Annotated in this window: 33 protein-coding genes, 12 tRNA genes, 1 pseudogene and 1 riboswitch; of the genes and pseudogenes, 38 read left to right on the top strand and 8 right to left on the bottom strand. The window is 43.4% G+C overall.

Annotated elements, in window-relative coordinates:
• Positions 1-40 precede the first annotated feature (40 nt).
• From A0765_RS00770 to A0765_RS00635, 28 genes and pseudogenes are all read left to right on the top strand, one after another.
• Positions 41-113 (top strand) — tRNA-Val (locus A0765_RS00770).
• A 7-nt stretch (positions 114-120) separates the two neighbouring features.
• A tRNA-Gly gene (locus A0765_RS00765) sits at positions 121-191 on the top strand.
• Positions 192-225: 34 nt separating this feature from the next.
• Positions 226-299 (top strand) — tRNA-Ile (locus tag A0765_RS00760).
• Between the two features lie 15 nt (positions 300-314).
• Positions 315-386: transfer RNA gene (locus A0765_RS00755), tRNA-Glu, on the top strand.
• Between the two features lie 8 nt (positions 387-394).
• A tRNA-Ser gene (locus A0765_RS00750) sits at positions 395-484 on the top strand.
• A 13-nt stretch (positions 485-497) separates the two neighbouring features.
• A tRNA-Met gene (locus A0765_RS00745) sits at positions 498-571 on the top strand.
• Positions 572-574: 3 nt separating this feature from the next.
• Positions 575-647, top strand: a tRNA-Phe gene (locus A0765_RS00740).
• Between the two features lie 17 nt (positions 648-664).
• Positions 665-745 (top strand) — tRNA-Tyr (locus tag A0765_RS00735).
• 6 nt (positions 746-751) lie between these two features.
• Positions 752-822, top strand: a tRNA-Trp gene (locus tag A0765_RS00730).
• A 12-nt stretch (positions 823-834) separates the two neighbouring features.
• Positions 835-907, top strand: a tRNA-His gene (locus A0765_RS00725).
• 16 nt (positions 908-923) lie between these two features.
• A tRNA-Gln gene (locus tag A0765_RS00720) sits at positions 924-995 on the top strand.
• A gap of 7 nt (positions 996-1,002) precedes the next feature.
• Positions 1,003-1,086: transfer RNA gene (locus A0765_RS00715), tRNA-Leu, on the top strand.
• Positions 1,087-1,262: 176 nt separating this feature from the next.
• On the top strand, positions 1,263-2,255 hold the full coding sequence (locus A0765_RS00710; RefSeq protein ID WP_062004094.1) for an ABC transporter ATP-binding protein: 993 nt from the start codon (positions 1,263-1,265) through the stop codon (positions 2,253-2,255).
• A gap of 1 nt (position 2,256) precedes the next feature.
• Positions 2,257-3,075 (top strand): ABC transporter permease, encoded by an 819-nt coding sequence (locus tag A0765_RS00705; protein ID WP_062004092.1) that lies wholly within the window; start codon positions 2,257-2,259, stop codon positions 3,073-3,075.
• 1 nt (position 3,076) lies between these two features.
• Positions 3,077-3,862, top strand: a complete 786-nt coding sequence (locus A0765_RS00700) for an ABC transporter permease (protein ID WP_062004090.1) — start codon at positions 3,077-3,079, stop codon at positions 3,860-3,862.
• A gap of 209 nt (positions 3,863-4,071) precedes the next feature.
• Positions 4,072-4,482 carry a GNAT family N-acetyltransferase gene (locus tag A0765_RS00695; protein ID WP_062004089.1) on the top strand — a complete coding sequence of 137 codons (411 nt, stop codon included), beginning with the start codon at positions 4,072-4,074 and terminating at the stop codon, positions 4,480-4,482.
• Positions 4,483-4,557: 75 nt separating this feature from the next.
• A complete protein-coding gene (locus A0765_RS00690) occupies positions 4,558-4,860 on the top strand; it encodes a hypothetical protein (protein ID WP_062004087.1) in 303 nt (100 codons plus the stop codon).
• Positions 4,860-5,411 (top strand): CvpA family protein, encoded by a 552-nt coding sequence (locus A0765_RS00685; protein ID WP_062004085.1) that lies wholly within the window; start codon positions 4,860-4,862, stop codon positions 5,409-5,411. The genes A0765_RS00690 and A0765_RS00685 overlap by 1 nt, the downstream gene beginning before the upstream one ends.
• A gap of 69 nt (positions 5,412-5,480) precedes the next feature.
• Complete coding sequence (locus A0765_RS00680; protein ID WP_062004099.1) at positions 5,481-7,814, top strand: endonuclease MutS2; 2,334 nt, start codon at positions 5,481-5,483, stop codon at positions 7,812-7,814.
• 93 nt (positions 7,815-7,907) lie between these two features.
• On the top strand, positions 7,908-8,222 hold the full coding sequence (trxA, locus tag A0765_RS00675; protein WP_005591113.1) for a thioredoxin: 315 nt from the start codon (positions 7,908-7,910) through the stop codon (positions 8,220-8,222).
• Between the two features lie 167 nt (positions 8,223-8,389).
• Positions 8,390-8,479, top strand: a riboswitch (glycine riboswitch).
• A gap of 89 nt (positions 8,480-8,568) precedes the next feature.
• Positions 8,569-9,899 (top strand): annotated as a pseudogene (locus A0765_RS00670) (alanine/glycine:cation symporter family protein).
• A 148-nt stretch (positions 9,900-10,047) separates the two neighbouring features.
• Positions 10,048-10,521, top strand: coding sequence for a transcriptional regulator NrdR (gene nrdR, locus A0765_RS00665; protein ID WP_005591110.1), 474 nt, complete (start codon positions 10,048-10,050; stop codon positions 10,519-10,521).
• Positions 10,522-10,527: 6 nt separating this feature from the next.
• On the top strand, positions 10,528-11,682 hold the full coding sequence (locus A0765_RS00660; RefSeq protein ID WP_062004083.1) for a replication initiation and membrane attachment family protein: 1,155 nt from the start codon (positions 10,528-10,530) through the stop codon (positions 11,680-11,682).
• On the top strand, positions 11,683-12,582 hold the full coding sequence (dnaI, locus tag A0765_RS00655) for a primosomal protein DnaI (RefSeq protein WP_062004080.1): 900 nt from the start codon (positions 11,683-11,685) through the stop codon (positions 12,580-12,582). It abuts the gene before it with no gap.
• Positions 12,579-13,295, top strand: coding sequence for a nitroreductase family protein (locus A0765_RS00650; protein ID WP_062004078.1), 717 nt, complete (start codon positions 12,579-12,581; stop codon positions 13,293-13,295). Before dnaI ends, A0765_RS00650 begins: the two co-directional genes overlap by 4 nt.
• A 42-nt stretch (positions 13,296-13,337) precedes the next feature.
• Positions 13,338-14,648, top strand: a complete 1,311-nt coding sequence (gene der, locus A0765_RS00645; RefSeq protein WP_062004076.1) for a ribosome biogenesis GTPase Der — start codon at positions 13,338-13,340, stop codon at positions 14,646-14,648.
• A gap of 291 nt (positions 14,649-14,939) precedes the next feature.
• Positions 14,940-16,118 (top strand): hydroxymethylglutaryl-CoA synthase, encoded by a 1,179-nt coding sequence (locus tag A0765_RS00640; protein ID WP_062004097.1) that lies wholly within the window; start codon positions 14,940-14,942, stop codon positions 16,116-16,118.
• Positions 16,115-17,395 (top strand): hydroxymethylglutaryl-CoA reductase, degradative, encoded by a 1,281-nt coding sequence (locus A0765_RS00635; protein ID WP_062004075.1) that lies wholly within the window; start codon positions 16,115-16,117, stop codon positions 17,393-17,395. Before A0765_RS00640 ends, A0765_RS00635 begins: the two co-directional genes overlap by 4 nt.
• A gap of 16 nt (positions 17,396-17,411) precedes the next feature.
• Here A0765_RS00635 and A0765_RS00630 read toward each other — a convergent pair whose 3' ends face one another.
• From A0765_RS00630 to pflB, 3 genes are all read right to left on the bottom strand, one after another.
• Positions 17,412-17,870, bottom strand: a complete 459-nt coding sequence (locus A0765_RS00630) for a threonine/serine exporter family protein (protein ID WP_045498515.1) — start codon at positions 17,868-17,870, stop codon at positions 17,412-17,414.
• 4 nt (positions 17,871-17,874) lie between these two features.
• Positions 17,875-18,648: a threonine/serine exporter family protein gene (locus tag A0765_RS00625; protein WP_062004073.1), complete on the bottom strand. Its 774-nt coding sequence runs from the start codon at positions 18,646-18,648 to the stop codon at positions 17,875-17,877.
• 117 nt (positions 18,649-18,765) lie between these two features.
• The gene (pflB, locus tag A0765_RS00620; protein WP_062004071.1) at positions 18,766-21,081 is read right to left on the bottom strand and encodes a formate C-acetyltransferase; all 2,316 of its coding nucleotides are present in this window, start codon (positions 21,079-21,081) and stop codon (positions 18,766-18,768) included.
• 354 nt (positions 21,082-21,435) lie between these two features.
• Here pflB and dinB point away from each other — a divergent pair, with 354 nt between their 5' ends.
• Positions 21,436-22,500 (top strand): DNA polymerase IV, encoded by a 1,065-nt coding sequence (gene dinB / locus A0765_RS00615; protein WP_062004070.1) that lies wholly within the window; start codon positions 21,436-21,438, stop codon positions 22,498-22,500.
• A 100-nt stretch (positions 22,501-22,600) separates the two neighbouring features.
• Here the strand turns inward: dinB and recD2 are convergent, their stop codons facing one another.
• The 3 genes from recD2 to rnhC all read right to left on the bottom strand — a co-directional run bounded on the left by recD2 (position 22,601) and on the right by rnhC (position 26,581).
• The gene (gene recD2, locus A0765_RS00610) at positions 22,601-24,985 is read right to left on the bottom strand and encodes an SF1B family DNA helicase RecD2 (RefSeq protein WP_062004068.1); all 2,385 of its coding nucleotides are present in this window, start codon (positions 24,983-24,985) and stop codon (positions 22,601-22,603) included.
• A gap of 75 nt (positions 24,986-25,060) precedes the next feature.
• Positions 25,061-25,693 carry a signal peptidase I gene (gene lepB / locus A0765_RS00605; protein WP_062004066.1) on the bottom strand — a complete coding sequence of 211 codons (633 nt, stop codon included), beginning with the start codon at positions 25,691-25,693 and terminating at the stop codon, positions 25,061-25,063.
• Positions 25,694-25,696: 3 nt separating this feature from the next.
• Positions 25,697-26,581 (bottom strand): ribonuclease HIII, encoded by an 885-nt coding sequence (rnhC, locus tag A0765_RS00600; protein WP_062004058.1) that lies wholly within the window; start codon positions 26,579-26,581, stop codon positions 25,697-25,699.
• A gap of 226 nt (positions 26,582-26,807) precedes the next feature.
• On the opposite strand from rnhC, the gene A0765_RS00595 reads away from it, so the two are divergent.
• The 4 genes from A0765_RS00595 (at position 26,808) to A0765_RS00580 (ending at position 31,149) form a co-directional block, all read left to right on the top strand.
• Positions 26,808-26,981, top strand: a complete 174-nt coding sequence (locus A0765_RS00595) for a class IIb bacteriocin, lactobin A/cerein 7B family (RefSeq protein WP_005592399.1) — start codon at positions 26,808-26,810, stop codon at positions 26,979-26,981.
• 32 nt (positions 26,982-27,013) lie between these two features.
• Positions 27,014-27,274, top strand: coding sequence for a hypothetical protein (locus A0765_RS00590; RefSeq protein ID WP_048765891.1), 261 nt, complete (start codon positions 27,014-27,016; stop codon positions 27,272-27,274).
• 351 nt (positions 27,275-27,625) lie between these two features.
• Entirely contained in the window at positions 27,626-29,779 is a 2,154-nt protein-coding gene (gene comA / locus A0765_RS00585; RefSeq protein ID WP_005591091.1) for a peptide cleavage/export ABC transporter ComA, read from the top strand.
• A 14-nt stretch (positions 29,780-29,793) separates the two neighbouring features.
• A complete protein-coding gene (locus A0765_RS00580; protein ID WP_062004056.1) occupies positions 29,794-31,149 on the top strand; it encodes a bacteriocin secretion accessory protein in 1,356 nt (451 codons plus the stop codon).
• A 98-nt stretch (positions 31,150-31,247) separates the two neighbouring features.
• Here the strand turns inward: A0765_RS00580 and A0765_RS00575 are convergent, their stop codons facing one another.
• Positions 31,248-31,523: a hypothetical protein gene (locus A0765_RS00575; RefSeq protein WP_062004054.1), complete on the bottom strand. Its 276-nt coding sequence runs from the start codon at positions 31,521-31,523 to the stop codon at positions 31,248-31,250.
• Positions 31,524-31,532: 9 nt separating this feature from the next.
• Entirely contained in the window at positions 31,533-31,943 is a 411-nt protein-coding gene (locus A0765_RS00570) for an HIT family protein (RefSeq protein ID WP_062004052.1), read from the bottom strand.
• Positions 31,944-32,010: 67 nt separating this feature from the next.
• Between A0765_RS00570 and A0765_RS00565 the strand changes: the two genes are divergently transcribed.
• The 5 genes from A0765_RS00565 to A0765_RS00545 form a co-directional block, all read left to right on the top strand.
• A complete protein-coding gene (locus A0765_RS00565) occupies positions 32,011-32,742 on the top strand; it encodes an ABC transporter ATP-binding protein (protein ID WP_062004050.1) in 732 nt (243 codons plus the stop codon).
• Positions 32,739-33,785, top strand: a complete 1,047-nt coding sequence (locus A0765_RS00560) for an ABC transporter permease (protein WP_062004048.1) — start codon at positions 32,739-32,741, stop codon at positions 33,783-33,785. Before A0765_RS00565 ends, A0765_RS00560 begins: the two co-directional genes overlap by 4 nt.
• Before the next feature lie 50 nt (positions 33,786-33,835).
• Positions 33,836-34,630 carry a cell cycle regulator CcrZ gene (gene ccrZ, locus A0765_RS00555; RefSeq protein ID WP_062004046.1) on the top strand — a complete coding sequence of 265 codons (795 nt, stop codon included), beginning with the start codon at positions 33,836-33,838 and terminating at the stop codon, positions 34,628-34,630.
• Positions 34,627-35,265 (top strand): tRNA (guanosine(46)-N7)-methyltransferase TrmB, encoded by a 639-nt coding sequence (gene trmB / locus A0765_RS00550; protein ID WP_062004045.1) that lies wholly within the window; start codon positions 34,627-34,629, stop codon positions 35,263-35,265. The genes ccrZ and trmB overlap by 4 nt, the downstream gene beginning before the upstream one ends.
• A gap of 393 nt (positions 35,266-35,658) precedes the next feature.
• Positions 35,659-41,222 (top strand): mucin-binding protein (locus A0765_RS00545; RefSeq protein WP_062004044.1); only part of this gene is annotated, 5,564 nt, incomplete at its 3' end.

Here is a 41,222-nt window from a genome sequence, read left to right as displayed (position 1 = left end):
AGTCGCTTAGCAGGATAGGAAGTCGGAGTGCTTCCTTTTTGGGAGTTTAGCTCAGCTGGGAGAGCATCTGCCTTACAAGCAGAGGGTCAGCGGTTCGATCCCGTTAACTCCCATATTCAAGCGGGTGTAGTTTAGTGGTAAAACTACAGCCTTCCAAGCTGTTGTCGCGAGTTCGATTCTCGTCACCCGCTTTGAACGGAAGTTCATACCAAGTTTTTATAACTTGGGCGCGTAGCTCAGGTGGTTAGAGCGCACGCCTGATAAGCGTGAGGTCGGTGGTTCGAGTCCACTCGTGCCCATTTAAATAGTAATATGGTCCGTTGGTCAAGGGGTTAAGACACCGCCTTTTCACGGCGGTAACACGGGTTCGAATCCCGTACGGACTATATATTTTGGAGGATTACCCAAGTCCGGCTGAAGGGAACGGTCTTGAAAACCGTCAGGCGTGTAAAAGCGTGCGTGGGTTCGAATCCCACATCCTCCTTAGATTAGAATATCGCGGGATGGAGCAGCTAGGTAGCTCGTCGGGCTCATAACCCGAAGGTCGTAGGTTCAAATCCTGCTCCCGCAATTTGGCTCGGTAGCTCAGTTGGTAGAGCAATGGATTGAAGCTCCATGTGTCGGCGGTTCGATTCCGTCTCGCGCCATATATCTTTAGAATTTCGGAAGGGTAGCGAAGAGGCTAAACGCGGCGGACTGTAAATCCGCTCCTTCGGGTTCGGGGGTTCGAATCCCTCCCCTTCCATGCTTAACGGGCATAGTTTAAAGGTAGAACTAAGGTCTCCAAAACCTTCAGTGTGGGTTCAATTCCTACTGCCCGTGTTTTGGAATATGGCGGGTGTGGTGAAGTGGTTAACACACCAGATTGTGGCTCTGGCATGCGTGGGTTCGATCCCCATCACTCGCCTATTTCTTTTGATTATTGGGGTATCGCCAAGCGGTAAGGCAAGGGACTTTGACTCCCTCATGCGTTGGTTCGAATCCAGCTACCCCAGTTACTTTGCCGGCGTGGCGGAATTGGCAGACGCGCTGGACTCAAAATCCAGTGTCCATTAGGACGTGCCGGTTCGACCCCGGCCGCCGGTATAGTAATTAAGACAAGGTTTTCGGATCTTGTTTTTTTTTTTACCAATTTTTATTTTGGGTTATTTATAATTTCTTATGTTCTGCTAGATCGTCTGATATTTTGCTTTTTTCTCTATTTTGTGCTAAATTAAACATTGTGAAACAAGTTACCGAATACTTTCTAAAGGGAGAAACGTATGGCAATGATAGAAGTAGAACATCTTCAGAAAAATTTTGTAAAGACAGTGAAGGAACCAGGGTTAAAGGGGGCTTTGCGCTCCTTTATTCATCCCGAAAAACAGACCTTTGAAGCGGTTAAAGATTTGACCTTTGAGGTACCCAAGGGCCAAATTTTAGGTTTTATCGGAGCAAATGGCGCTGGGAAGTCGACAACCATCAAAATGCTGACAGGGATTTTAAAGCCGACATCTGGTTTTTGTCGGATTAACGGTAAAATTCCACAGGACAATCGCCAAGATTATGTCAAGGATATTGGGGTTGTCTTTGGGCAAAGAACCCAGCTATGGTGGGATTTGGCACTGCAAGAGACCTATACGGTCTTAAAAGAGATTTACGATGTGCCAGACTCGCTCTTTCATAAGCGCATGGACTTTTTGAATGAGGTCTTGGATTTGAAGGAATTTATCAAGGACCCCGTGCGAACTCTTTCGCTGGGTCAACGGATGCGGGCGGATATTGCAGCTTCCTTGCTTCACAATCCCAAGGTTCTCTTTTTAGATGAGCCGACCATTGGATTGGACGTTTCGGTCAAGGATAACATTCGTCGGGCTATCACCCAAATCAATCAGGAGGAAGAGACCACTATTCTCTTGACCACTCATGACCTGAGTGACATTGAGCAACTCTGTGATCGGATTTTTATGATTGACAAGGGGCAAGAGATTTTTGATGGAACGGTTAGCCAGCTCAAGGAGACCTTTGGCAAGATGAAGACTATCTCCTTTGAACTACTACCAGGTCAAAGTCACCTCCTTTCTCACTATGAAGGCTTTTCGGATATGACCATTGATAGACAAGGAAACAGTCTCAATATTGAATTTGATAGTTCCCGCTACCAGTCGGCTGATATTATCAAGCAAACCCTGTCTGATTTTGAAATCCGCGATTTGAAGATGCTGGATACGGATATTGAGGATATTATCCGTCGCTTCTATCGAAAGGAGCTCTAAGATGACCAAATTGTGGAGACGTTATAAACCCTTTATCAATGCAGGGATTCAGGAGTTGATCACCTATCGAGTTAATTTTCTTCTTTACCGGATTGGTGATGTCATGGGGGCCTTTGTGGCTTTCTATCTCTGGAAGGCGGTCTTTGATTCTTCGCAAGAGTCTTTGATTCAGGGCTTTAGTATGGCAGATATCACCCTCTACATCATCATGAGTTTTGTGACTAATCTTTTGACCAGGTCAGATTCTTCCTTCATGATTGGGGAGGAGGTCAAGGATGGTTCCATTATCATGCGCTTGCTGCGACCAGTGCATTTTGCGGCCTCTTACCTCTTCACCGAGCTTGGCTCCAAGTGGTTGATTTTTATCTCTGTTGGACTGCCATTTTTAAGTGTTATTGTATTGATGAAAATCTTCTCTGGGAAAGCTGTTTTAGAAGTTTTAGGACTAACCTTGATTTATCTCTTTAGCTTGACGCTGGCCTATCTGATTAACTTTTTCTTTAATATCTGCTTTGGATTTTCAGCCTTTGTGTTTAAGAATCTATGGGGTTCCAATCTACTCAAGACTTCCATAGTGGCCTTTATGTCTGGAAGCTTGATTCCTTTGGCTTTCTTTCCCAAGGTGGTTTCAGATGTTCTGTCCTTCTTGCCTTTTTCATCTTTGATCTATACTCCGGTCATGATCATTGTTGGGAAATACGATGCCAGCCAGATTCTTCAGGCGCTTTTGCTCCAGTTTTTCTGGCTCTTAGTGATGGTGGGCTTGTCTCAGTTGATTTGGAAACGAGTCCAGTCATTTATCACCATTCAAGGAGGTTAGTATGAAAAAATATCAACGCATGCATCTGATTTTTATCAGACAATACATCAAGCAAATCATGGAATACAAGGTGGATTTTGTTGTTGGTGTATTAGGAGTCTTTCTGACTCAAGGGTTGAACCTCTTGTTTCTCAATGTCCTCTTTCAACACATCCCCTCGCTAGAAGGCTGGACCTTTCAAGAGATTGCCTTTATCTATGGATTTTCCTTGATTCCCAAGGGACTGGATCATCTCTTTTTTGACAATCTCTGGGCGCTAGGTCAGCGCTTGGTGCGAAAGGGAGAGTTTGACAAGTATCTGACTCGGCCTATCAATCCTCTCTTCCATATCCTCGTTGAGACCTTTCAGATTGATGCCTTGGGCGAACTATTGGTCGGTGGAATTTTACTAGCGACAACGGTATCAAGTATTGCTTGGACTCTTCCCAAATTCTTGCTTTTCCTAGTCTGTATTCCTTTTGCGACCTTGATTTATACTTCCTTGAAAATCGCGACAGCTAGTATCGCTTTTTGGACCAAACAGTCAGGTGCTATGATTTACATTTTCTATATGTTCAATGATTTTGCTAAATATCCGATTTCCATTTACAATTCTCTTCTTCGTTGGTTGATTAGCTTTATCGTGCCTTTCGCCTTTACGGCCTACTATCCAGCTAGCTATTTCTTGCAGGACAAGAATGGACTTTTTAATATCGGTGGTTTGATTCTGATTTCCCTTGTTTTCTTTTTCATTTCCTTGAAACTATGGGACAAGGGCTTAGATGCTTACGAAAGTGCGGGTTCGTAAGGGGAATATATAAAATGTGAGATTTATATAGAAAGTCTATGAATAAGAGAACTATTAGATACAGTATAAGGACAAGGTTTGCTGCCTTGTCTTTTCTAATACATTTTAAGGTATCTATCTTTCAAATTTTTACTTTTGGAATGAATAAATTCTACTTATCCTGCTAAAATGGTAGAATAGATTTAAGATTTGGTAAGAAGGAGAGCCTAATGAAATTGAGATTGGAAAATAAAGAACCTGAACGTGTCCAAGAACTTGGAAATTTAATCCGAGCCTATAATCGCTCTAAAAGGGAAGCTTCAGCAAGCGAGCCTCTCAATATCTTTGTCGAAGATGAGGACGGAAATTTAATGGGCGGCCTAGTAGCCGAAACGTTTGGATATTGGCTGGAAATTGAGTATTTATATGTGAGTGAGGCTTTACGAGGGCAAGGGCTTGGCTCGGATATTTTGCAAAGGGCAGAAGAGGAAGCTCGTGACAGGAAGTGTAAGTATTCATTTGTGGATACCTTTCATTTCCAAGCTCCCGATTTTTATAAGAAGCATGGCTATGAGGAAGTGTTTAGATTAAAAGAGTATCCTTATACAGGTGAACGATACTATTATACGAAAGAGTTATAATTTATCAAAGGATAGATAGCAGATTTCTACCTGACAAATGTAGCGATTTTTGGTATAATATCATGAGGTGATTTTATGGCAAATTTGAATAGATATAAGTTTATATTTGGAAACAAAACCTTAACTTTAACAACAGAACACGATAATCTTTTTATGGAAGAAGTGGAGCGGGTTGCTAAGGAAAAATATAAGGCTATTAAAGAGCAGATGCCTGCAGCAGATGATGAAGTCTTGGCCATTTTGTTGGCGATTAATAGTTTATCTACCCAGCTCAGCCGCGAGATTGAGTTTGATGATAAGGAAAAAGAATTGGAAAGCCTTCGTCACAAAATGCTTAGCGAATTAAGAGAAAAGTCAGCTAATACAGGGGAAAGATAGTGTTTGCAATTATTATTTTACTAATATTAGCTTGGAGCTTTTATATTGGCTACTCGCGTGGGATTGTTCTGCAGGGTTATTATGCTGTTATGACGATTGTATCCATGCTGGTGGCTGGAGCTCTATATCAGGACTTGGCTAAGTCTATCAGCTTGTGGGTGCCCTATGCTAGCGCTGTTAAAGGCAGCTCGACTTATTTCTTTGCAAGTTCTCAACTTTTCCATTTGGATAAGGTTTTTTATGCGGGGCTGGCTTATCTTCTTGTTTTCAGTCTTGTTTATATAGTAGGCCGCTTTTTTGGGATTTTCGTAAATTTAATTCCCTATCCGAATAAGTGGGATACCAAAGTTTTCAATATGGTTAGTGGGGCTATTGCGGTCTTCATCTCACTCTTTGTCATCGAGATGGGACTGACTATTTTAGCTACTGTGCCTATGTCCTTTATCCAAGAACGCTTAAATTCGAGTTTGCTGATTCGGTTTATTATCAATCACACGCCTGTAACTTCATCCATTTTACATGACCTTTGGGTCACAAAAATTATCGGATAATTAAGACTCAGTTGCCCTGTAGCTGAGTTTCTTTTTCAGTTTAAATCATATAGAAATAGAATGAACATGATGAATCATAAAATTTTAGAAACTTTGGAATTTGATAAAATCAAGGAGCTTTTTTCTCCCTATTTGCTGACTGAGCTGGGAGAGTTGGAGTTGAAGCAGCTCCAGCCAAACAGTAAAAAAGAATCAATTGCTGCCTCTTTTTTGGAAATGTCCGATATGCGGCAGATTTTTGTGCAACGTCCGCACTTTAGTTTGGGAACGATTCAGGATATTAGGGGCTTGACCAAGCGCCTAGAGCTGGATAGTGACCTGAATATTGAGGAGTTTTTAGCCCTCAAGCGGGTCTTGGCTGTGACGCATGAGCTGCTGTCTTTCTACGAGGACTTGGAAAATGTCCAATTGGAGCGTTTGGATCGTCTTTTTAACAATCTAGTAGAGTTTCCTAATATTCAGGGGAGCCTGCAAGCTATCAATGATGGGGGCTTTCTCGAAAGTTTTGCTAGTGAAGAGTTGAGTCGTATTCGCCGGAAAATCCAAGAAAATGAAGTTCAGGTTCGAGATATTCTTCAAGAGATTCTCAAAACCAAGGGTGACATGCTGGCAGACCAAGTGGTGGCCAGTCGGAATGGCCGCAATGTGCTGCCCGTAAAAAATACCTACCGCAATCGTATTGCGGGCGTCGTTCACGATATTTCGGCCAGCGGTAGTACAGTTTACATTGAGCCGCGGGCGGTGGTCAATCTCAATGAAGAAATTGCTAGCAGTCGGGCGGACGAGCGCTATGAAATTCAGCGGATTTTGCAGGCCATGTCGGATATGATACGGCCTCATGCAGCTGAAATTGCCAACAATGCTTGGATTATTGGACATCTGGACCTGGTGCGTGCCAAGGTCCGCTACATGCAGGAGACAGGAGCGGTGGTGCCAGACCTGTCGGAAGAGCAGGATATCCAGCTACTTAGTGTCCGCCATCCCCTGATTGAAAATGCAGTGGCTAATGACCTGCATTTCGGGCCGGACTTGACAGAAATTGTCATTACAGGCCCTAATACGGGTGGTAAGACCATCATGCTGAAGACCTTGGGCTTGGCTCAGATCATGGCCCAGTCCGGTCTGCCGATTCTGGCGGACAAGGGTAGTCGCGTTGGGATTTTCAGTCAGATTTTTGCAGACATTGGTGATGAGCAGTCGATTGAGCAGAGCCTGTCGACTTTCTCCAGTCACATGACCAATATCGTCTCTATTTTAGAACAGGTGGGTAGCGACAGTCTGGTTCTGCTGGATGAGCTGGGAGCTGGGACTGACCCGCAGGAGGGAGCAGCTCTGGCTATTGCTATCTTGGAAGATTTGCGGCTAAGACAGATTAAGACCATGGCGACGACCCACTATCCTGAGCTTAAAGCCTATGGGATTGAGACGGACTGGGTGGAAAATGCTAGCATGGAATTTGATACAGAGAGTTTGCGACCGACCTATCGCTTTATGCAGGGAGTCCCTGGACGCTCCAATGCCTTTGAAATCGCTCGGCGTTTGGGTTTGTCGGAAGTTATCGTTGGCCATGCCCAAGAGCAGACCAACACAGACAGTGATATCAATCGAATCATTGAGCGCTTAGAGGAGCAGACACTGGAAAGCCGCAAGCGCTTGGATAATATCCGTGAGGTGGAGCAGGAAAATCTCAAATTTAATCGAGCCCTCAAAAAACTTTACAATGAATTTAACCGAGAAAAGGAAAGCGAGCTCAATAAGGCGCGGGTGGAAGCTCAGGAAATCGTTGATATGGCTTTGTCAGAGAGTGAGAGCATTCTCAAAAATCTCCATGATAAGTCCAGTCTTAAACCGCATGAGATTATCGAGGCCAAGGCTCAGCTTAAAAAGTTGGCACCTGAAACCGTTGATTTATCAAAGAATAAGGTGCTCAAGCAGGCCAAGAAAAATCGGGCGCCCAAGGTGGGTGATGATATCCTAGTCACCAGCTATGGTCAGCGGGGAACCTTGGTCAAGCAGCTCAAGGACGGCCGATGGGAAGCTCAGGTCGGTCTGATTAAGATGACTCTAGAAGAGCAGGAATTTAATCTTCTCAAGGCTGAAAGGGAACAACAGCCTAAGCGCAAGCAGGTCAATGTGGTCAAGCGAACCAATACCAATGGTCCAAGAGCCAGACTGGATCTGCGTGGCAAGCGCTATGAAGAGGCAATGGAAGAGCTTGATGCCTTCATCGATCAGGCCCTTCTCAACAACATGGCTCAGGTGGATATTATCCACGGTATCGGAACGGGTGTCATCCGTGAAGGGGTGACAAAATACCTCCGCCGCAACAAGCATGTTAAGTCCTTCGGCTATGCCCCGCAAAATGCTGGTGGCAGTGGCGCGACGATTGTAATCTTTAAGTAGGGAAGCATCGGACACTCCGTAGCAAATATTTTCTTTTCCTCTGGGTTTGGTGTACAATATTATCAAAAGTAAGCTATTCAAAGGAGAAAATTTATGGTAGCAGCAGTTACAGATGCAACATTCGCTGAAGAGACAAAAGACGGACTGGTTCTGATTGATTTTTGGGCAACTTGGTGTGGCCCATGTCGTATGCAGGCGCCTATCCTGGAGCAGTTGGCAGAGGAAGTTCATGAGGACGAACTGAAAATCCTTAAAATGGATGTGGATGAAAATCCAAATACTGCCCGTGAATTCGGCATTATGTCCATTCCTACCCTTCTGTTCAAGAAAGACGGTCAAGTCGTTAAGCAAGTAGCCGGTGTTCATACGAAGGAGCAACTGAAGGCTATTTTGGCAGAATTAAGTTAAGAAAGAAGCCTTAGGCTTCTTTTTGTGTTAAAAAACGTTTACATGTTTAAAGTTTGTTATAAAACATTGACAAAAACCGAATATTATTTTAAAATAATAGAAAATTTAGAATAAACACCGAATGAAGTTTTTCAGAAATAAGCGTTTGAGCCTTATGACTGTGAAATGGACGGAACTCTGGAGAGACCATGATTGGCACCGAAGGGGCAAGGCAGGCAACTGCTCAAACTCTCAGGTAAAAGGACAGAGCAAGGGAAGGACAGAAACGGTCATTCTCAGGCATCCAGAGTACATGTTTACACATGTACTTTTCTTTTTCTCGGTGTGGAAAAGGAGCAGAAGACTTATGTTGAAATTGTTGAATCAAATTGATTCTCTGGTCTGGGGGCCTCCCCTCTTGATTTTATTAGTTGGAACAGGGCTTTATCTGACACTTCGTCTGAGGTTGCTACAGGTTTCGCGCCTTTCTCGCGCCTTTCGTTTAATTTTTGTATCCGGTGAGGATCATCATGGAGACGTGTCTAGCTTTGCGGCTCTTTGTACAGCTTTGGCGGCTACGGTTGGAACGGGGAATATTATCGGTGTAGCGACTGCCATAAAAGTTGGTGGACCGGGCGCCTTATTTTGGATGTGGCTAGCAGCTTTCTTTGGAATGGCAACCAAGTATGCCGAAGGTTTATTAGCAATCAAGTATCGTTCCAAGGATGCTCACGGAGCCGTTGCTGGTGGTCCCATGCATTATATCCTATTAGGAATGGGCGAAAAATGGCGTCCGCTGGCTATCTTCTTTGCTGTAGCGGGTGTCTTGGTGGCTCTTTTAGGGATTGGGACCTTTACGCAGGTGAATTCCATTACAGAAGCTATGCAGAATACCATTCAGCTGCCTCCAGCTGTGACTGCCTCTATCTTGGCTATTTTGGTGGCTCTGGTTATTTTTAGCGGTATCAGTCTATTGCTCGAGTGTCGACCAAGGTTGTGCCTTTTATGGCGGCTATTTATATCTTGGGGACTGTGACTGTATTAGCAGTCAATCTAGATCGTTTGCTGCCAACTCTTCAGCTGGTCTTTAGTTCTGCCTTTAGTCAGACAGCTGCTGTTGGTGGCTTTGCCGGCGCAACTATCCAGATGGCGATTCAAAACGGGGTCGCGCGTGGGGTATTCTCCAATGAATCTGGTTTAGGATCAGCACCTATTGCTGCAGCAGCAGCCAAGACCAAGGAGCCTGTCGAGCAAGGCTTGATTTCGATGACGGGAACCTTTATTGATACTCTGATTATTTGTAGTCTGACAGGATTGACAATTTTAATCACAGGAGTTTGGGATAATAATCTCAATGGTGTTTCCTTGACTCAGGCAGCCTTTGCGACTGTCTTTGCTAATTTTGGTCCAATCCTTCTATCCGTTTTTCTAGTTCTGTTTGCTTTTACCACTATTTTAGGCTGGAACTACTACGGTGAGCGCTGCTTTGAGTTCCTTTTTGGTGTTAAATATATTCGCTTGTACCGAATCATCTTTGTCGCTATGGTGCTCTTAGGGGGCTTTATCGAGTTAGAAGCAGTTTGGGTCATTGCCGATATTGTCAATGCCTTGATGGCCTTGCCAAATCTGATTGCTCTTTTGGCCTTATCTCCTGTTATTATTGCTGAGACCAAAAAGTATTTTGACCAGAAGGGCTGAGTTTCCATTTGCTGGATTTTTGAAAGAAGATTTTCTTGCTAAAGCTGCTTTGCCAGCTTTAGTTTTTTTATGGGCGAGAAATCTCCCGTCTTTTGTTATTGGTCAAAACATGGTATAATGAAGTATTAAGATTCTAGGAGGAAGTGACATGCGTTGTCCCAAATGTGGCGGAAGCAAATCAAGTGTGGTTGACAGCCGGCAGGCAGAAGATGGAAATACAATCCGTCGTCGCCGTGAATGCGAGGAATGCCAGCATCGTTTTACAACTTATGAGCGCGTGGAAGAAAGAACCCTAGTCGTTGTCAAAAAAGATGGAACGCGTGAGCAGTTTTCTCGGGATAAGATATTTAACGGAATCATCCGCTCCGCTCAAAAGCGTCCGGTCTCAAGTGACGAGATCGAAGAATTGGTCAATCGGATTGAGCAAAAACTTCGCAGTCAGAGCGAAAATGAAATTGCCAGCGAATATATTGGCTCTCTGGTCATGGATGAGCTGGCCGAGCTGGATGAAATTACCTATGTCCGTTTTGCCAGTGTTTATCGGAGTTTTAAGGATGTTGGCGAGTTGGAAAGCCTTTTGAAGCAGATTACCAAGGGTTCTAAGAAGAAAAAGGAAAAATAATGGCTTATGAAACCAAATGATCATTTTTCTTTCTTGTCTAATAACCAGGTCAGTCAAGATATGAGCGGGCTGACCCGTTATTATCTACCTATTGTGGGCAAGGATGCAGTGGCGCTTTATCTTTATCTGGTTTCTTTTTGGGATAATGGAGCTCAGCAGCGACTTTTCAGCCATATTTTAAATCATCTTGATTTTGGTATGGAAGCGTTGGAGAGGAGCTTGGAGCGCCTATCAGCTATTGGGTTGCTAGAGCTTTTCCAGACGGAGACGGGATTTTTCATCCGACTCTATCCAACCTTGTCCGCTGAGGACTTCTTTGCTCACCATGTGTACAGTAGTCTTTTGGAGAAAAAGATTGGTCAGGCGGCGGTAGATAAGCTACGACCGGAAAATCCAGCTGGGCAAAAGATCGGTGCTTCTTTTAGCCAGATCTATGGCATGGAAGAAGTCAGTCCGATGAGAAACAGTCGCCAGAATGATTTTGACTTGACGCATTTTAAACAGAGAATGGCTCAGGATGGCTTGCGTTTTGCAGATGAGAAGTCGGATCTCTTGGACTTGTTTGCTATTGCGGAGCAGAAGAAATGGACTTGGTACGAGACTTATGTCTTAGCGCGTGAAACGGCTGTGTCACATGTGATTTCGACGAAACGGATGCAGCAAAAGATTCAGCAAAAACCAGTTTCGGGAGATTTTTCTCAGCAAGAGCAGTCTATTATCCGTGAGGCTAAAAGCAAGCAGCCCTTGCTCTTTTTGGCAGAAATCAAGAAAACCCGTCAAGCGGCCATTACGCGTAGTGAACGGAAGCTGATTCAGGATTTGGCAGAGATGGGACTGTTGGATGAAGTTATCAATATCATCCTGCTACTGACTTTTAATAAGGTGGATTCGGCCAATCTCAATGAGAAGTATGCCCTCAAGGTGGCCAATGACTTTTCTTATCAAAAGGTGACCTCGGCTGAAGAGGCGGTCCTAAAAATCCGCGAGCGCAACCAGCAGACGAATAATCGTCCTGCGCAAGTCAGCCCAGCTTCTGCTAAAAGCAATGTGCCGAACTGGAGTCAGCCAGATTACAAAAATGAAACTAGCTTAGAAAAACAAGCGGAACTAGAAGAACAAAAAAGAAGGCTTTTAGCGAGACTGGAAGAGGGAGGCGATTAAATGGAAAAAATAGGACAGGCGATGCCTCATATGAATAAGGTGAAGCAGTTTGATTATCAAAAATTAGTCCAGCAGATTATAGCAGATCCAGATATCGCTACCTTTATCAGTCGAGAACAACTGTCTCCAACTGAAATTCAGCGGAGCATTTCTAAGTTCAATCAATACATTACCGAACGAGATCGTTTCCTGCTAGAAGATCAGAACTATATTGCTAAGGGTTATAAGCCAATTTTGGTGAAAAATGAAGGCTATGCGGATGTTGCCTATGAAGAGACGCCTGAGTTGATTGAGCAGGAGAGACAGGAGGCGATTAGAAGCCGTCTCAACCTTATCAATCTGCCAGTCAGTCTAAAAGAGGCTAGTTTGGCCAAAGTGGATTTAGACGATATTGGTCGTTACAAGGCTTTTGAGCTCTTGACCAGTTTTGTTGCGGATTTTCCGCATTATCAGAAGGCTGTCTATCTCTACGGAGATTTTGGCGTGGGTAAGAGCTACATGATGGCTGCGCTGGCGCATGATTTGTCAGAAAAACGCAGTGTCTCAACGACTCTGCTTCACTATCCGAGCTTTGTTTTGGATGTTAAGAATGCTATCAGCTCTGGTTTGGTCAAGGACAAGATTGACCAGGTCAAGACAGCTCAAGTGCTGATTTTGGACGATATCGGTGCAGAGCAGTCTAGTCCCTGGATGCGGGATGAGATTTTGCAGGTCATTCTCCAGCACCGCATGCAGGAAAATCTGCCAACTTTCTTTACTTCTAACTTTAGTTTTGCAGATTTGGAGCGTCACTTTGCTAATTCTAAGAATGGCGATGAGACCTGGCAAGCCAAGCGGGTTATGGAGCGGATTAAGTTTCTGGCCCAAGAAGTGCATCTAGAAGGAGAGAACCGCCGATGAATGAAACAATTAACTTGATGAAGGCTCATACGTCTGTTCGGCGCTTTACGGAGAAGCAGATTTCGGATGAAGAACTGCGTTCTATTATCGATGCTGGGCGGGCTGCGTCCAGCTGGAAGAATTTCCAGTCCTATTCGATCATTGTGGTGCGCAGTAAAGAGAAAAAAGAAGCCCTCTTTGATTTGGTTCCCCAAGAAGCCATTCGGCAGTCTTCGGCCTTCCTGCTTTTTGTTGGCGACCTCAATCGTGCTCAAAAGGGCGCTCAATTGCACACGGATGGTTTTTACCCTGAAGGAACCGAAAATATTCTCATTAGCTCGGTAGATGCTGCTTTGGCAGGGCAAAATACCCTCTTAGCAGCTGAAAGTCTGGGTTATAGCGGTGTTATTATTGGTTTAGTCCGCTATGAAGCTTCAAAAATTGCCCAGCTCTTTAATCTGCCAGACTATACTTATCCAGTTTTTGGTATGGCTTTAGGAAAACCCAATCAAAACCATGCTGTCAAGCCACGCCTACCGTATGAAGCGGTGGTCTTTGAGGAAGAATACTGCGAGCAACTCAGCTCTGTCATTGAGGCTTATGACCATGTGCAGGCTGAGTATGCTGGTGAGAGAGCACAGGATACTTGGAGCCAGCGTTTGGCAGCCCAATTTGGTCAGGAGCCGAATCAAGCGATTGACCAACTATTCAAAGAAAAGAAATTAGAAAAATAAGGCGGAGCTCAGCTCGGTCCTAAAGAATGAAAGAGGAAAAACATGGCTTTACCAACTATTGCCATTGTCGGCCGTCCCAATGTCGGCAAGTCAACGCTATTTAACCGGATTGCGGGTGAGCGGATTTCCATTGTGGAAGACGTGGAAGGGGTTACTCGTGACCGCATCTATGCGACGGCAGATTGGCTGAATCGTAAGTTTAGTATTATTGATACAGGCGGAATTGACGATGTTGATGCGCCTTTTATGGAGCAAATCAAGCACCAAGCTGAGATTGCTATGGACGAGGCTGATGTTATCGTTTTTGTCGTGTCTGGCAAGGAAGGTATCACGGATGCGGACGAGTATGTCGCTCGCATGCTCTATAAGACCCACAAGCCGATTATCTTGGCGGTTAATAAAGTGGATAATCCCGAAATGCGCAATGAAATCTATGATTTCTATGCTCTGGGCTTGGGCGATCCATTTCCAGTATCTTCTGTCCATGGGATTGGTACAGGGGATGTTCTAGACGCTATCGTTGAAAATCTTCCACATGAGGAAGTGGTTGAAAATCCTGATATGATTAAGTTTAGCTTGATTGGCCGTCCTAATGTCGGCAAGTCTAGCTTGATCAATGCCATCTTAGGTGAGGATCGGGTCATTGCCAGTCCAGTGGCTGGTACCACGCGCGATGCTATTGATACGGTCTTTACGGATAGTGAAGGTCAGGAATTTACCATGATCGATACGGCTGGTATGCGCAAGTCGGGCAAGGTATATGAAAATACGGAGAAATACTCTGTTATGCGGGCTATGCGGGCGATTGATCGCTCAGATGTCGTTCTGATGGTGCTTAATGCTGAAGAAGGAATTCGTGAGTACGACAAGCGAATCGCTGGCTTTGCCCATGAAGCAGGCAAAGGAATGATCATCGTCGTCAATAAGTGGGACACGCTGGAAAAAGACAACCATACCATGAAAGACTGGGAAGAAGATATCCGCGACCAGTTCCAGTACTTGTCTTATGCGCCGATTATCTTTGTTTCTGCTCTGACCAAGCAGCGTCTCCATAAGCTGCCAGACATGATTAAGCAAATCAGTCAGAGTCAGAATACCCGTATTCCATCAACGGTACTCAATGATGTCATCATGGATGCTATCGCGATTAATCCGACGCCGACTGATAAGGGTAAACGTCTCAAGATTTTTTATGCGACTCAGGTAGCAACCAAACCGCCGACCTTTGTCATCTTTGTCAACGAAGAAGAGCTTATGCATTTCTCTTACCTGCGTTTCTTAGAAAATCAAATCCGCAAGGCCTTTGTCTTTGAAGGAACACCGATTCACCTGATTGCAAGGAAGCGGAAGTAGGACTTGCTTCGGACTGTTTATAAAGAAAAAAACAAGAGCGATTTCAGGGAATTCGTGGGCGGAAAGTTTATCCTTAAAACACTAAATCTGCTAGCTCAAAATTTGGAATAGATTAATGAGGGAAACTGAATTGGAAAAATGAGTTTCTCTCATTTTTTGATGATGAGCTTTCTCCGTCTCAAGTCGGATTTGGGCTTAAAAAATGGTTTTTAAAAGAGTTTTAGCCTTAATTATGGTAAAATAATGTCTGAATACTATTAGCTATCAAATGAATTGAATGAGGTCTTTATGATGAAAATCGGAATCGATCAAATCGGTTTTGCGACTAGCAATTATGTTTTAAAATTAGATCATCTGGCTGAGGAGCGGGGAATTGATCCCAACAAGCTCAGCCAGGGATTATTGATGAAGGAGATCAGCATTGCTCCTTTAACTGAAGATATTGTCACTTTGGGTGCGACAGCGGCTGAGCAAATCTTGACTGTCGAGGACAAGAAGGTCATTGATATGGTCATTGTCGCAACAGAGTCTAGCATCGACCAAAGCAAGGCGGCTTCGGTCTTTATTCATGGTCTTTTAGGCATTCAGCCCTTTGCTCGTAGCTTTGAAATTAAAGAGGCCTGCTATGGAGCAACTGCTGCTCTAGACTATGCCAAGCTGCATATCAGACAATATCCAGAAAGCAAGGTCTTGGTCATCGCTAGTGACATTGCCAAATACGGGGCAGAGACGCCAGGCGAGCCGACTCAAGGGGCAGGCGCTGTCGCTATGTTGATCAGTCAAAATCCACGCATCCTTGAATTCAATGAAGATAATGTGGCTCAGACTCGTGATATTATGGATTTCTGGCGGCCAAATTACTCTACGACTCCTTACGTCAATGGTGTTTACTCAACCCAGCAGTACCTAGATTGCCTCAAGACGACTTGGAACGAATACCAAAAGCGTCATGGTTTAGCTTTGGGAGACTTTGCAGCGGTTTGTTTCCATCTTCCCTATCCCAAATTGGCGCTTAAGGGGCTGAATAAAATTATGGATAAAAGCTTGTCTCAGGAGGAGCAAAAAGGCCTGCAAGAAAACTTTGACAAGTCTATTCTCTATAGCCAAAAGGTCGGGAATATCTATACAGGCTCCCTCTTCTTGGGGCTCTTGTCCCTCTTAGAAAGCTCTGAGAATCTTAAGGCTGGTGACAAGATTGCTCTCTTTAGTTATGGGAGTGGTGCTGTGGCCGAGATTTTTAGTGCCAATCTGGTAGAAGGTTATGAGAAACAGCTGACGACTCATCGTTTGGAGAAATTAAATCAACGTCAAGAACTGACGGTTGCTGCTTATGAAGAGCTTTTCTTTGCAGAGGCCCAGCTAGATGAAAACGGATCAGCTGTTTTCTCTGACTACGATGACCAAGTTTACGCCTTGGTTCAAATCGACCAGCATCAGCGCAAGTATATCAAAGTTGAGAAATCATCATGAAAATAAATTGGACCGGATTTTCTAAAAAAACGCCTGCAGAGCGACTAGAGTTTCTTAAGGCCCATGAGCTACTCCAGACTGAGAATTGGCAAAACCTTGCTAATCAAAGCCATTTGCCGCTGGAGACAGCCAATCAAATGAGTGAAAATGTGCTTTCTATTCTGGCTTTGCCTTATTCGATTGCACCGGACTTTCTCATAGATGGGCAGGTTTATCAGGTACCTTTTGCAACGGAGGAGCCTTCTGTCGTTGCTGCTGCTAGTTTTGCAGCAAAAATCATCAAGCGTAGCGGTGGTTTCAAGACCGAAATTCATAATCGGCAGATGATTGGACAGGTCGCACTCTATGATGTGCCCGATGTAGCTAAAGCCTTAGAGCAAATCCAAAATGAGAAGTCAGCTTTATTAGAATTGGCAAATCAAGCCCATCCTTCCATCGTCAAGCGAGGAGGTGGGGCGCGTGATTTGAGAACGGATCTCCTGGAGGGAGAGACGGACTTTCTAGTTGTCTACCTTGTCGTGGACACTCAGGAAGCCATGGGTGCCAATATCCTTAATACAATGTTAGAAGCCCTAAAAGAACGGTTAGAGGAGTTAACAGGTGGACAGAGCTTGATGGCCATCCTGTCTAACTATGCGACTGAAGCGCTTGTAACAGCCTCTTGTGAAATTGATTTCCACTCACTCAGTCGAGACAAGGCAGAAGCTGAACGAACTGCTCAAAGAATCGCTTTAGCTAGTCAGTTTGCAAAGCAGGATCCTTATCGGGCCAGCACGCATAATAAAGGCATTTTCAACGGCATTGATGCAGTTCTTTTGGCGACCGGAAATGACTGGCGCGCCATTGAAGCAGGGGCTCATGCCTATGCTGTTCGCGATGGCCGTTATCAAGGATTGAGTAACTGGAAGGCCAATCTAGAGGAAAAAAAACTCTATGGCCAGTTGACTCTACCCATGCCGGTTGCGGCTAAGGGAGGCTCCATTGGGCTTAATCCAATGGTTGTCGCCAGTTTTGATTTATTGGGGCAACCGACAGCCAAAGAATTAGCTTCGATTATCGCTTCTGTTGGCTTAGCGCAAAATTTTGCAGCTTTAAGAGCGCTGGTGACTACGGGAATTCAGGCTGGTCACATGAAGCTCCAAGCTAAATCCCTAGCTTTATTGGCCGGTGCTCAGGAAGATGAGATTGCTACTGTCGTTGCAGAACTTCTTAAAGAGAAGCAATTTAATCAGGCAAAAGCCAAGGAAATTTTAGGTAAAATGCGTAAAGAAAAATGAGTCAATATGTATTGACTCATTTTTTATAGTGAAGAGGATGCTTCTTCAGGTAGCTGTAAATCTTTAAGACAACCGTCCCGCTAGCCATGCCGATAGAGATGACCAAGGCTAGGATGACGACCAAGGTAGCATTGACCATAGCATGACTGTAATCACCTGTCACAAAGAAGGCAGTTGTCCGATAGGAAATATATCCAGGTACTAGAGGCGCTAGAATAGCCAAAATAAAGACGACAGCCGGCGTTCTATAGATGATGCTGAGGATTTGGCTGGCACAGGAACCAATGATGGCAGCCACGAAGGTTGCAATGATAACATTAGTCGGTCCTTTGAGCAAGAGATAGAGTAGCCAAGTAGCCATTCCTAAGACTCCGCCAGGAATCAGCATACTACGCTGGACATTTAGAACGATTAGAAAAGTGATGATAGCCAGTAGGCTGGCCAGAGCTTGCAGTAAGAAAGTCAAGATTGTCATAGGCTTATTTCATAAGAATGAGGGCGACAGAGGTGCCGGCGCCGAGAGCAAGGGTAATGAGGAGCGATTCAAAGAGTTTGCTCATTCCAGAGTTGATATGGTTGGTCATGATATCTCTAACTGAGTTGGTCAAAGCGATTCCTGGGACGAAGGGCATGACAGCTCCTGCGATGATCAAGTCTGCTGTTGAATCGAAGCCTGAGTAGCGAGCCCAAATTTGGGCTAATAATCCGAAGACAAAAGCTCCAGCAAAGGCTGAAACAAAAGGAATTCGAATATATTTATCGACATAAAGAGAGAAAGAGAAGCCAAATAGAGTCGCGATACCAGCTCCAAGAGCATCGTAAAAATTTCCACCGAACATGATAGAAAAGAAAGGAGCACTGAGTGTGGCTGCTGTAATGAGTTCTCTTTTGCTATAGGGAACCCCTTTTGTTTTAAGTGCCTTTAGCTGTTCAAGCGCTTCTTCCAGATTGATGGCTCCACTAACCAGTTGCCGAGAAACCTGATTGACATCGCAGACTTTCTCGATATTGTAGTTCATATGGATATTTCGCTTCATTCGAGAAATATTAGTGTTTTCAATTGAAAAGAATATGGCAACGGGCATGGCTAAGGCATTGCAGTCCAGGATGCCTTGTGAATGGGCAATCCGGATCATGGTGTCTTCGACCCGATAAATCTCTGAGCCACTTTGTAATAGCAAGGTCCCAGCTAGCATGATAACATCAACGGCCAGATTAAGATTTTTTTCATCTGTAGACATTTTCTCAGCCATTATATCCCCTTTTTCATTTCACAATAACTCTATTATAACATAAATGCTCAAAGCTATCTCTCCAAAGTAAAAGAAAACCAGCTGATTTTCAGCTGGTTTTACAATTAGGAAAGAGGCTTAGCTAAGTGCATCATCCATAGAAAGAACTTCGTGGAAGACACGTTGTGTCAATTCAGTTTTTTGTTCTGGAGTGAGGTACTTAGTGTTTACACAGTATCCAGAGATACGTACGATAACGTCTTCACCAGACATGATCTTGTCGTAAACATCTTGCAAGTCCATAACGTTCAAGTTAACGTGTTGTCCACCGTTTTCAAAGTAACCATCAAGGATTGTTACCAAGTTATCAACTTGTTCGTCACGAGTCTTACCAAGAGCGCGTGGTGAAACTTGAGTTGTCAATGAGATACCGTCAGCTGCGTAACCAAAGTCAAGGCTCGCAAGTGAGTTCAAGTTTTGCAACCAGCCACCTTTAGCTTTGTTAGATGGGTTAGCACCTGGTGAGAAGAATTCAAGTTTAGATAAGTTCACAGAACCATCTTCGTTGAGGTAGACACCTTTGTGGACTGGTGAGTTACCAGTTTGTTTAGAGTAAGCAACGTTAGATGTGATTGTCAAAAGTGATACAGTTGCTTCAGCGTCTTTGTAAAGTTTGTGGCTACGTAGACGTGTAGTGTAAGCTTCGATCAACCATTCTGCCAATTCGTTTGAACGTGGATCATCTTCACCCCAACGAGGGAAGTCACCGATTGTTTCGTAATCGTAGATGTAGCCATTTTCGTCACGGAGTGGTTTAACAGTTGCATACTTGATAGCTGACAATGTATCAACAGTGTTAGCAAATCCGCAGATACCGAATCCCATGTTAGCACGTTGTTTAGTTGGCAAGAAGGCCATTTGAACAGCTTCGTAGTTGTACTTGTCAGTCATGTAGTGGATGATGTTCAAAGCATCTACGTAAGTGTCAGTCAACCAGTCAAGTGATTTTTCGAAGTTCGCTTTAACTGATTCAAATTCAAGAACTTCGTCACGGATAGGATCGATGTCAAATACTTTGTAGTCTTTATGTACATCGTCGTACCCACCGTTCAAACCAGTAAGAAGAGCTTTCAAAACGTTTACACGAGCACCGAAGTACTGGATGTTGTGGCGTTGTTCTTCGTTTTCTGGGTCAAGTGGAGACACACAACATGAGATACAGCTCATTTCACCATATCCGTCTTTAGCCATTGTTGTTACACCTTCGTATTGGATAGAAGAGTGTTTGTGGCTCATATGCATACAGTAGCGACGGAATGCGTATGGTAATTTATCAGTCCAAAGAACTGTCAAGTTTGGCTCTGGAGAGTTACCGATGTTGTCAAGTGTGTTCAAGAAACGGTAGTCCATCTTAGTAACACGGTGACGACCGTCGTTCCCCATACCTGCCATAGAAGTAGTGATGAAGGTTGGGTCACCAGAGTACAATTGGTCATAAGCTTTTGTACGAGCAAATTTCACTGTACGAAGTTTCATAACGAAATCATCGACAAATTCTTGGATTTCTGACTCAGTGTAAGTACCGCGAGCCAAGTCACGTTCTGCGTAGATGTCAAGAACGATAGGCACACGTCCAAGAGAAGTAGCAGCACCGTTGATAACACGGCATACAGCCATGAAGGCGATGTTAGTCCATTGGATAGCTTCTTTAACGTCAAAGGCAGGACGGCGAACATCAACTCCGTAAAGGTCACCAAGTTTTACAACTTCACCGAGTGCTTGGTATTGCAAGTTGATTTCTTCGCGCAGACGGATTGTTTCTTCATCAATATCAGTCAAACCGTTCCAGTCGCGAACTTTTTCAGCCATGAGGTAGTCAGCTCCATAGAGAGCAAGACGTGCGTAAACACCGATGATACGTCCACGTGAGTAAGCATCTGGAAGACCAGTTACAGTGTGGGCGTGACGAGCACGGCGGATGTTAGAAGTGTAAGCACGGAAAATACCGTCATTTACTGTTGTAACATATTTAGTAAAGATTTCATGAACAGCAGGATCTGGTTCGTATCCATTTTCTTTCAAAGTAGTTTCAGCCATACGGATACCACCTTTTGGCATGAAGTTCAATTTGAAGAGTTCGTCATTTTGGATACCGTAAATCAGTTCGTTGTCCTTGTCAATGTAACCAGCGTCAATACCAGCAATAGATGTTGGACGAGTGTCCATTGGGAAACGAGTTTCTTCGTAGTGAGCTTTTGTTTCTTCTACGATTTTCTTGATGTGGAGTGAGCGTTCAGTAGGACCTGCCAAGAAGCTTTCATCTCCGTCATAAGGTGTGTAGTTAGCTTGAACGAAGCGAGAAACGCTTGCTTTTTCTTTCCAGTCTTCACCTTGGAAACCTTCCCAAGCTTTGTCGAAAATATCTTGAGCTTCAACAACTGTTTTAACAACCATTAGATTTTCCTCTTTATTCTAGCAACATAAACTGTTACATTTATAATTAAAGTATATCATAAGGTAATCGGTTTCACAAACGAATTTTATCGCTAAAAGAGGCTTTCTTTTATAATACAGATCGTTATTTTGGCATAAACTGTCTTATAATTTTGAAAATGTAAATGAAAATAGTAGGAAGATTTTGACAAACCTAGTTGCAGGATACTTGTTTTCCATTTTATTTTGATCATACTTGTCCAGGATTGAAAGTTTCTTGCTTTCTCTGGTCATACTTTTGGATAAAAATCCTTTGAAACTTGCTTTAAAAATGATAAAATTTCTTAAAGAGCTATTCTACTTATAGGAGACGCCATGCTAATTTTTCCGCTAATCAATGATACATCGCGAAAGATCATTCATATTGATATGGATGCTTTTTTTGCTTCGGTCGAAGAGCGGGACAATCCAAAGCTTAAGGGGAAGCCAGTTATTATCGGTAGTGATCCGCGTCAGACGGGTGGACGTGGCGTGGTTTCGACCTGTAATTACGAAGCTAGAAAGTTTGGAGTTCATTCGGCTATGAGCTCCAAGGAAGCCTATGAGCGCTGCCCGCAGGGAATTTTTATCTCGGGGAATTACGAAAAATATCAGGTGGTTGGCTTGCAGATCCGAGAGATTTTTAAGCGCTATACGGATAAAATTGAGCCTATGAGCATCGACGAGGCCTATCTGGATGTGACGGAAAATAAGCTAGGGCTTAAATCTGCGGTCAAGATAGCCAAGCTGATTCAGCACGATATCTGGAATGAACTCCATCTGACAGCTTCGGCAGGCGTTTCTTATAATAAGTTTCTGGCCAAGATTGCTAGTGATTATGAGAAGCCTCATGGTCTGACTGTTATTCTACCTGAAGAGGCTGAGGCCTTTCTGGCGCCCATGGATATTGCTAAGTTTCATGGAGTTGGCAAGAAGAGTGTCGAGAAACTGCATGATATGGGGGTCTATACTGGCGCGGATTTGCTCAAGATACCGGAAATGACCTTGATTGATAGGTTCGGTCGCTTTGGCTTTGATCTTTACCGAAAAGCGCGCGGCATCAGCAATAGTCCGGTCAAGTCCAATCGTATCCGTAAGTCTATCGGTAAGGAGCGGACCTATGCCAAACTGCTCTATGGTGAGGAGGACATCAAGAAAGAGCTGTCCCTTCTAGCGGCTAAGGTGGCCCTCAGCTTAGAGAAGCACCAAAAATCTGGTAAGACAGTTGTTCTCAAAATCCGCTATGCTGACTTTTCAACTCTAACCAAGAGGAGGACCTTAGAGCAAGAAACGAGGGAAGTTGAAGTGATTGAGCGAGTCGGCCATGAAATCTACGACAGTCTGGACGAGAAGCCTCGAGGCGTTCGTTTGTTAGGACTGACAGTGACGGGGTTTAAATAAGATAGAAAAGCGTCTGGGACAAATTGTCTCAGACGCTATTTTTATAGGGAATATTTGATAAGGCACTCTGTAAACTTTTATGACAGCTTCAAAGGTAGACCTAGGCATCTGTTTCTATTTGGTTATCATTGCCAAATATACTGTTGATATCTTCCTCAGTCAGTCCGATTAGAGGATTGATTGTTAGGATATTTTCCTCCGTCAGGATATAGTTTTCTACAGGTGATTCGTTGTTATCCACAGGAGTGTGGATAAGTTCTTGAGGGGATTCTATATCTTTAAAACGCTCAATCAGATAGGTTTTGCGGGCTGTTCCAGTATTTTTTACAGCATAGTCAAAGGCTGACTTTTCCCCAAGTAGGATCAGTTTGCTCTTGGCTCGGGTAATAGCTGTGTAGACCAGATTGCGCTGGAGCATGCGGTGGCTGCTTCGGGTAATGGGAAGGATAACTACGGGAAACTCGCTACCTTGAGACTTGTGGATGCTCATGGCATAGGCTAGGCGAATTTTGTACCATTCGCTGCGCTGGTAGCTAATTTCATTGCCGTCAAAGTTGATGGTTAATTCGTCCTGCTTGGATTCGGTGTACTTAGCCGGCAGCAGGTCGGTGATATAGCCCAAGTCACCGTTAAAGACATTACTCTCAGCGTCATTGACGAGGTGGATGACCCGATCTCCCTGTCGATATTGGCAGTCGGATGCCTCAAAGGTCAGCTGGTCTTTTTCCACAGGATTGATGAGATTTTGCATGAGGCTATTAATCTGGTCAATGCCGGCCTGTCCACGGTACATGGGAGCCAGCACTTGCACATCTTGAGCAGGAATGCCACTGCGAATAGCTGCGCTGGCAATTCGTTCAATCATGGGCGGGATGTGTTCATTTCGAGCTTCAAAATAAGAACGATCCGCTTTTTTCTCAGTAAAATCTTCTGGCAACAATCCCTTTTGGATCTGGCTGGCCAGAGTGACAATGGTCGAATCTTGGCTCTGACGGTAAATTTTTTCCAGCTTGGTTTGGGGGATACTAGGTATTTGCAATAGGTCAGCCAATACCTGCCCAGGACTGACAGATGGTAACTGCTCTGCATCGCCCACCAAAAGCAGTTTGGTATTGGAGGAGATATTACTGAGGAGCTGGTTGGCCAGCCAAGTGTCTACCATGGAGAACTCGTCTACGATGATAAAGTCAGCATCCAGATAATCATCCAAATGACTGGTATCATCATCTCCAGTCATACCGAGATGTCGGTGAATCGTAGCGCTGGGCAGGCCAGTCAGTTCGTTCATACGGCGAGCAGCCCGACCAGTCGGTGCAGCAAGGAGAATGGGCAAATCTGCCTTCTTTTTCAAATCTAAGCCCCGAATCTGGCTATAGACGGAAATGATACCATTGATGACGGTTGTTTTTCCTGTTCCTGGTCCACCAGTCAGGATGAAGACTTTTTGTGTAATGGCGTCGAAAATAGCTTGTTTCTGAATCTGATCATAGTGAATGCCTAGGTCATCTTCAGCTTGGCTGATGGCATCGAGGATTTTTTCGTTTTCAAAGCGATCCTGATGGCCTTTTTCCAAGAGGCGGACCAGATTGCTGCGGATGCCTTCCTCGGCAAAGAAGAGACTGTTTTCAAAAATCTTGGTCTCAACATTTTGGACTTTGTCTTCTTCAATCAGGTGAGCCAATTCATCGGCTACCAGACTAGGGTCTAGCTCTACTTGGCGCGAACTTTCCAGAAGCTCAATCGTATGAGCCAATAGGTCTCTAGCCTCCAAATAGGTGTCGCCAGTTTCCATGGACTGGGTCAGAAGGGTATGAAGCAAGCCAGCTCGAAAACGCTCAGGAGCATCACTTTCAATTCCCAACTGCTGGGCCAGCTGGTCAGCGATTTTAAAACCGATACCTTGGATATCTTCAACCAGTCGGTAGGGATACTGTTCGACAATTTCTAGCGTTTCTTCCTTGTAGGTTTCCTGAATCTGAAAGGCTAGTTTGTTGGGAATGCCGTAGGCGGCCAGTTTAGCTAAGACCAGCTCTGTTCCATAGTTGAGTTGCAGTTTGGCCACAAAGGATTCTCGGTTCTTGGCGGAAAGGCCAGTGATTTCTTTGAGTTTTTCTGGCTCAGCTAAAATCTTGTCAATGGTTTCCTCCCCATAGAGTTCCACGATTTTTTGAGCTGTCTTGACCCCGATACCTTTAAAGTGGTCACTGGAAAAATATTTAACCAGCCCCTTGCTAGTCGGTTTTGTCCTCTCGTAGCGGGAAATTTTTAGCTGCTGTCCGTACTTTGGATGTTGGACTAGGTTGCCCCAAAATGTATAATCCTCACCTTCGATAATATCGGCCATGGTTCCGGTCACGATAATCTCAAAATCATCAAAATCTTCACAATCCGTGTCTTGGATATCCAAGAGGAGGATTCGAAAGAAATTGCTGGGATTTTCAAAAATGATGCGCTCAATAGTGCCTGAAAAATAAAATTCTGTCATTGTTTCTATATGCTCTTTAAAAAGCAAACCCAGCTGAGTAGTCAACTGAGTTTGGAGGGGGTATACTCTTAAGTATTAGTAAGTCTTGAAAGGTAGGATTGGCCAGATGCGGAATTTAGCTTCGCCTTGAATCTGACTGGATTTAAAGGCACCGACCTGCCGGCTATCCTTAGACACGATGCGATCGTCACCTAAAAGCAGGTACTCGTCATCTAGGAGTTTGATGGTAAAGACGGGGCTACCTTCCTTGTCCACGGTAAAGGCTTGGGCTTGAGAGGCTAGCTTGCGGAAGAAAGTTCCGTTGTCCGTGTAATCCTTGCCTACATAAGTAGATTGGAGCTTGTCCTTTTTGAATTTCTGGATGTATTCTGTTAAGTAAGATTCATCAGTTTTTTTGCCATTGATATAGAGGGTGTCGTTTTCGTACTGAATGGTATCGCCCGGAAGACCAATCACTCGCTTGACGACTTCTTTCTTTTTGCCGTCGTCATCCTTTTCAGAGGCTACGACAATATCGAAGCGATCAATGGACTGGTGTTTCAAAACCATCAAATATTCCCCATTGGCTAAGGTTGGGTCCATAGAGTGGCCGTCTACCTTGACAGGTGCCCAGAGTAGCCAGCGAGTGAGTAAGATAACAGAGATAATCAGGGTAAAGACTCCCCACTCCTTGAGGAAGGCACGGAAGTCAAAGCGTTTGTTTTTCATAGTCTACCTTTCTAAGAGCTTTTTAGCTTTTTCTGTATTTTTAAAATGAAGTTTAGCGGTATGCTGGAGGCCAGCCATTCCATAGGCTTGGAGGATTTGGCTAGCAACCTGGTCACTCTTGCTTCCAGCTCCACTCGGAAGGGTGTAGCCAAGCTCTTGACTCAGATTTTCCAGATTTTCCAGAAAGAGGTCGCGAGCGATAATGGAGCTAACAGCGACAGCTAGAAACTTTCCTTCCGCTTTCTCAATGAGACTAACAGGATTTGGGAAATGATTCTTTTCATTTTGTAGGTATTTGTCATAATTCTGCTGACTGGTAAAGGCATCAATGACAATTTTTTCTGGTCTTAACCCTTTTTGTAACAGTAGATAAATGGCTTGATTGTGAAGAGCTACCTTGACAGATACAGCATTGTAACCAGAGGCAATCACTTCGTTATATTTTTCTGGAGACAGGAGCAGAGCCTGATGTTGGATTTCCTTTTTCAGAATCGGTGCCAGCTGCCGAATCTTAAGGTCGGTCAAGATCTTCGAATCGCCCACACCTAGATTACGCAGGAAAGTGTGCTGCTCTGGACTGACGAAGGAAGCAACAACTGCTAAACCACCAAAGTAAGAGCCATTTCCAACTTCATCCGTACCGATAAGGGGAATGTTCTGAGAAGTCTTGCTTGCCTCTTCAGCTTGATGGCCAAAAAAAGCAGCATAATGACCAGCTTTTTCTCCTTGGAAAAGAACCTTGCCAGAAGTATAGATACTAACAGTTGCCTGGTTTAATTTCAGTAGATATTGGATATACTGATTTTTACTAGGCACAAGCTTGTCTTGATATTTCTGGACAAAAGCCTCAATTTCTGCTCGTTTAGGACTCAAAGTAATACTTTCCATAGCCCCTATTGTACCACAAAATGAAACTAGGGAAAATGGGAAAAATAGGATATTTAAAAGATTATGAAAAAATTACACATTTTTCTTCCAAACATGACATCGATGTCATGTTGAACCCGATAGGGTTGTTGTATAATATAGGTGTTGAAGCGATGTTTGAATAAAACTGACCACAAACAATATATTAACAAGGCTAAGGAAGCCTTGTAAAAAAAGGAGAACACATATGGAAAACTTTGCTATGATGGACAACCAATTTGCTGCGTTGACTGAAGAAGAAATGATGATGATTGACGGTGGATGGGCATTCTATGGTATCCCTGTTGACATTTTCACAGTATCATTGGCTATTTTGGGTGGCTCATTGGTTTCAGGCTTCTTAGTAGGACTTTTCAGCTAATTTAATATTTTAAATAGAAGAAGGTGAATTTCATGAACAAAGATTTTAAATCATTAGATCAAAAATTTATGCCTCTTACTGAAGCTGAATTGGTTGAAGTAGAAGGTGGATGGGTCGGCGGTGACCTTGTACGTGCCGTATTTGATATCGGTCGTGAAGTTGGTCGTACTGTACGTGGCCTTGCTATCCGTGCATACGGTCGTATCCGCGCTAGAATTGGCTCAGGATCTGGTTCTAGCAATCGTGGTGGCGCTAACAACGGTGGTGCTGCAAGTCCAGACGTTTTTAACTAATATTTTGTGTTTCGACATAGAGCCTCTTGTTCGTCTTGATTTGGACAAGAGGCTTTTTAGTGTAAAAGTTGCATTATGTCTGTTTTTTAAGTAATTTTATGTTTACATGGAGTAAAACGACTGATACCATTGGAAAAATACGCCACATTAGTGTATGATAGAGATATCTATTTTTTGCTTGTTATGAAAGTTCTTCTCCCTAATTTATACTTTTTTTTGCTGAGGAGAACCGCTATGGATAAAGTTGACAAGCAGTTTGTGTTGAATAGTATGTTTACTAATTAGGAGTTTTTATGCGAGGGTCGTTCTCCATAAAAGCAAATTTACACTTTTGTGAATAAAGGAGTTTGTATGAGATTTACAAAGCGTCATTATAGGGCTCAAGTTGACGCGAGAGATTGTGGTGTAGCAGCGCTAGCCATGATATATGGTTATTATGGTTCCTATTATTCTTTGGCTAGTTTGCGTGAAATGGCCAAGACAACTTTAAGAGGAACAACTGCTTTTGGGTTAGTGAAGGTTTCGGAAGAGTTGGGTTTTGAAACACGAGCCTTTAAAGCGGATATGTCTTTATTTGACATGAAGGGGATCGTTTATCCTTTTATCGCCCATGTTATCAAAGATAAGAAATTGCTTCACTATTATGTTGTGACTGGGCACGATAAACATTCGGTTTATATTGCGGATCCAGATCCGGCTGTTAAAATGACCAAACTTTCTAAGGAACAGTTTGCGCAAGAGTGGACAGGTGTCTCTATTTTCATCGCCCCAGCGCCAGAATATAGACCACACAAGGAAAAGAAAAACGGTCTCTGGTCTTTTGTTCCGATTTTAATGAAACAAAAGGGACTAATTGCCAATATCGTTATTGCAACGATGCTGGTGACGATCATCAACATCGTGGGCTCTTACTACATGCAGGGGATTATTGATACTTACGTACCGAATCAGATGAGGAATACCTTAGGAATTATCTCTCTCGGTCTAATAGTCGTCTACATTTTGCAACAGGTCCTAACTTATGCTCAGAGCTACCTGCTTCTCATTTTGGGACAACGGCTTTCGATTGATGTGATTTTGTCCTATATCAAGCATGTCTTTCATCTACCCATGTCTTTTTTTGCGACGAGAAGGACAGGGGAAATCGTATCGCGCTTCAACGATGCTAATAGTATCATTGATGCCTTGGCTAGTACTATTCTGTCCATCTTTTTGGATGTCTCTATCGTTGTCGTTATGGCGATTGTTTTGTTCTCGCAAAATTTCTATTTGTTCTTTATCAGTTTGCTCTCGCTGCCGATCTATATCGTCGTGATTTTTGCTTTCATGAAGCCATTTGAAAAAATGAATCGTGACACCATGGAATCCAATGCTATTTTGTCTTCTTCCATTATCGAAGATATCAATGGTATTGAGACGATCAAATCCTTGACAAGTGAAGATTTCCGCTATCAAAAAATTGATAGAGAATTTGTTGACTATCTAAAGAAATCATTTGCCTATAGTCGAATGGAGAATATCCAAATCGGTTTGAAGAAGACGGCTCAGCTCTTGCTGAATGTTGCAATCCTTTGGATGGGAGCCCTTTTGGTAATGGACAATAAAATGACCTTGGGGCAGTTGATTACTTATAATACTTTGTTGGTTTATTTCACAAATCCGCTGGAAAATATTATCAATTTACAGACCAAGCTTCAGACTGCACAAGTTGCCAATAATCGCTTGAACGAGGTTTATCTGGTTGACTCTGAATTTATGGATAAAAAAGCGATCCGTGATTTGAGCATGACCAAGGGCGACATTGAGTTGAGAAACGTCAGCTATAAGTATGGCTATGGACGAAACGTTCTATCAGATATTAATTTGACCATTGAAAGAGGCAGCAAGGTGGCCTTTGTAGGAATTTCTGGTTCTGGAAAGACGACTCTTGCCAAGATGATCGTGAACTTTTACGATCCAAACGAGGGAGAAATTCTGGTTAATAATATCAACCTCAATCAGATTGACAAGCATGTCTTGCGCCGTCATATCAATTACTTGCCGCAACAGCCTTATGTCTTTAATGGTACCATTTTGGAGAATGTTCTCCTAGGTGCAAAACCCGGAACGACTCAGAAAGAAATCATTCGGGCGTTGGAAATTGCAGAAATTCGTGAAGATATTGAACGGATGCCTTTGAATTACCAAACAGAATTGACATCGGATGGTTCAGGAATTTCAGGTGGTCAGCGTCAGCGCTTGGCCTTAGCTCGAGCTCTTTTGACAGATGCTCCTGTTTTGATCCTTGATGAGGCGACCAGCAATCTGGATATCTTGACAGAGAAAAAGATTATTGACAACCTTTTAGAGTTGGACAAGACCATCATTTTCATTGCCCATCGGTTGACCATTGCGGAGCGATCTGAAAAAGTGGTTGTTCTGGACAAGGGTGAAATCGTGGAGCAAGGAACGCATGAAGAGTTGGTTGCTCAGGATGGCTTCTATGCTCATCTGGTGAATAGTTAGAAAGGAGAAAGAAGATGGAAGAACATTACTTAGAGAGTGCCGAATTTTATAACCGTAGATATTCTAGCTTTTCTGTGCGCGTGATTTTACCGACTTTCTTCTTGTTGATTTTTGTGGTCTTATTCTCCCTCTTTGCTAAAAAAGAAATCACTATTACTTCAGGTGCTTCCATTGAACCTAGCAAGATTCTGGCTAACATCCAATCAACCAGTAACAATGCCATTGTCACTAATAATTTGAAGGAAAACAAGGTTGTTAAAAAAGGGGATCTTTTAGTTCAGTATAAGTCTGATAGTGAAAATACTCAAAAAGAAACCTTCTCCTCTCAAGTAGAAAGCTTGAAGGAGCAAAAACGTCAGTTGGAGCTGCTGCAAGAAAGTCTGAAGACGGGGACTAGCCAGTTTTCAGGAGAGGATCGCTTCGGCTATGAGCAAGCATTTAATGATTACAAGAATCAAGCTGCGAGTATCCGTAGTAATACCGAGCAGCAAAATTCGACCATTGCTTCTCAAAATTCAGCAGCTAGCAATTCACAGGCAGAACTGGGGAATTTGATCAATGAAACAAATGCCAAATTAGCAGATTACCAGACTCTTAGAAATGCTATCCAAAATGGGACAAGTGTCCCCTCGACTAATGCTGGCTATAGCATCTATCAGGCTTATGAGACACAAGCCGCTGCAGATAGTCAAGGTCAGCTAAAGAGTCAGGTTCTTTCGCAAATTGATAGTCAGATTTCTCAGTTTGAATCAGCTCTTGCAGGTTATCGAGTGCAGTATGCGGGTTCTGGTGCTCAGCAGGCTTATTCTGGGAGCTTGGATAGTCAGCTTGAGTCTTTGAAAGCTCAGCAGTTGACTAAAGTTGGTCAAGAATTGACGGCCTTGAATCAAAAGATTTTAGAAGTTGAAAACAATCTCAAGGTGCAAGGTGGTATCACTCAAAAGGGCATGATCACAGCAACTGAAGATGGTATTCTCCACCTAAATCCTGAAACAGCAGGAGCGAATCTAGTTCCTGAAGGGAAGTTGCTGGCCCAGTTGTATCCTGTTTTGACCAAGGAAAAAAAGGTCGTTATCACAACCTATGTGACCTCGAAAGATGTAGCTAGTCTGAAAAAAGGTGAGACTCTGCGTTTCACTGCGATGGATGGAAATAATAAAGAATTTGTTCTCAAATCTAAAATTTCAAACATTGACAGCAATGCAACGAAAACGGAAAAAGGCAACTTCTTTAAGGTGGAAGCTGAAATAAGCTTAACGGATGCCCAAGCCAAGAAGGTGCGTTATGGTATTGAAGGTCGTGCAGTAGTCATCACAGGAAGCAAAACTTACTTTGACTATTACTTGGATCAATTCTTGAGAAAGGACTAAAGGAAGAATAGTCGATAAGTTTTGATTGAAGTTTTTATCTCTCAAATATGAAAAAAACCATGGTCGTGCCATGGTTTTTTTTGTTATGAGAAAGTTTTCTATTGCCAGATATCCTGTATTTGCGTGATTTGAGCCTGAGCTTGTTTTTCGAAAACCTTGTATTTATAAGTCAAATCTTGAGCCATTTCCTTGATATTGTCTCGCTGTTCTTGAATAATGGCGAGATTGTGCTGGATGTTAGCTAAATTATCTTGAATTTTATCCAAGATATCGGATGTTTCGACGACTTCTTGGCTAATTGTCTTCCGACTTTTGACCAAATGGTAGCTGGCCCAGGCTGCGCCTGTGAAAAGCACGAGATTTGAAAATTTCATAGTTCCTCCCTAGGCTTGAGCAATCTTTTCAGCCAATTGAGCTAAGGCTGGAAAATCTGGTTCGTGAGTTTCAAAGCTGATTTGTAAACCGTCTGTCTCTTCATAGCGAGGAGCTAGGTGGACATGGGTATGAAAGACGGTCTGGCCGGCGATTTCCTCGTTGTTGTTGATGATATTCATACCAGCTGCACCTGTTGCTTTCATGACCTTGCGGGCGATGTCTGGGACACGAGCGAAGAGCTGACTAGAACTGTCTGCATCCATTTCCAAAAGATTTCTGAAATGCTGCTTGGGAACGACCAAAGTATGGCCTGGAGTGACCTGAGAAATGTCTAGAAAGGCGACTACTTGGTCATCTTCATAAACTTTAGAAGATGGGATTTCCCCTGCGATAATCTTACAAAAAATACAATCAGCCATAAATGATACCTCTATTCGCTAGATTTTGTTATAATATAAGAACTATTATACCAGATTTGGAGAAAATATGTTAGAAATCAAAGAGCTTACGGGCGGCTATGTAAATATCCCGGTTTTAAAGGATGTCAGCTTTGAAGTGGGCAATGGCCAGTTGGTTGGTTTGATTGGTCTCAATGGTGCTGGTAAATCCACTACCATCAATGAAATTATCGGTTTATTGACACCTTACAAGGGAGAAATTCGGATTGATGGTTTGCAGCTGGGAGAAAATCCTAGTGCTTACCGTAAGAAGATTGGCTTTATCCCAGAGACACCGAGCCTTTATGAGGAGTTGACCCTGCGTGAGCATATTGAAACGGTGGCCATGGCTTACGATATCGAGCAGGAAGTCGCTTTTGAGCGCGTGGAGCGCCTCCTAACTATCTTCCGCCTCAAGGATAAGTTGGACTGGTTTCCAGTTCATTTCTCTAAGGGGATGAAGCAGAAAGTCATGATTATTTGTGCTTTCGTGGTGGATCCTAGTCTTTTTATCGTGGATGAGCCCTTTTTGGGACTGGATCCAGTAGCTATTGCAGACCTTATCCAGCTCTTGGATGAGGAAAAGAAAAAAGGTAAGTCCATCCTCATGAGTACCCACGTTTTGGACTCAGCTGAGAAGATGTGTGATAGCTTTGTGATTTTGCATAAAGGGCAGGTGCGCGCCAAAGGCAATCTAGCTGAGTTGCGAGGAGAATTTCAGATGCCGAAAGCTAGTCTCAATGACATCTATCTGGCCTTGACGGAAGAGGCTGCGCTATGAAAGAAGTATTTGCTAAACGCAAGCAGGATTTTCGTCAGCGCTGTCTGAAGTATCTGCGCTATGTTCTCAATGATCATTTTGTCCTGTTTTTATTGATTTTCCTCGGATTTTTGGCGGTTCAGTACAATCAATTGCTGCGGAATCTCCCTAGTCAGTCTTGGCCGATCATCGCCGGATTAATCTTATTCTCTGTGCTCATTCTTCCTTTTGGGCATATCGCAACCTATCTGGAAAAGCCGGATATGCTCTTTTTGCTGGTGCAGGAGCGGGCTGTCATTGAGTTTGTCAAGAGACAAATCCAGCGTTCTTATATTCTCTTTGGCCTGCTGCAAACCTTGTTGCTGATCTTGTTAGCGCCGTTGTTTTTGGCCTTAGGTTTGCCAATCTGGGGCTTTGGGCTGTACTGCCTCCTTATGTTATTGCTAAAATGGCTGGTCTTTCAATTCAAGGGGCGTCGCTTTTTCTTGTATGACCGCCTTGATTGGCAATATGCAATCGCAGCTGAGGAAGGTCGTAAGCAGAAAGTTCTTCGTTTCTTTTCCCTCTTTACAAATGTGAAAGGCATTTCTAATAGTGTCAAAAGAAGGGCTTACTTGGACGGGCTGACGAGATTTTTGCCTAAGACCCATGCTAAGACTTGGCAAAACATGTTTTTACGCTCCTATCTTCGCAATGGGGATTTATTCCCTCTGACCTTGCGTCTCCTACTTTTAGCCCTCTTAACGATTGTCTTCGTCAGCCAGTCTTGGATTGCTGCAGGTTTTGTCGTCCTTTTCAACTATCTTTTGCTCTTTCAGTTGTTGGCCTTGTATGAAGCTCTTGATTATCAGTATTTAACCCAGCTTTTCCCGCTGGATAGTAAGTCTAAAATCAAGGGAGCAAGACAGGTTATCACAGGTGTTGGACATAGTGTTTTGCTTTTTGAAACGCTAGTGGCAGTGCTCTTTTTCCAAGATAAGATGGCAGTGTTAGTAATGCTTGGAGTGACAATCTTTTTGTATCTAGTCTATTTGCCATATAAACTAAAAAGATTGGTTGACTAAAAGAATGAAAATTAGTAAAATAGTGAGGAAACTTTTTAAGGAGGGGAATCATGGTCTTGGTTGATAACGAGCTAGCCCTGACACCAATAGCTGGTAAGAGCGGAAAGGCCTATATGGGAACTTATCCAGACGGGGGGCGAGTTTTCGTCAAGATGAATACGACCCCGATTCTGGCAGGCTTAGCCAGAGAACAAATTGCTCCGCAACTTCTGTGGAGTCGACGCTTGCCAGATGGCAATGTCATGAGTGGCCAAGAATGGCTTTCAGGTACCATTTTAACGCCTAATGATATGTCTAAAAAGCAAGTGATCAATATTTTAACGCGTTTGCACCGGTCGAAGCCTCTGATGACTCAGTTGGCCAAATTGGGTTATATCTTGGAAACGCCAATCGATCTAATCAATAGCTGGCTTAATCAAGCGCCGGTCGTTTTGAGGAACAATCAGTACCTGCAATCTATTATTCGTGATTTGCGGCAAACGGTACCTGCTTTTCGTGAAGACTATGCAACGATTGTCCATGGTGATGTGCGCCATAGCAACTGGTTTCAGACAGATAGTGGCTTGATTTATTTGGTGGATTGGGATTCGGTTCGGCTGACGGACAGAATGTTAGATGTTGCTCATATATTGAGTCACTATATCCCAGATACCAATTGGCAGGAGTGGTTGACCTACTACGGTTATAAGTACAATGACAAGGTTATCAAAAAACTGTATTGGTTTGGTCAATACTCTTATCTGATGCAGATTGCTAAATATTACGAAAATAATGATTTAGAAAATGTGAACCGGGAGATTTACGCCTTACGCAACTTCCGTTCTAAGTATGGAAAGATAAGATGAGAGTAAGAAATCGTAAGGGAGCAACAGAGTTATTAGAAGCCAATCCCCACTATGTGGTTCTAAATCCAGTTGATGCCAAGGGAAAGTGGCAAGAAATTTTTGGAAACGACCATCCGATCCATGTTGAAGTTGGAAGCGGTAAAGGGGCTTTCATTACAGGGATGGCTAAGGCTAATCCAAACATTAATTATATCGGAATTGACATTCAGAAGTCTGTCCTTAGTTACGCCTTGGATAAGGTTTTGGAAGCTGATGTACCCAATATTAAGCTGCTCTGGGTGGATGGTTCGGAATTGACCAACTATTTTGCAGATGGAGAAATTGACCGACTTTACTTGAATTTCTCTGATCCATGGCCTAAGAAACGGCATGAAAAACGTCGCTTGACCTATAAGTCCTTCTTGGATACCTTCAAGCAAATTTTGCCAGAAAAAGGTGAGATCCACTTTAAAACGGACAACCGTGGCTTGTTTGAGTACAGCTTGGTCAGCTTTTCGCAGTATGGCATGATTCTCAAAGGTGTTTGGTTGGATCTTCATGCCAGTGACTTTGAAGGTAATGTCCTAACTGAATATGAACAAAAATTCTCTAGCAAGGGTCAGGTTATTTACCGAGTCGAAGCAGAGTTTCAATAAAAAATAAAGAGAGTCCTAAATAGATTTTCTATCTCAAATGTCGGGTTTTATGACCGATTTTTGTTGAATAGAGCCCTGTAGGGGCTCTTTTTTATTTTGTTTTGATTATCAAACTATAAAGATTATTTTTGTTGTTTTCATTCTCTTGAAACGGCGTCGCTAAAGCTTTTTGCTATCCCTATAATATGATGTTACACTTTTGTTACAGAAAAAAATTAGATAGTAAAATCCTTGATATAATAGGAAAAAAGCGGTATAATTATTGGTATGGTTTGATGTCCAAACTTTTGGCATTATAACCACCAATCATATGTTATAAAATACTTTGCTGCTCAGGCGTTAAGGTGTTGAGTAATAGGTGGTTGAACTATATTTTAAAAAGGAGAGATGTTCATGGATAAAAATGCGAGACGCAGATTAAACCGTGCGAGCGCTGAGAAACGACTTCGATACTCAGTTCGTAAGTTTAATGTGGGCGTGGCTTCTGTAGCAGTCGCAGCTTTCATGTTCTTTGGGGGGAATGTCGTTTCAGCCGATACGTTAGCTAAGACGGATTCTTCAAGCACCTCTACGGAGAAAACGACCTCTGTGCCAGATTCAGGAGAAGATTCGGGAGCGAATGATTCTGACTCCGAGTCGGCCATAGAAAAGAATTCTACCGTAGCAACTGTCGCTGAAAGTAACGCAATTTCAAGTGCAGCATCTACAGCATCTTCTACCTCTGCTGAAGACCTATCAAGCAAAGTAGAAGAAAAAACTGTTAAATCAGAAGTTGCTTCAAAAAGTGAAGCAGCTTTAAAAGAGGCTACTTCACAAGTATCTAAAGCTTCAGTAGCGACTAGCCAATCAACTGCTGCAACTCAGTCTGAGGCTCGAGTTAGCCCAGCTACTTCAGCTACTGCAGAGTCAACTGCAGTTTCATCTGAAGCAGCTACAGAATCAACTGCCGCTGTAGAACCTGCTAAGGTATCAGTTGAAAAGGCAGCTAGCCAAGCAGCAAGTTTGGCAACAGCTAGCCAAGCAGCAAATGCAGTAGCCAAAAGTGAAGCTAATTCAACATTAGCAGCTGCTCAAAGCGAAGTAAATAAAGGTTACGCTGATTTCCGTAAATCAGGAGAAAGTGGCTTCCGTTCGTTTGACCCACAAACAGGGAAAACAACTGTAACAAAAGAAAACTTCCTTGACTACTTCAGATTGAATGGTTCAGCTACCTATAATTCATACGACGGTATCGTGACCCTTACTCCAGATGAAACCTCTAAGACAGGTAACTTCAGCCTGAAGAGTAAGATCAATATGAACCAAAGCTTCAAGCTGACTGGTGGAGTTAACCTTGGTGATAAGACTCAGGAACGCTATGGTGCCGATGGTATTGGTTTTGCCTTCCATACAGGGAATACAACAGACCTAGGTGCCGATGGTGGTAACCTTGGTATTGGTGGTTTGCGTAACGCGAATGGTTTCAAGCTGGATACTTTCTGGAACGTCCACACACCACCGAAAGGGAACCGTTTTGATACTAGCAATACGGACTCATTCCAATATGGTTGGGCGGAAGACCCTCGTCTGGGACAATTCGGTGCCTGGGTAAATACTACTCATAAAAAAGTTCGTGGTGGAGGTATCTTCACTGGTGGTGAGTATGACCGCTGGTGGGCTGAGACAGATGCTGGTAGTGCTCAACGTCTAGACTCAAGTGACTTGGATGGTCGTTTCCACAGATTTGCTATCCAGTATGACGGTGTAACCAAGGAATTAACTGTCTCTTACGAAAGTAATCTTGGGATTAAGCAATGGAAGAAGAAAGTTTCTACTCCAGAACAACTGATGTCCATGGTGGTTACGGCGACGACTGGTAACTACAAGAACTTGCAACAGTTCCAAATCAAACGCTTCGACTTCTATCAAAGTGCCTCTGTTGACGTACGTTATGAAGATGAGCAAGGTCGAGAAATCGCTGAAGGCTCAGTAACTTATCCACAAGGTGCCTTCAAGGCTAAGCCTTATACCACTGAACAGAAGACGATTCCTGGCTATGGTTTCATTGGAATGAAGAGAGGTAGCTTGCCACCTTCAGGAACTCTGGCTGACTGGGGTACCAACGGTACAGTAACCTACGTTTACCGTAGAGGTGCAACTGATACGAAGACAGAAAAGAAGACAGTTTCTCGTACTATTTATTATAAATATAAACCAGGTGTGACAGGACCAACACTTCCGCCAGCTTATACTCAAACAGCTGAGTTCACTCGGACTGTGACAGGTGGTAGACCAGGTCCATGGACTCCTTCATCTAAGAATTTTGCACCAGTAGACTCTTTAGAAGTTCGAGGATATACTCCAGATATAGCGACAGTTCCAGGACTTACAGTAAATCCAAATTCTACTCCAAGTGATGTGACGGTTTACTACGACAAGAATGCTCCAAGAGTAACAACTGAAACAAAAGATGTTACTCGTACAATCGCTTACGAATATGAAGATGGTGTGACTTCAGGTCGTCCAGCTCTTCCACGTGAAGTACAACAAAATGTACGATTCACGCGTCAGGTATCAGAAGATGCAAGAACTGGTAAGAAGACATACGGCAACTGGACTCCAAGCACTCGAACTGTAGATGCGGTTGATACACCAGCGATTAAAGGCTTTACACCAAATAAAACTCGTGTAAATTCAGCTACTGTTTCACCAACAGATCCAAGCTGGCGTGAAATTGTTTCATACCGTAAGAATAATCCAAAAGTAACAACTGAAACAAAAGACGTTACTCGTACAATCGCTTACGAATATGAAGATGGTGTGACTAGAAATCGTCCAGCACTTCCACAACCAGTTGAACAAACAGTTCAATTTACTCGTCAAGTGTCAGAAGATCCAGTAACTGGTCAGAAAACATACGGTAACTGGACACCTAGCCGTCAAAATGTTGCTGCGGTTGATAGCCCAGAAGTAGCAGGCTTTACACCAAACAAACCACGTGTAAATTCAGCCTCTGTTGCTCCAACAGATCCAAGTTGGCGTGAAATTGTAAGCTATTCAGCTGCAGATCAAAAGGGAAGCATCGTTTACCGTACAGATGGTAAGAATGGCGTTCCAGCTAAGACTCTTCACACAGACAACGTAACTGGTAAGTCAGATACACCTGTAAACTATACAACAACTGCGAAAATCAACGAATTTAAACAGTTGGGTTATGATCTTGTTAGCGACGGCTTTACTAAAGCTGGCGGTCAAAGATTTGACAGTAATAACAATGTAGATCAAACATGGGAAGTTGTTCTTACTCCACGTATTGAGACAAAACAAGAAACAAAAGATGTTACTCGTAACGTTCGTTACCAATACAAGGATGGAGTGACCGCAGGTCGTCCAGCACTTCCTCGTCCAGTTACTCAAACAACAACATTTACTCGCCCAGTTTCTGTGAACAAGGTGACAGGTGTTGAAACTCCTGGACAATGGAACAAGCCAAGTGAAGAACTTCCAAAAGTTGATTCTCCAGCAGTTACTGGTTTCACTCCAGACAAACCAAGTGTTCCAGCCTCAACTGTTACTCCTACATCTCCTAACGAAGATGAAGTAGTAAGCTACAGCCAAGATGATCAACGCGGTATCATTGAGTATGTAACAGATGGACAAAACGGTGTTCCAGCTAAGACTCTTTATACAGACGGTGTTACAGGTAAATCAGGTGAAGATGTTGTTTATTCAACTGCTAGCCGTATCGCTCAACTTCAACAAGCAGGTTACAAACTTGTAAGTGATGGCTTCACTCAACCAAGTGGTCAGAAGTTTGATAACGATAAGACAAAAGACCAAGTTTGGAAAGTTGTCGTTACTCCAGTTATTGAAACAAAACAAGAGAAGAAAGATGTTACTCGAACTATCCAATACCAATATGGTGACGGTGTAACAGCAGGACGCCCAGCGCTTCCTAAGACAGTTACTCAAACAACATCATTCACTCGTCCAGTTTCTGTTAACAAGGTAACAGGTGTGGAAACTCCTGGTGCTTGGGATAAACCAAATGCTAACCTTCCAGAAGTAAACACTCCTGCTATTACAGGCTATAGCCCAGATAAACCAAAAGTTCCAGGTGTAACTGTTGACCCTACTACTGGAGATTCAGTTGAAGTTGTCAACTACAACTTGGATGAACAACGTGGTTCTATCAAGTACGTAACAGATGGTAAGAATGGCGTTCCAGTTAAGACTCTTTATACAGATTCTGTTGCTGGTAAGTCAGGTGAACCAGTAGCTTACTCAACTGTAAATCGTCTCACTCAACTTCAACAAGCAGGTTACAAGCTTGTGAGCGACGGTTTCACTCAACCAAATGGTCAGAAGTTCGATAACGATAAGACAAAAGACCAAACTTGGACAGTTGTTGTAACACCACGCTTGGATGACAATACGAATCCAGCTGATTTGAACAGCAAGGTTACACGTACCATCAAGTATCAATACGCAGATGGTCAAACAGCGGGTCGTCCAGCTCTGAAAGCTCCTGTCACTCAAGAAGCAACCTTCACACGTACTGGTAAAATAAATGCTGTAACTGGTGAAAAGACCTTCACAGCATGGACACCAGCTACGAAAGAATTGGCCCAAGAAGCTACACCAGTTGTAACTGGATTTGTGGCAGATAAGGCGAATGTCGCAGCCAAGACAGTGACTCCTGATGATAAGGATAGCGAAGAAGTTGTACAATACAAGAAACTTGGTTCATACGTACCAAATGTACCAGACGGACTTCCAAAAGTACCAAACCTTCCATATCCAAATGATCCAACAGATCCAACAAAACCAGGTACTGATCTTCCAGTTGTACCAAATGTACCAGGCACTACACCAGTAGGCCCAGATGGTACTACACCATTGACACCGAAAGATCCGAGCGATCCAAGCAAGGGTTACAACCCACCACCAATTCCAAGTGATCCAACACAGGATACACCAATCAATTATGTTAAAGATGGTCAAAAAGCGATTATCACCTTCGTAGACCAAGATGATAACAACAAGGAAGTTGGTAAGGTCGTTGAAAGCGGTAAGTCAGGTGAACCAATCGGAACTACTAACTACGCAGCCCGTCTGAAAGAATTGACAGACAAGGGCTACGAAGTGGTGAACGATGAGTTCAAGGGACCTAAGACCTTCGATAACGATGATAAGAAGGACCAACAATTTGTTGTTACTCTTCGTCATGGTAAAGAAGCAATCAAGGATCCAGCCGAACTCAACAAGAAGGTTACACGTACCATCAAGTATCAATACGCAGATGGTCAAACAGCAGGCCGTCCAGCTCTGAAAGCTCCTGTAACACAAGAAGCAGCCTTCACACGTACAGGTGAGCGCGACCGTGTAACTGACAAGAAGACTTACGGTGCATGGACACCAGCTACGAAAGAATTGGCTCAAGAAGCTACACCAGTCGTAACTGGATTCGTGGCAGATAAGGCCAATGTCGCAGCCAAGACAGTGACTCCTGATGATAAGGATAGCGAAGAAGTTGTACAATACAAGAAACTTGGTTCATACGTACCAAATGTACCAGATGGACTTCCAAAAGTTCCAAATCTTCCATATCCAAACGATCCAACAGATCCAACGAAACCAGGCACTGATCTTCCAGTAGTTCCAGATGTACCAGGCACTACACCAGTAGGCCCAGATGGTACTACACCATTGACACCGAAAGATCCGAGCGATCCAAGCAAGGGTTACAACCCACCACCAATTCCAAGTGATCCAACACAGGATACACCAATCAATTATGTTAAAGATGGTCAAAAAGCGATTATCACCTTCGTAGACCAAGATGATAACAACAAGGAAGTTGGTAAGGTCGTTGAAAGCGGTAAGTCAGGTGAGCCAATCGGAACTACTAACTACGCAGCCCGTCTGAAAGAATTGACAGACAAGGGCTACGAAGTGGTGAACGATGAGTTCGCAGG

Source organism: Streptococcus cristatus (assembly GCF_001588905.1).
GTDB classification, from domain to species: Bacteria; Bacillota; Bacilli; order Lactobacillales; family Streptococcaceae; genus Streptococcus; species Streptococcus cristatus_N.
The sequence above is the reverse complement of the archived record's forward strand: the minus strand, read 5'-3'. Positions and strand labels throughout refer to the sequence as shown.

What these genes read in the sequence shown, in the direction of transcription:
- dinB (WP_062004070.1), top strand. Translation starts at nt 21,436, where the DNA reads ATGCTAATTTTTCCGCTAATCAATGATACATCGCGAAAGATCATTCAT.
- A0765_RS00680 (WP_062004099.1), top strand. Translation starts at nt 5,481, where the DNA reads ATGAATCATAAAATTTTAGAAACTTTGGAATTTGATAAAATCAAGGAG.
- A0765_RS00565 (WP_062004050.1), top strand. Translation starts at nt 32,011, where the DNA reads ATGTTAGAAATCAAAGAGCTTACGGGCGGCTATGTAAATATCCCGGTT.
- A0765_RS00710 (WP_062004094.1), top strand. Translation starts at nt 1,263, where the DNA reads ATGGCAATGATAGAAGTAGAACATCTTCAGAAAAATTTTGTAAAGACA.
- lepB (WP_062004066.1), bottom strand. Translation starts at nt 25,693, where the DNA reads ATGAAAAACAAACGCTTTGACTTCCGTGCCTTCCTCAAGGAGTGGGGA.
- A0765_RS00650 (WP_062004078.1), top strand. Translation starts at nt 12,579, where the DNA reads ATGAATGAAACAATTAACTTGATGAAGGCTCATACGTCTGTTCGGCGC.
- A0765_RS00660 (WP_062004083.1), top strand. Translation starts at nt 10,528, where the DNA reads ATGAAACCAAATGATCATTTTTCTTTCTTGTCTAATAACCAGGTCAGT.
- trmB (WP_062004045.1), top strand. Translation starts at nt 34,627, where the DNA reads ATGAGAGTAAGAAATCGTAAGGGAGCAACAGAGTTATTAGAAGCCAAT.
- A0765_RS00690 (WP_062004087.1), top strand. Translation starts at nt 4,558, where the DNA reads ATGGCAAATTTGAATAGATATAAGTTTATATTTGGAAACAAAACCTTA.
- dnaI (WP_062004080.1), top strand. Translation starts at nt 11,683, where the DNA reads ATGGAAAAAATAGGACAGGCGATGCCTCATATGAATAAGGTGAAGCAG.
- A0765_RS00570 (WP_062004052.1), bottom strand. Translation starts at nt 31,943, where the DNA reads ATGGCTGATTGTATTTTTTGTAAGATTATCGCAGGGGAAATCCCATCT.
- A0765_RS00580 (WP_062004056.1), top strand. Translation starts at nt 29,794, where the DNA reads ATGGAAGAACATTACTTAGAGAGTGCCGAATTTTATAACCGTAGATAT.
- A0765_RS00630 (WP_045498515.1), bottom strand. Translation starts at nt 17,870, where the DNA reads ATGACAATCTTGACTTTCTTACTGCAAGCTCTGGCCAGCCTACTGGCT.
- A0765_RS00595 (WP_005592399.1), top strand. Translation starts at nt 26,808, where the DNA reads ATGGAAAACTTTGCTATGATGGACAACCAATTTGCTGCGTTGACTGAA.
- nrdR (WP_005591110.1), top strand. Translation starts at nt 10,048, where the DNA reads ATGCGTTGTCCCAAATGTGGCGGAAGCAAATCAAGTGTGGTTGACAGC.
- A0765_RS00575 (WP_062004054.1), bottom strand. Translation starts at nt 31,523, where the DNA reads ATGAAATTTTCAAATCTCGTGCTTTTCACAGGCGCAGCCTGGGCCAGC.
- comA (WP_005591091.1), top strand. Translation starts at nt 27,626, where the DNA reads ATGAGATTTACAAAGCGTCATTATAGGGCTCAAGTTGACGCGAGAGAT.
- rnhC (WP_062004058.1), bottom strand. Translation starts at nt 26,581, where the DNA reads ATGGAAAGTATTACTTTGAGTCCTAAACGAGCAGAAATTGAGGCTTTT.
- A0765_RS00640 (WP_062004097.1), top strand. Translation starts at nt 14,940, where the DNA reads ATGAAAATCGGAATCGATCAAATCGGTTTTGCGACTAGCAATTATGTT.
- A0765_RS00635 (WP_062004075.1), top strand. Translation starts at nt 16,115, where the DNA reads ATGAAAATAAATTGGACCGGATTTTCTAAAAAAACGCCTGCAGAGCGA.
- A0765_RS00705 (WP_062004092.1), top strand. Translation starts at nt 2,257, where the DNA reads ATGACCAAATTGTGGAGACGTTATAAACCCTTTATCAATGCAGGGATT.
- A0765_RS00560 (WP_062004048.1), top strand. Translation starts at nt 32,739, where the DNA reads ATGAAAGAAGTATTTGCTAAACGCAAGCAGGATTTTCGTCAGCGCTGT.
- A0765_RS00695 (WP_062004089.1), top strand. Translation starts at nt 4,072, where the DNA reads ATGAAATTGAGATTGGAAAATAAAGAACCTGAACGTGTCCAAGAACTT.
- recD2 (WP_062004068.1), bottom strand. Translation starts at nt 24,985, where the DNA reads ATGACAGAATTTTATTTTTCAGGCACTATTGAGCGCATCATTTTTGAA.
- trxA (WP_005591113.1), top strand. Translation starts at nt 7,908, where the DNA reads ATGGTAGCAGCAGTTACAGATGCAACATTCGCTGAAGAGACAAAAGAC.
- A0765_RS00590 (WP_048765891.1), top strand. Translation starts at nt 27,014, where the DNA reads ATGAACAAAGATTTTAAATCATTAGATCAAAAATTTATGCCTCTTACT.
- A0765_RS00700 (WP_062004090.1), top strand. Translation starts at nt 3,077, where the DNA reads ATGAAAAAATATCAACGCATGCATCTGATTTTTATCAGACAATACATC.
- A0765_RS00625 (WP_062004073.1), bottom strand. Translation starts at nt 18,648, where the DNA reads ATGGCTGAGAAAATGTCTACAGATGAAAAAAATCTTAATCTGGCCGTT.
- der (WP_062004076.1), top strand. Translation starts at nt 13,338, where the DNA reads ATGGCTTTACCAACTATTGCCATTGTCGGCCGTCCCAATGTCGGCAAG.
- ccrZ (WP_062004046.1), top strand. Translation starts at nt 33,836, where the DNA reads ATGGTCTTGGTTGATAACGAGCTAGCCCTGACACCAATAGCTGGTAAG.
- pflB (WP_062004071.1), bottom strand. Translation starts at nt 21,081, where the DNA reads ATGGTTGTTAAAACAGTTGTTGAAGCTCAAGATATTTTCGACAAAGCT.